We start from the raw sequence: 56861 nt of genomic DNA on the forward strand, positions 1-56861 counted from the left end.
TGCACGGCAGAGGCGATCCCGTGCGGCACGTGTCGTTTCGTCCGATCGCCTGCACGAGGAGTGCCGCCGCGGCAGCGCCGCCGACACCCATGTTGGAGATTGCCATGCACAAAAATCTTGCCAAGACCCTTCTTGCCACCGTTGCACTGGTTGCCGGCTTCAGCCAGAGCGCCCATGCCGGCGGCTATGCTGATGCACTGATCGTTGGCGCGCCGAGTCACAACGGCCCGCGCGATCCCTATACCGATGGGGCGCGCATCGGTGCGCGCGATCCCTTCACCGACGGTGCGCGCATGGGTTCGCGTGACCCCTTTACGGATGGCGCTCGCATCAGTTCGCGTGATGGCTTCACCGACGGCGGCCACAGCGATGTGCACGGCGGCGGGGCATGATTTTCCCAAGCCAAGCCAACAGGGCGTCTTTTCAAGGCCGCTTCGCTGTCCAGGCGCGGATCTAGGGCAGATGCCTGCCGGGCAGCGGGACGGCCGGCGCGCGCGCACCGGCCCGGCGCGGTTGCTGGCCGACGGTGGTGGGGGTTCGACCCTGGACTGCCTTGCCGTCCCGGCTGTCCGCCGTAAAGCCACGGTTGCGGCTCGCATGTCCCGGCTCGGAGAACGCGCCGATCCTGATCTCTTCGCCCATCCCACCGACGGCACGCTGCGCATGCGCGGTGCCTGCGGTTGCCAGCACAGCCATTGCCATCAGGGTAAGCGTTTGGATCTTCTTCATACATTCTCCGGCCTCAGGCCTCGTGGGTCAGTGGCCAGCTTGGGCCGTTGGCTGCGGAGGTTAATGCAAACCGATCTCACCATCTGTAATGGATTGTTAATGGACGAGCACACGCCCCGGGTGTCGTGTCAGCCACATGCTATTTTCGGCGCACCAGCGGCGTACCGCGCCAGCATGCACGGTACAGCATGCGTGCCGCTTGTCGGGTTCGCTGACCTCGGCTAGCCTGCTACCCATACCGATTCTTCGCTGCGTTGCGACACCTATTCGATGCGAGAACGCTCGACCACCCGGGGCAAGGCGCTGCAGCGCCTGCGCCAGGTCTTTTCCCCCTTGAACCTGGGCGCGGCGGCGTGGCTGATTGCAACGTGGTCGTTCGCGGCGTTTCAACTCGTGAGCGAGCGGGACCGGTTGCTGCACGACGCTGCCGACCGTACCCAGGCAGAGGCTCTGGCGTTCGGCGCGTACTCCAAGTCCAGCATCCTGCGGCTGTCCGAGTTCCTCCTTGACCTGCGGGCCAGTTGGCTGGCCGGTCAGACGGGCTTCATCGACATGGTGCGTGAGCGGGAGAACCTGGTGGTCGATCTCACGTTCCAGGTCGCCGTGATCGACAAGCATGGCTTGCTCGTCTACTCATCTATCGCCCCGCCCGCATCCGGCGAGAAGGTTGACCTGAGCGGGCGCGAGCATTTCCGGGTCCATCAGGACGCGGGCGGCCGCGACATGCTGTTTATCAGCGACCCGGTGAAGGGCAAGGTCTCGGGCAAATGGTCGATCCAGTTCACGCGCCCGATCCTGCGCGAGGGCAGCTTCGACGGGGTCATCGTGGTCTCGGTCAGTCCGGAGCAGTTCGCCAGCTTTGCGCAGACGTTCACTAACCGCGATGGCGAAGTGGCGTCGGTCATCAAGAGTTCGGGCCAGGTCATTGCGCGCGTACCGAGCCTGGAGGGCTCACTGGCAAGGGCGGTCACCAACAGGCCCTATCTCGCCAGCGGGTCGCCCCAGTCTGGTAGTTATCGCGCGGTATCGGGCTCCGAAGGCGTGGAGCGGGTCTTTGGCTATTACCGCATGCCGGAGTTCGGACTCAATTTCGTAGTGGGCGAGTCGGTGGGCCTGGTGCTGGCTCCCTACGAGGTCTATCGCCGCATTGCGTTGGCCGGCGCCATGGCTTCCACGCTGCTGGTCGGACTGTTGTACTACAGCCTGCGTCGCTCCATGGTGGAGCGACGGCGCCATCTGGAGGAGATGCGGCTGGCGGCGCTGGTCTATTCGTCGAGCAGCGAGGCCATGATGGTGACCTCCGTCGACGGCACCATCATCGACGCGAATCCCGCCTTTGCGGCTGCCACCGGCTATACGGTCGAGGAGATCAAGGGCCGCTCTGGCTACAGCATTAGCGGAGCCGGCAATGCGGCAGGGCTGGTCGAACGCCTGCGGGCTACCTTGGGCGCCAAGGGCAGATGGAGCGGCGAATTCTCGATCCGACGCAAGGACGGCAGCGAGTTTCCCGCCTACCTGACCGTTGATACCTACCTGGCACACCAGTACGGCGAGCACCGCCGCGTCGCGCTGATCCATGACATGACCGAAAAGCGCCAGGCGGAAGAAGTCATCCGGCACCAGGCGAATTTCGACGCGCTCACGGACCTGCCCAACCGCCGCCTGTTCTTCGAGCGGCTGGAGCAGGAAATCGAGCGTTCGCGCGGCACGCAGGATGTGCTGGCGCTGCTGTTCATCGACCTGGATCGGTTCAAGGAGGTGAACGATACCCTTGGCCACGACCAGGGCGACCTGTTGCTGCTGGAGGCGGCGCGGCGCATCGCGGCATCGGTGCGCGCGTCGGATACCGTCGCGCGGCTTGCCGGGGACGAGTTCACCGTGATCCTGCCCGCAGTCGGCGATGCCGGCGTTGCCGGCGGCATCGCCGAGGCGATCCTGCAGCAGATTGCCGCGCCTTACCGCCTGGCCGGCGAGCTGGTGGTGGTGTCGGCCAGCATCGGCGTGGCGACCTACCCCAAGGACGCCGACAATGCCGAGGCGCTGCTGGTGTACGCCGACCACGCGATGTTTGCCGCCAAGGAGGAGGGGCGCAATCGCTGGAAGATCTTCACCCAGGCGCTGCTGCAGGCAGAGAGGGAACGCCTGCGTATCACGCAGGACCTGCGCACGGCGCTGGCGTCCGAACAATTCGCGCTGCACTACCAGCCCATCGTTGATCTGCGCACCGGCAAGGTCTGCAAGGCCGAGGCCCTGATTCGCTGGAACCATCCGGTGCGCGGGCCGATCCACCCGGTCGATTTCATTGCCGTTGCGGAGGAATCCGGCCTCATTATCGACATCGGCCGCTGGGTGCTGACGGAAGCGCTGCGCCAGCTTGCGCGCTGGCACGTATTGCTAGGCAAGGATTTCCAGATCTCGGTCAACAAATCCCCAATGGAGTTCTGCGCGCCTTCAAGCGGACCCGAGTCCTGGTCCAGCATGATCGAGCGCAGGAACGTGCCGGTGGGCAGCCTCGTCATCGAGATCACTGAAAACTCGCTGATGGAGCAGAACGCCGATGTCATGGATCAGCTCTCCCGCTTTCAGGCGGCCGGCATCGAAATTGCGCTCGACGACTTCGGCACCGGCTACTCCTCCTTGTCGTACCTGCGGCGCCTGGACATTGACTACATCAAGATCGACCGGTCCTTCATCCGCTCGCTGACGCGCGGTCCGGACGACGTGGCCCTGTGCCGCGCCATCATCAACATGGCGCACGCCCTGCGCATCCGTGTGATCGCCGAGGGCGTCGAGACCCAGTCGCAACGCGACATCCTGCTCGCTGCCGGCTGCGACTACGGGCAAGGCCACTTCTTCTGTCCTCCGGTAGAGGCCAGCGCATTCGAGGCGTTCGTGAGCGCCGTGACCTGAGGTGAACGGCGTCCCGGTGCTGTGGTGCCGTGGTGCGTGACGGCGCACATATGCTGCCGGCCATTGTCCATAAAGCGGGCATTGTGACGTTCCCCGCGCGAAGCTTCCGCGAAATGAAAAATCTAGACTTCAAATGGAAGGCTGGCAACGGCTGATCCCACACTTTCCATCAGGTTCGATCGCCAATTGCGCCCGGCATCTCAAAGGTGCACTTCAGAAGGAGAGTGCAATGACAACGAAGCGCAGGGATTTCATGGAAACGTGTATGGTCGGATGCGGCCTGGTACTCGCCGAATCTTTCCTGTCCAATGGCTTGGCCGCGACGCAAGAGAAAAAGGTAACGGCAAACGAAGATCTCATGCGCGAGCACGGCGTGCTTCGCCGGGCACTATTGGTCTATGGCGCTGCGGCCGACCGCTTGATGCAGCAACCCGCCTCGCTCCCGGCCCATGCACTGGCGAGAACCGCCCGGCTGTTCCGGACATTCGGAGAGGACTACCACGAGCGCAGGCTGGAAGAAAAGATCATCTTCCCGGCGATACGCAAACTCGAGGGGCCGGTTTCCCGCTACGCCGATGTCCTGCAGCAGCATGATCGGGGACGGGATCTCACCGATTATGTCCTTCGTGTTGCGCAGGGCGGAAATGTTGCCGGCAGCAACGCTGCGCCGCTTGCCGCGGCACTACGGGAGTTCAATTTGATGTATGCACACCATGCCGCCCGCGAAGATACCGTAGTCTTCACGGCATGGAAAAATTCCTTGTCGCAGAAGAACTATGAAGAAGCAGGGGAGGAATTCGAAAAAATCGAAAAACAGGTATTTGGCCATGATGGCTTCGATTACGCTTCGAAGGAGATCGCGAGTATCGAGGATGAGATGGGTTTGTCTGATATTGGCCGGTTCACCATGAACAAGCCGCCGGAAAACAAAAAATAGATGGCGTGAAGTCAATGTGCCCACCTCAAGACACGCAACTGACCACCCCAAAGGAGACGGAGGCACAAATGAATGAGGTATCACTGACGATTCCGGAAATAGGGTTGATTGCCGGAACACGAGCGGCGGGCGCAGCAGGACTGGCGCTGTTGCTCAGCAACCGAATGAACCCCGAACAGCGCCGCGCCATCGGCTGGACGCTACTTGCCGTAGGGGTCGTGACTACAGTGCCGTTACTCGCCCAAGTGCTCGGAAAGCGCCAGGCATACAAGTGCCACGACGACAGCTGACGTCAATGCAAATGCCCGCCGAAAAGCCCTAGTACGCCAATGACGATCAGGTAAATGGCGACGATGTAGTTAAGCAGCCGGGGCATGATGAGAATCAGGATTCCGGCAATCAAAGAGATCAGCGGGCCGGCACTGGTGATGAAGTTCATGATAGTTCCCTGGAATGTGAGCGGACGGTCCGGCCGATGGCCGCTCGTGTCGCCTAATCCGCTCACCCCCTCTATGTGAGGCGGCAGGCGAGCTCAGACACCGTCCGTGCCATCCTCCGTTTCCAGCAAATGTCGCACCAGCATCTGCGACGCCACGGGTAAGGCATCCATGGAGCGCACGGCCAGCAGGAACTCGCGCCTCGCCAGCGCATCGCTGAGCGGCACGATGCATAGCGGCATCGTGGCGCAGTTACGCTGTGCGATCGCCTCCGGCAGTATGCCGATGCCGAGTCCGGCGCTAACCATCACGCACAAAGCGTCGAAACTCGTTACCCGGATACGCAGTTTCAACGGGCAATGCAAGTCTTGCGCGGCACGCAGCAGCGCGACGTCGATGGCACTTCCTGTGTGCATGCTGACGAGTTCGTGATCGAGCAGGTCTCGAAGGGCAACGTGGGGCCGATTCCCGAGCACATGCCCATGCGGTGTGACCACGACGAGCCTGTCCTTGCGGAACGGGAACGTCTGCAACCCAGGCACGGGCATGACCGGCAGGTAGATGCCGATGTCGGCGGCGTTCTCGGCAACAGCCTTTGGCACCAGTGTGCTGGTCTTTTCCTCCAGCTGCAGCTGGACCGTTGGGTATCGTGCCGAGAACGAGTGAAGCGGTTCGGCGAGGAACTGGAGAATGGCTGAGAGGCTCGAGCAGATGCGCACCAGTCCGCGTACACCCACGGCAAAGCTCTGCATCTGCACCAAGACCTGGTCCAGCTCATGCAGGGCACTGCGGGCGAGCGTCAACAACGCCTGGCCGGCTGGAGTCGGTTCCACGCCCTTGTTGGTGCGCACCAGCAGCTGCGTCTGAAGCTGGGCTTCAAGGTCGCTCAAGCGCTTGCTGACAGCCGCTGCGGAAATGTGTTCGCGCTCTGCGGCGGCGGCGATCGTCCCATGCTCCACGACGTGGATGAAGAGCTCAAGCGAAAGCGGGTCAAGCTGGCTCATGGGGATGTCGTTTGCTCCACGTAGAGGAGCCGTACTGCCCTCAGTTTTCGTTATGGCGGCATCGCAAAGCAATGCTTTGCGCAGGCGTCCACCTTGTCCAGAATAGCAACCTGTCCGGACGGCGCTGTCTGGGCGGCACGGTCTGCCAACGTGCCGATGCGCCGTCGGGGTTCCAGGTGCGCGTGGGACGCCACCGGGACTGCGAGATGATTTGACCTATGGCCGCACATGCCCGGTTGTGCCGCCCGAAAGCTAGATCGGAGACGCAATGCTCAGTCACCATGAAATCTCGGCACTGATTCTTGTGCGGAACGCGCCATACCATGCGACCGACGCTCTGGAACTGGAGGGGCTGGCGAATAAAGGCATGATCGAATGGGTGCGGCGCGGCATCACCCAGCGTCGGCCGTGCCTGACGGCCCTCGGGGAACGGTTCTACAGCAAGGTGGTGACGCCGTTGTACGCGGCGGCATAACGTACGACACGACCCACCTAGCCAGAATCCGGGCACCGCTGTCCCTTCGCTGCCGCTACCACGCAAAGCTGCAGTCGGACGGTGTGCGGAGTTGCCAGTCGCCGTTGCCGCACAGTTCCAGTACCTGGACGTGATATTTGAGCAGGGTGGGGCGGTGGCTGACGCTCACGATCGTGGTATGGCCAGCGGAGAGCTGGCTGTAGAGGGCGGCCTCGTTTGCGACATCGAGCGCGCTGGTCGCTTCATCGAGCAGCGCGTAGCGCGGACGGGCCCGCAGCAGGCGGGCGAACGCCAACCGCTGCTGTTCACCGAGCGACAGGACCTTGCCCCAGTCCAGCTCCGCGTCCAGGCCGCCGACGCGTTCCGCCAGGTCAGGCAGGTTGACCATGTCCAGCAGCTTCAACAGCTCCTCATCCGATATGCGATGCTGCCCCTGGTCGGGATACAATAGCTGGCAGCGCAGGTTGCCAACCGCCATGTATGGCCGTTGTGGCAATATCAGCATCTGCCCGGGCTCGGGATGCACAATGCGGCCGCTGCCGCAGTTCCACAGGCCGCTGATAGCCCGCATCAGTGAACTCTTGCCCCCTCCGCTGGGACCGATGATCAACAGGCTCTGGCCCTTGCCCACCGTCACGTTAAGGTCCTTCAGCAGGGTACGATCATAGTCAGGGGTATGCAGCGTCAGGTGCTCCAGTGACAGCGTGTCGCCGCGCTGGTGATCGATCCGCCCCCCGGGCTTGCGCCGCAGCACGCGCGTATGCGCAAGCGACGAGGCGAATGTGGCAAGCCGGTCCAGGCCTGCCACGAAGCGGCTCAGGCTTTCGAAGTTGTCGACGATGACCGTCAGCGCCGCCAGCACCGCTGTGAACGCTCCCGCGGCCTGGATCGCGCTGCCGACTTCCAGTTCGCCGTCGAGCACGCGGTTGGCGACGATGACGCTTGGCAGCATCAGTGTCAGGAACGCATACGCATACTGGAACAGGTAGAGGTTGAGCTGCCAGCGGTTCAGGCGGTTGTAGTTGGCGAACACATGCTGGAACCGGCCGCGTACGTGGTGGAACTCATGTTGCTCGCCGCGATGGAAGGTGATCGATTCGGCATGCTCGCGCACCCGGATCAGGCTGAAGCGGAAGTCGGCCTCGCGCCTGAGCTGATAGAAGTTCAGCCCAATCAGTACCTTGCCGAAGCACAGCACCGAAACCACCGTGCCGCAGATGGCATAAAGCACCAGGAACAACACCAGTTCGCGCGAGATCGACCACAGCACCTCGCTGAACGCAATCAGCTGCAGCAATGACCCCAGCATCAGCAGCAGGAAGTACAAGGACTGCTGCGTAAATGTGCTGATGTCCTCCGAGATGCGCTGGTCGGGGTTGTCGATGTTGGTGTTGTTGTTCAGCGCATAGAAGGCGCAGTTGCCAAAGTATTTTTCCAGGTACTGGTGCGTCATCCAGGCGCGCCAATGCATGAACAGCCTGTTGCGCGTGTAGTAGTAGAAGGCGTAAACGGGAACGGCCGCCAGCAGCACGTAGACGAAGATCCGGATGGCATACCAGAAGCGGTCAGCGTCTCCGGCCGCGAGTGCCGAGGCAAATTCCCCTGTCTGCTCGTTGAAGCGCACATTGGTCCAGGTCTGGCCTAGCAGCAAGCCGACCAGTATCAGCAACAGCGCCCAAGCCTTTCCCTTTTCCCGTGACACCCAGTATGGCCTGGCGATGTCAAGGAACCGCTTCCACAGATTGCCGCTGCGCGTTGCCATGACCATGTCGTTTTGACAAGGCTGCGGGCCGGCAGGAAGCTCCCGCCGGGCCTAAGGCCTCTAACAGCCCGGGCATACGCATTTCGCATGCCAGCTGGCATGGTCGGTTTGCCGGGGTTGGAGACCCATGCGTAGATCATAGTCGTTCGATTGCCCCGCGAGGTACCGTCAACCCAGGAAATACCGGTACCATCGTCCTACTTACGCGCCAAGGAGCAGGCATGCAGTTTCTCTGGCCGCAGATGCTCTGGCCGCTGGTTTCTCTTCCCCTGCTGGTGGCCGCTTACCTTTACCTGCTTGCCCGGCGCAAGAAATCTGCCGTGTTGTATGCCAGCCTTGCGCTGCCGCGTGCCGCGCTGGGTCGCAGGCAGCGGCTGCGGCGTCACATCCCGCCGCTGCTGTTCCTGTTCGCGTTGGCCGCGGCGCTGCTGGCCTGCGCCCGTCCCACCGCCACCCTCACACTGCCATCTGACACCGTCACCCTGGTGCTCGCGATGGACGTCTCGCGCAGCATGGCAGCGAGCGATGTCGCACCCACGCGCATTGGCGCCGCCCAGCAGGCCGCACGCGATCTCATCGTCGGGTTGCCGCCTGGCGTGCGCCTTGGCATTGTCTCGTTTGCGGCTACGGCAATCGTGGTGCTGCCGCCTACCGACAACCGGCTTCGCATGCTCGACGCGATCGACCGCTTCGAGCTCCAGAACGGCACGGCGACAGGCAGCGGACTGATCCAGTCGCTGGCGGTGCTGTTTCCTGATGACGGCATCGACCTCGAAGGGATCCTCTTTGGCGGCGAGTCGCTTGCGCCGGGCACTGGCGGCCGCTCGCTGACCGAGGCCGCCGCGGCGGACGCCGTCCGCAAGCGCGATCTGGAACAGCCCGGGGCGGCGCCCGGCTCCTACCGGCACGGTGCGGTGATCCTGCTCAGTGATGGTCGGCGCACGACCGGCCCGGATCCCCTTGACGCGGCGCGCATGGCCGCCCAGCGCGGCCTGCGCGTCTATACCGTGGGCTTCGGAGCGGTACAGGACGCTGGTACGGAGGGATCCAGCTTGTCTTACGAAATGCAGGTGGATGAACCGACCTTGCGCCAGATCGCGACGCTCACGGACGGCGAATACTTCCAGGCCGGCTCGGCCGCCGACCTGACGCGTGTGTATCGCCAGCTGAGCGGCCGCTTCGCACTCGAGCGCAGCGAAGTCGAGATCGGTGCCTTGTTCGCGGCAGGCTCGGTTGTCTTACTCGTGGCGGCGTGCGTGCTGTCGATGCTCTGGTTCCGGCGGTGAACGGCAGCGTAGGCAAGCGGCTGGCATGCGCCAGCCCGGGTGTCCTGGAGGAGAGACACAACGTGCGGCGTCAATTCAAAATCTTCGCTTTCGTGATTCTCACTGCGCTCGGTACCGCCCGTGCCGACGACGGGAGAGGTTTGGCACGGAGTGGTAATCCCAATGAGGTTTCGATTTCAGGGGTTTCATCCGGCGCTGCCATGGCCATTCAGTACGCTGTCGCCCATTCCAGTTCCATCGTCGGAGTGGGCGCCGTTGCCGGCCCGGGGTGGGGCTGTGCGGACGGCCGACTATCCGTGGCAATCAATGACTGCATGTGTGGACGGCAGCCTACTGCTCCCCATGTTGCGGGCGCCCGCGCGCAAGCGGCGAGCGGGTCGATCGATCAGCTGGTCGCGGGCAAGCCGGTGGCACTTCAGCGCTCCTATGTCTTCCAGAGCCCGGAAGACCATACCGTGGTAAAGCAGTCGGGTCAGGCGAGCATTGACTTCCTGGCTGCCTTTATCGGAAAAGCGCCTGTCGTAGACAGAGGGAATGCCGCGGACGGAAGCAACCGGGCCGGCCACGGCATTATCTCCCCCGACGGGACGGATGCGTGCCAGTCCAATGGCAAGGAAAAGACCTACGTTCGCCGCTGCGGCGCGGAAGACAATGCCGGGAAGCTTTTCCACGCCCTTTATGAACCGGCCACGGTCTACGATCCGACCAGGCGTGTCAGGGACATCCCGGCAACGGAGGTCTGGGCATTCAAGCAACAGCCGCTGATCGACCCGATCAAAAAGAGCGACGGCAAGATCGCCCCTGACGGTATCTTCTGGCTACCCTTCAGCACCGCGCGGCGCAAGAACTTCGATATGGCGGATACCGGATATCTCTACGTTCCGCCGTCCTGCCGAAGCAGCGGCAGCCGTTGCCGGATACACATTGCACTGCATGGCTGCAAACAGACGGCGAAAGAGTTTGCCGTGACCGCGGGCTACAACAATTGGGCGGACTACTACAAGGTCATCGTCATCTACCCGGCGCTCGATCACCAGACGTCCATGGATGGAGAGGTTTGCGCCATGCCCGCGGCGTTGCGGATTGCCGATTCCAGCTGGGTGAAGCCGAACCCGAACGCCTGCTGGGACTGGTGGGGCTATCTGGACGATGAGACGCCGCAGGCCAGGCGTTACCTGACCAGCAAGGCGCCGCAGATGCGGGTGATTGAAAGCATCATTGGCGAAGCCACACGGTAGGGAAACCTTTGCGATGGCGGGTTTGGCAAAATGCCACCATGAATGCGCATATTTCCGGAGATCCACACCGAGCTGGGCGCCCATCTCGTGGAAGAGCAACTGCTTCACATCGACGAAGGGTACTTCGCCTGATGACTCTCTGGCAGACCGGCAATTACGCCGATCCCCGGGGCATTGCCGCCAACCCCTCCAGCTCTCGCCACAAGGGCGCATAAGCACCCGCATGGCTGGCCGCGACTGCCGCTGCCGCTGCCGCTAGTCGCGCCTGGCCCGCAAGGTCCGCTCGCGGCTCGCTAAGCACCGAGGCCATCCAGCCGCCCATGGCCGCGTCCCCGCAACCGACGGTATCGGCAACCTCCACCCGGAACGCCGGCTGCTCCACCACGATGTCCGACTGCAGCAGCGTCAGGCCATCAGCCCCGCGCGTGAGCATGATGGTGGCGTTCGGCGCGATGGCCCGCACCTGCGCAAGCGCCGCGTCCAGTGGCAGCGCCGGGAAGAGGCCCGCCAGGTCTTCATCCGAGATCTTGACGTAGGACGCCAGCCGCAGCATGTGCGCAAGCGTTTCGCCATAGCCCGGTGCGCTCATGAGCGAGCGGTAGTTGGGATCGAAGGCAATGCGCTTGCCGGCCGCAGCGGCCTGCGTGGCTTCCTCGCACAGGCGTCCGGCCAGCGGCTGCCGTACCAGACTGATGGAGCCGAAGTGAATGACCTCCGCCGCCTCGTGCCAGCCCTGCGGCAGCCGGGACGGCTCGAAATGCAGGTCGGCACTGTCGTCGCCCACGAAAAAGTATTGTGGAGGATGCCGCGAAGCGACAAAAGCCAGGAACGGCGAACGCTCGACACGTTGCAGAAAGCGCATGTCGAGTCCGGCTTCCTCGGTGGCCCGGGCCAGTGTATCGCCGAACAGGTCCTGGCTGACAGCGCCGGCAAAGGCCGTGTCGATGCCCAGGCGCGCGCCGACGCGGGCCACATTCCAGCAGGATCCGCCTGGCAGGCCGAGCCAGTTGCCGTCGGCCTGGAGCACCATGTCGGTGAGCGCCTCACCGAACACGACGTAGCGGGGCAGGGGTCTTGACATCCGTGTCTCCTAGTCTGTGCTTGCACAAAACTGTGCGGCGCGGCGGATCAGCGCGGCCGTCGACGCGTCATGCGGCTGCGGGGGCGCTCCTTCCAGTTCGCGCTCGATGGGACGGGCCAGCATCTTGCCAAGTTCCACGCCCCATTGATCGAAGGGATTGATGTTCCAAAGCGCGCCTTGCACAAAGGTGCGATGTTCCGACATCGCGAGCAAGGCGCCGAGGTGGAACGCATCCAGCCGCTGCAGCAGCAACGTATTGCTGGGGCGGTTCCCTTCAAATACCAGATGCGGCACCAGCGCCTCGTCAGCCTTCCCCTCGGCGCGTACTTCGTCGGCGGTGCGCCCGCGCAGCAGCGCTTCTCCCTGCGCAAAGCAATTTGCCAGCAGCTTGGTATGGTGGCCGGGCAGGTCGCTGTGCGGTTGCAGGCAAGCGATAAAGTCCACCGGTACGAGCTGCGAGCCCTGGTGGACCATCTGGAAATAGGCATGCTGGCCATTGGTGCCGGTGGTGCCCCATACGACCGCAGCCGAACCGGCCTCCAGCGCCGCACCGTCGTGCTGCACCGACTTCCCGTTGCTCTCCATTTCGAGCTGCTGCAGGAACGCCGGCAGCAGGTCCAGCGGCTCGCAATACGGCGCGACGCAGCGGCTGGCGGTGCCGAGGAAGCTGCGATACCAGACATCCAGCAGGCCCAGGATCATCGGCAGGTTCTGTTCGGGCGGCGCGCCGGCGAAATGCCGGTCCATGGCGCGTGCGCCATCCAGCAACTGGCGGAACCTGTCAAAGCCGATCGCCACCGCGATCGACAGGCCAACCGCCGACCACAGCGAGAAGCGCCCGCCCACCCAGTCCCAGAACGGGAACATGTTGACGGGGTCGATGCCGAACGCCGCCACGGCGTCCCGGTTCGTCGACACGGCCACAAAGTGGCGCGCCAGGTCCGAGTGCGTGACGCCATGGCGCAGGAACCAGTCGCGCGCGGTGCGGGCGTTGGCCATTGTTTCCAGCGTGGTGAACGTCTTGGAGCAGACGATCACCAGCGTGGTGGCGGCATCGAGGCGAGCCAGCGTGCGGGCCAGGTCGTAGCCGTCCACGTTGGCGACGAAATGCAGGCGGGGCCCCGGTTCTGTGTCCTGCTCCAGCGCGCGGCACACCATACGCGGCCCGAGGTCGGAACCGCCGATGCCGATGTTGACCACATCCGTGATGGCGCGTCCATCAAAGCCGGTCCAGCTGCCGCTGCGCACGTCTCGCGCGAAGCGTTCCATCTGCGCCAGCACGGCGGATACATCGGCCTCCACCGGCACGCCCAGTGCGCGGTAGCCGTCACCGGGGTGAGCGCGCAGCGCCATATGGAGCGCAGCGCGGCGCTCCGTGGTGTTGACCGGCTCGCCGGCAAACATGGCATCGCGCCGCTCGCAAACGCGAGCCTGGCGGGCGAGTGCGAACAGCAGCGACAGGGTGTCTTCGGTGACGCGGTTCTTGGCGTAGTCAAGGGTCAGACCGCAGGCCTCAACGGTCAGGCGCACGGAGCGCGCCTGGCCCTGCGGACCCGTGAACCAGTCACGCATATGGGTATGGCGAATTTTGGCGGCATGCTCGCGCAGGGATTGCCAGGCGGAGAGGGACGTCGACATCGGGATTGCTCCAACGGAAATTCGGACGACAGAACTACATTTCTTCATGCCACGCCATGCCGTCGCGCGACAACAGGGCGCTGGAGGCCGCCGGCCCCCATGTGCCGGCGGTGTACAGCTTGGGCGGCGTGTTGGTGCTCTGCCACGTCTTGAGAATCGGTGCGACCCAGCGCCAGGCCTGGACCTGTTCATCGCGCCGCACGAAGAGGCCGAGCCTGCCGCGGATGACATCGAGCAGCAGGCGCTCGTACGCGCCCATGCGGCGCACGCGCGTGCCTGTCCCCGGGCGCTGGAGATCCAGCGAGGCCGGCACCAGGGCCTGCGTGTCTCCGGGTTGCTTGGTCAGGAAATAAAGCCGGATGCTCTCCTCCGGCTGCAGCGTGATGACCAGCCGGTTCCCTGCCGGCGTGCCCAGCGGCCGATCGAACAGCGCGCAGGGTACATCGTGGAAGTGGATGACGATCTCCGCCACGCGCGACTGCATGCGTTTTCCGGTGCGCAGGTAGAAGGGCACGCCGGCCCAACGCCAGTTCGCGATCTCGGCCTTGATGGCCACAAAGGTCTCGGTCCGGCTGTCGGCCGGGATGCCTGGCTCGCTCACGTATCCCGGCACCGGGTCGCCGCCAGCCGCGCCGCGGCAGTACTGGCCGCGCACTACCGTCTCCGCCACTGTCTCGGGCCGGATCGGCTTGAGCGCCTTGAGGATCTTCAGCTTCTCGTCGCGGATGGCGTCTTCGGACAAGCTCGTGGGCGGTTCCATGGCGACCATGCACAGTAGCTGCAGCAAATGGTTCTGCACCATGTCCCGCAGGGCCCCGATGCCGTCGTAGAAATTGCCGCGCCGCTCCACGCCCAATTCCTCGGCGATCGTGATCTGGACCTCCTTCACCCACTCGCGCCGCCACAGGGGCTCGAACAGTACGTTGCCGAAACGCACTGCCATCAGGTTCTGTACGGACTCCTTGCCCAGGTAGTGATCGATCCGATAGATCTGGTCTTCGGCGAAGAATCTGGCCACGGCCGAATTGATTTCCTCGGACGATTCCAGGTCATGGCCCAACGGCTTTTCCAGGACGATGCGGCTGCGTTGGTCGGTCAGGCCGACACGCGACAACTGCTCGCAGATTCTGACGAAGAGGTGAGGGGCGGTGGCCAGGTAGTACACGACCACCGGCGCGGCCCGGGCATTCACCAGCTCCGCCAACGCATCGAAGCCCGGCTCGGCGTTGGCGTCCACCTGCAGGTAGACGATTCGCTCCACGAAGCTGGGCCAGGACGAGGCCACGGCGTTGCCGGCCAGCGCGGGCAGTACCTCGTCGTTGAGCATGGCCAGATAGGCCTCGTGGGAGAGCGGCTGGCTGCCCAGCGCGAGGATCCGTCCACGCGGATGCAGCGCGCCTGCCGCATGCGCATCGAACAAGGCGGGCAGGAGCTTGCGGCGCGCGAGGTCGCCCGTGGCGCCGAACAATACGAAGTCGAAATCCGGGGCCTGCGCGCCGGTCTTGGAGCTATCCATCATGTCACCTGGGACGGTCAGAAAGGTGTTCGGGGTATGGCAGGGCGCGCACTATCTCGGGGTCGCCCAGCCCTTGTAATCGCGGACATTGGCGCGCGTGACGAGCGTGGAGGGCAGCAGCACCACCGGTTTGGCGGGCCGCTGGCCGTTCATCATGCCGACGCCCAGCTGCACTGCCGTGCGGGCGATGGCCCACGGATCCTGGCTGGCCGAAGCTTGCACGAGCGTGTCGGCCTTCAGCGCGGCCTCGATGTCGGGCGCGCCATCGACCGAAGCGATCAGGATGCCGCGCCGGTTGAGCTGCCGGGCGGCCAGATCGGCGCCGACGGCCTGCGGGTCATTGATGGTGAAGACCGCATCCACCTTGGGAAAGCGCGTCAGGTAGAGCTGCATGACATTGAGGCCGCCTTCGCGCGATCCCTTGCCGTCCTGGTCGTCGGACAGGATGCGGATGTCCTGGTGCTTGGCCAGCACCGTCTTGCAGCCCCTGACCCGATCCAGCACCGCCGACACCGGCGGCCCGTTCTGGATGATGACGTTGCCATGGCCCTTGAGTTGCTCGGCGATGAAACCGCAAGCGAGTTCGCCGGCCTGGATGTTGTCGGTCTGCACGGTGGCGTCGGCGCCGGCTGCGGCCACGTCCACCGCGACCACCACGATGCCTGCCTTCTTCGCCTTGCGCACGGCCGGCTCGATGGCGCGCGCATCGGCCGCGTTGATCAGGATCAGGTCCACGCCGGCGACGATGAAGCTATCGATGTGCGAGAACTGCTTGTTGAGGTCATAGTCGGCCGACAGCACGGTGACCTTGGCCTGCGGGTTGACCTGCTTCGCGGCTGCTTCGGCGCCGCGGGCCAGCGCCACGAAGTAGGGATTGCCGAGCGAGCCCAGCGTGACGCCCACCTTCTTCAGCTGCCGCGGCGCAGCGGTCGTCGCGCTGTCTTTGGCCGGCGCCTGCGCCATGGCCCCGGTCATGCAGCATGCGCCCAGCGCGACTGTCATCAGGAATTGCTTGATCACTTGCGTCTCCTGTGCGGGTTCAGGTCCGGGCCGAGCCCTTCTGGCGATAGCGGTCCAGCGCCACCGCGCCGATGATGACCAGACCCTTGATGATGTATTGCCAGATGTCCGACACACCCAGCAGCACCAGCCCATTGGAAAGCGCGGCAATGATCAGCGCGCCGATCAGCGTGCCGCCGATGGAGCCGACGCCGCCCACGAAGCTCGTGCCACCGAGGATCACCGCGGCGATCGCGTCGAGCTCATAAGACTGGCCCAACTGCAGGCCGTTGGCCGCGTACAGGCGCGAGGCGGACATCACGCCGCCCAGCCCCGCCAGCAGGCCAGACACGGCATAGACGAACAGCAGCACCACCCACACCTTGATGCCCGACAGCCGCGCCGCCTCGGCGTTGCCGCCCACGGCGTAGATCTGCAGCCCCAGTACGGTCCGGCGCAGCACGACCCAGGACACCGCGATCACGGCACCCGCGATGATCACGAGCCACGGCACGCCCAGCACGTCGCCATTGCCGATGAAGGCAAAACCGATGTCCGGGTTGTAGAGCGTGCTGTCATGCCCGACCAGCCGCGCCAGCCCGCGCACTGCGGTCAGGCTTCCGAGCGTGACGATGAACGGCGGCAGCTTCATGAAGGCAATCAGCGCGCCGTTCACCAGCCCGAACAGCAGGCCGCACAGCAGCGCGGCGGGCACGCTGAGCGCACTCAGTTCCGGCGTCAGCGACGTCAGCATCGCCGCCACCGCCGAGATCGACAGGATGGAACCGACCGACAGGTCGATCCCGCCCGTCAGGATGACGAAGGTCATGCCGGCCGCCAGCACCAGGTTGATCGACGCCTGCTGCGCGATGATCGACAGGTTTTGCAGGCTGGCGAAGTTGTCGGTCAGCACCGTGAAGCCGGCGCACAGCAGCACCAGCACCGGCAGCATGCCGAGGGCTCGAAGGCGTTCCTGCGTGGTGGCGCCGCCGGGGCGACCAAGCGTGCGCGCCGCGCCTTGTGAAGCAACGGCGTGCGCCGTGGGATGAATGGAATTGCGCATGATGTCTCCTGAGTCTGTGGGACGGCGCTTGCCGTCGACCGTCTGCGCGGTCTCGGGGAATGTCGGTTCAGTGCAGTACGGTGGCCTGTGCCGGCTCATCCGCGCCGGTGGCGAGTGCGATGATGCGTTCCTGCGTGGCTGCGGCATCCGGGCAGGCTTGCACCTCGCCCACCAGCCGGCCTTCACGCATCACCAGCACGCGGTCGCACAGGCCTACCACTTCCGGCAATTCGCTGGAGATCAGCAGGACGGCCACGCCGGAGCGGGCGAGGGCGTCGATCAGGCGGTAGATCTCCGCCTTGGCACCGATGTCCACGCCACGCGTGGGCTCGTCCAGAATCAGCACACGCGGCTTGGTTTCCAGCAGGCGCGACAGCATCACCTTCTGCTGGTTGCCGCCCGACAGCGCACCGACATTGACGCGCGGATGCGCCACGCGGATGCCCAGCGAACTGACGGCATCGGCCGTACGCCGGCGTGCGCAGGCACGGTTGAGCCGGCCGCCGCGCAGCGCATCGCGCGCGGCAACGATCAGGTTGATGTTCTCGTGCACGCTCTGGTCGAGGAACAGGCCCTGCAGCTTGCGGTCTTCCGTCAGGTAGGCAATGCCCGCGTCGATGGCCTGGCGCGGCTGGCTGATCGCCAGTGGCGAGCCGGCGAGGAACACCGCGCCGCTGCTGCGCGCATCCGCGCCAAACACCAGCCTCGCCAGTTCCGTGCGGCCCGCGCCGACGAGGCCAGCCAGGCCCAGGACCTCTCCGGCATGCAGGTCGAAGCTGCAATCGCGCACGCGGCGGCCGTCCGACATATTGCGCACCGACAGCACCATGTCGCCGACCTGCGTCTCGCCATGCGTCTTGGTGTAGAAGCCCGACAGGTCGCGGCCGACCATCATCTTGACCAGCCCCGCCTGGGTCAGCTGGGCCTTTTCCAGCGTGCCGACGTAGCAGCCGTCGCGCAGCACGGTGACGCGATCCGCGAGTTCGTCGATCTCGGCCATGCGGTGGCTGATGTAGATGATGGCCATGCCGTCGGCCCGCAGCTGGCGGATCAGCGCGAACAGGCGGTCGGTTTCGCGGGTGGACAGTGGCGTGGTGGGTTCGTCCATCACCAGAATGCGAGTCTCGAAATGCACCGCGCGTGCGATTTCCACCAGTTGGCGCTGGGCGATCGACAGGCGCTCGACCAGCGTCTGCGGCGTGAAGTCAGCACCAAGCCTGGCTAGCGTGCCTTCGCAGGCGCGCGCCATTGTGGCGCGGTCCACCATGCCGTGGCGGTGCAGGTGCCGTCCCAGATAGATGTTCTCGGCCACACTCAGGTTGGGGGCCAGGCTCAGCTCCTGGTAGATCACCGCCACACCATGCGCGCGGGCCGCGAGCGGGCCGTCGATGACCACGGGCCGGCTGCCGATGCGGCACTCGGCGCCCTCATCGGCGATATAGGCGCCGGAGAGTATCTTCATCAGCGTGGATTTGCCCGCGCCGTTTTCGCCCATCAACGCGTGGACTTCGCCCGGGAAGATCGTGAGCTGGACATTGCTGAGTGCCTTCACACCCGGGAAAGTCTTGGAAATGTTGCGCATTTCCAGCAGCGGCGCCGCGGCCGCAGTGGCTTCAGACAGTGGCATGGCTGGCCTCCGGAACGATGGCGGACGCGCCCTTGAGCAGTTCGGCGCGCGGCGAGAAGTTCATGAACATCGGCAGCGAAGCGGCGCCGACCGCGCCGGCATTGGCGCCAAAGCAGCCACGCACGATGCGGGCGGCCGGGCGCGCCTCGGGGGCATTGGCGTCCAGCTCTTGCTGCAGTCGCTCGATCAGCGTGGGCACCAGACCGCCATCGATATCGGCATCAAAGATCACCAGGGGCACGTCCAGCACGGCCAGCGCGGATTGCAGCGACGGCGCCAGCGCATCGACACAGTCATCGACCCATTCCGCCACGGCCGGGTGCTTCAGTTCCACCTCGCGCTGCAAGTCGGCATGGCCATGCACCGTCACGCCGTGGTGGCGCAGGTGGCGTGTCAGTGCGTTGAGCGAGGCGCGGGAAATCAGGATGTCCCGCCGCCGGCCGGGCACCGTCGCGGCAGAAGCCAGCCTGCTGGGCGGCACCGGCATCATCGCGATATCGCCGGCATTGCCGGAGACGCCGCGCACGCAGTCGCCGTTCAGGACCACGCCGCCCCCAATCGCCGGACCGAGAAAGACATAGAGGAAGTGCTGGGCGTGGTGCCGACCGTAGAAGAGTTCCGCGACCGCGGCCGCGGTGCCGTCGTTCTCGCTGAACACCGGCAGCAGCGTGGCGTCGGCCAGCATCGACGGGAAATCCACCTCGTCCCAGGCGCGGAATGTGGCCTGGAAGGTCTCACCTTGCAGATCGAGCTCTCGCAGCCACGCGCCGAGGTTGTAGGGCTGGGCAACGCCGATGCCGAGCAGGCGTTTTTGCTCAACCGGGGAGAGCAGGGCGCGCATTTCATCGATGTCGCGACGCACCAGCTCCAGCGCCTGATCGGGATGGGGCAGGACCATCTGGTGCGCCCGGCTGGCCAGGATATGCCCGGCAAAATCGACCATCACGGCCTCGATGCTGCCGCGGTCCAGCCGCACGCCAATGCCGAAGGCGCCCTTGGGCTGAAGGCGAATCAGGCTGGCAGGCTGCCCGCGCTGGCCGTCCACGCGCCGTCCGGCAAGCTGGATCAGGCCTTCGTCGGTCAGCGTTTGCACGATGCTGCCCACCGCCGTATTGGTCAGCTGAGCCATGCGGGCCAGATCTGCCTTAGAAGCTTCACCCGCGCGGCGCAGCGCAAGCAGCAGGGCCCGTTCGTTGTAGAGACGCAGGCTGGCGGAATTCACGCCACGGCCCGCCTTGGATGCGGTCATCTTGTCTCCGTCCGGTTGGCTCCATCGAGGAGCGCTATTAATTAATTCACGTTGAATTAAATAGCACGGACGGGCAGAACTCAACCGCGGGAAAACCCGCAAGGCAGCTTCGTCACATTGGAAAGTGAGGGAGTTGGGTTACATCGCGGCGAAGCGAACAGGGTCGTAGGGCAAGGGATCCACGTAGGGCTGCTCGCCGTTGATCACCTCTGCGAGCAGGCGCGCCGTTACCGGTCCCAGCGTGAAGCCCTGATGCCCGTGTCCAAAGTGGAACCAGAGGCCTTCATGGCGGGGAGCCTTGCCGACGATGGGCTTCATGTCGGCCACGCAAGGACGTGCACCAAGCCACGGCTGCGACTCGGCCGGTGATCCCAGATTCACCAGTTCCCGCGCATAGCTTTCCGCCCGTCCCAACTGGACGGGCGTTGGCGGCGCGTCGCGCAGCGCGAATTCGGCGCCCGTCGTCAGGCGCAGGCCGCGCTGCATCGGTGCCAGCATGACGCCTCTCTCCACATCGAGCAGCGGCAAGCGGGGCATCGGCTCGGCGGCATAGTGGCGGTGATAGCCGCGCTTGACGAACAATGGAAAGCGGTAGCCGAGCGTCTGGATCAGATTCGAAGCCCATGGACCGAGGGCGATCACGACATTGGCTGCGCTTAGCGGACCCGTTTCCGTGGTTACGGTCCAGCCTGCGCCTGTCTGCCTCAAAGTGGTAGCGTCCCCGCGGCGGAACTCACCGCCTTCGCGTTCGAACAGCGCGGCATAGCGCGTGACAAGCTCACCGGGGTCGGCGATTGTCCAGGGATCGCGCCAGTGGATCGCACCAGCGAGTTTCCCGCTGATGGCCGGTTCCGTGGCAACTACACCAGCCTGGTCGAGAACCTTGCAATCCAGTTCATGGCCGCGCGCGATTGCGGCGGCTTCGCTCGCCGCGCGATCGAACGCTTGCGCCGTGCGGTAGCCCTGCAGCCAACCGGATTTCCGCACAAGGTCTTGCGCGCCAGCGAGCGTGATCAGCCGGTCGTGCTCGCTCAGGCAGTGGCGGATCAGCGCGCTGTAGGCGGTCACGATGGACGCATAGCGATCGGGCGCCGACTCGCGCCAGTAACGCATAAGCGTCGGTGACAGGTGTGCCAGCGCGCCGGGATGGTAGTGCACATCATTGCCCTGGCGCAGGGCAACGCGCAGGATGGCCTGCCACTCGCGCGGAAAGGCATAAGGCTGCACCGCCTCCCGCTGAATAATGCCGGCGTTGCCGTAGGAGGTTTCTCTGCCGGGTGCCTGGCGATCGACCAGTACCACCGCATGGCCGCGCTGGCGCAGTGCCAGCGCCGTGCATACGCCCACCATGCCGGCGCCAAGTACCACAATGTCCTTTGTCATGCCTTCCGTGCTGTCTCTTGTAGGGTTGCCTTGGCTGATTCCTGGTCATGCCTGATCAGATCCGCTTCAGATTCTCCGTGTCGCGCGAACCGAAGGAAATATGCCTGCGCAGCATTTAACAGAACCATGGATTGCAATTTCGGCAATCAAGCGGTGCCGACACCGGTAATGGTCTGCACCAACTGCTGCACGAAGGCGCGCGCCGCAGGGGGCAAGCTGCGCTTGGCCAGCGTTTGGATCTCGATGTAGCGCTCGTTCATTTCCCGGTCGCGCAACGGCACGGCGGCGATCGTGCCGGACTCCAGGCGCCCGCGTACCGACAGCTCCCCATAGAAACTGATGGCGCCGCCGCCTGCCACCACGAAGCTTACGAGCGCGTCGAGATGATTGCTGGAAAACACCGTCTGGTAGTGCAGGTCCTGGCGGCTGCAGCTCGTATCAAGCAGCTGCCGCAGCGAGCTGCCCTTCGGCGGCAAGGCGAGCGGATAGGCAATGACTTGCGACAGCGAAACCTGGCGTTGCCCCGCGAGCGGGTGGTCGGGCGCCATGATCGCCAGTACGGGGGCAGGGTGGCGAAGTTCCACCTCGATCTCCCGTTCAGGCAGTCCGCTCAGCGTGACCCCGATATCGGCCTCGCCGTCGCGGATCCGCCGCGCGACATCGCCCTGCAGGCAGACATCCAGATCGAATCGAATGCCCGTGTGCTGCTCCCTGAACCTTGCCGCCAGGGTGGGAAGAAATTCGTGCGCGATGCCCTCGACGCTGGCCAGCCGCACTCGTCCTGCGCGCAGACCCCGCAGTGCCTGGATGTCACCCGTGACGCGTTCGATGTCCTGCAGCGACCGCTTCGCGAACGCGGCCAGCAACTCGCCCGCGGCATTGGGGACCAGACCCCGCGCTCGTCGGTCGAACAGCAGGGTGTCCAGCTCGCTTTCGAGCTTGGCAATCTGCCGGCTGACCGCTGACGGCGCCACGTTGAGCTTGAGCGCGGCATCCTTGACCGAGCCGGTGCGTACCACTTCGAGGAAGTAGCGAACGGCGGTTTCCTGAAGGATCCGATAGGAGGACATGGGGACTGACGCTGACAGTGACGATAGGGACAGCCTGTCCATTCTACGGATTGCCGAAACGGCAATCAATTGTTCTAAACATTGCCACGAATTCAGGCTGGCGAGACCGTAGGATAGTGACACACGGCATGGCGCCACTGCATGCCAACAGTCGATCCCCATCCTTGCCGGAGCATCGAGATGCGACCTCCTCTCCACCACGCTCTTTCCGTGCTGACTGCCTGCGCACTCGCCATGGGGGCGGCCCTGACGCCTGCCCTGGCAAGCGCGCAAGGCAACTACCCCACCAAGTCGATCCAGCTGGTGCTGCCGTTTCCGCCGGGCGGCGCGACCGACGTCGTGGGCCGCATCATCGGCCAGAAGCTCGGCGAGAAGCTCGGTCAGACCGTGGTCGTCGACAACCGCCCGGGCGCGGGCACGATTGTCGGTGCCAGCTATGTCGCGAAATCAGCCGCCGATGGCTACACCCTGCTGGCAACGTCCGGAACGACTTTCACGGTCAACCCTGCCATCTATCCGCGCTTGCCTTATGACCCGCAAAAGAACTTCGAGCCGATTGGCCTGATCGGATCCACCGGCCTGATCCTGCTGGCCAACCGCGATGTGCCGGTCAACAACCTGAAGGAATTCGTCGCCGCCGCCAAAGCGAATCCCGGCAAGTATTCCTATGGCTCGTTCGGGGCGGGAACCACCGCGCATTTTGCCGGCGAAGCGCTGCTGAGCCTCACCGGCACAAAGCTGCTGCACGTGCCCTACAAAGGCAGTTCACCAGCCATGACCGACCTGATTGGCGGCCAGGTCCCATTCAGCATCGATACCGTGGCCGCAGCCCTCCCGCAGGTCAAGGGCGGCAAGGTCAAGGCCATCGCCGTCACCACGGCCAAGCGTTCGGCGCTGCTGCCTGATGTGCCGACAGTGGCCGAGAGCGGCTATCCCGGCATGGACGCCAGTACCTGGATCGCGCTGGTCGCCCCGCGCGGTTTGCCGCCGGAGGTCCACGCCAGGCTCGAGAAAGCGCTGGCCGAAGTCCTCGCCGCCCCGGACACGCAACGAAAGCTGAACGATAACGGCATCGAACCGCACTACGCGCCGGGCAAGCAAGTCAGCGACTTGATCGCGAAAGAGATGCCTCAAATGCGCGAGGTAGCGCGGCGCTCCAATATCAAGCTCGACTGAGCCTGCGCAAACGCCCACCGATCCACGTCCCGGGCCGCTCGCAAACCCAGCGGCCGCTCCAGGAAACTATCGTCCCATGTACTCGAAGGACTCGCTGACTTCCGCCTCCGCAGTCGAACTTCGCCGGCTGATCGGCACCCGCGAAATCTCTCCCGTGGAGCTGCTGGACGCCTGCATTGCCCGTATCGAGACCTACAACCCAGCCATCAACGCGATCACGGCGACTTGCTACGAGCGGGCGCGCACGGAGGCGAGGGCGGCCGAGCAGGCCGTCATGCGCGGCGAGCCGCTTGGCCTGTTGCACGGGCTGCCGCTGGGCGTCAAGGATCTGGAGGCGACCGCCGGGCTGCTCACGACTTATGGCTCGCCGCTTTACCGTGACAACGTGCCCAGCCAGGACAATGTCCTTGTGGCACGCCTGCGCGCGGCCGGCGCCATCGTGGTTGGCAAGACCAATATTCCGGAGATGGGTGCGGGGGCAAACTCCCGCAATGCGGTATGGGGCGCCACCGGCAACCCGTTCAATCCGAACCTGAACGCCGGGGGCTCCTCGGGCGGCTCGGCCGCGGCGCTGGCCGCAGGCTTTCTGCCGGTCTGTACGGGGTCCGATACGGGAGGATCGCTGCGTATCCCGGCGGCCAAGTGCGGCGTGGTGGGCTTCCGGCCTTCGCCGGGCGTCGTGCCGAACTCGCGCAAGCTGTTGGGCTGGACCCCGATTTCGGTGGTTGGCCCGATGGGCCGCACGGTCGCCGACGCCTGCCTGCAGCTGGCAGCATCGGCGGGTGCATCGGTCTCCGATCCGCTCAGCTATGAACTCGACCCTGGCGCCTTCCTGACCCCGCAGCACGTCGACCTTTCCGACCTGCGTGTCGGCTGGACAGAGGATTTTGGAAGTTGCAGCGTCGACGACGGCATCCGCCGCGTCTTTCGCGCGAAGATCGCCGAAATGCGGCACCTCTTCAAGTCCTGCGATGAGGTCAGTTTCGATCTGGGCGATGTGCACCGATGCTTTGACGTGTTGCGCGCAGAGAGCTTCGTCGCGAGCCTGCATGAGGCCTATCAGCGCGATCCCGGCAGCCTCGGGCCCAACACCCGCGCCAACTATGAGCTGGGCGCGAAGATGTCGCTCGGCGACAGCGCCTGGGCCCAGGCCGAACAGACACGGATCCTGCAACGCTTCCAGCAGGCATACCGGGACTATGACGTCATCCTGTCGCCGACGACGCCGGTCTCGCCATTTCCGTGGACCCGCCTGTTCGCGGAAATCATCAATGGCGAGCGGCAAGAGAACTATTACCGCTGGCTGGCACTGACCTATGTGGTCACCCTGACCACACACCCGGCCATTTCATTGCCATGCGGCGTGGACGAGCAAAGCATGCCATTCGGTCTGCAGATAACCGGAGGCTTTCGCGGCGATGCCATGGCGCTCGGCGTGGCGCAAGCGATGGAGACCGCCTTTGCGGCCTCGCCAGCACTGTGCCGTCCGATTCCCGACCTCGATGCCATCGTGCCGGCCGTGCCCGCGCTTCGCTCCATCGTGACGGCGCCGCCCACCTTTGGCGGGACGACGCAGTCGAACGGCGTATCGGCCGTTTGAATCCGCGTCCCGCCACCAGTTGAGCTCAGGATCGGCTCGCCGAGGCGGCAGCGTGCCGCCCGGCTTGTCGGCCGAAGAAGGTGGCATCCGCGAGTGACATCCCTGAGCTGTACCCGCCGCCCCAGCGTGGCAATCCACACGACGTTCGTCCGGCAGCATAAAGACCGTGGATCGGTACGCGTTTCTCGCTGAGCACCTGGCCAGTGGGCAATGTGTCCAATCCTCCCAGCGTGAAGTGCGGATAGAACGCATAGTCGACGCGGCAGTCGAGCGCGACAAAGGGCGGTTCATCGAGCGGTTTCAGCCACTTCGCCGCTTTGTGGAACAGGGGATCAGCGCCGTCGGCAGCGTGCCGGTTGTAGTTCGACACCGTGGCGCTCAGTGTTCCCGCCGGCATGCCCAGATCATGCTCGACTTCCTCCCAGGTGTCGCCAGCGGCGGCAATGCCGATGCGCGTGAATTCAGCGGGCTGCTGATACGTGGCACTATCGACCAGCAGATAGATACGGTCGCCGAGCTGCTGCATGATGTGGTGGCCGATGCGGCCGTGATAGCAGTCCTCGTTGATGAAGCGCTGGCCGCGTTCATTGACGAACACGCCCTTGATCAGCGATTCGGGCGCGTAGAAGGGCAAGCTGACGAAGCCCTGATCCATGTGTATCGCGGCGCCGCCCACGCTGATTCCCATCAGGATGCCCGAGCCGTCGTCTCCGGGGCTGCCAATCGGCTCGTTCGCGCGCAGCAGGCCGGGTGCGTGTCGCCTGACCATGTCGCGATTCATCACGAACCCGCCGGCGCAAAGCACGACGCCGCTGCGTGCGCGTGCGTAGCGCGTCTGGCCGTTGATGCGCACGACAACCCCGTGCACGTTGTTCGCCTCATCGGCAATCAACGCGAGGACGCGGCTGTCATAGCGCACATCCACGCCAAGCTTGACAACGCGCGCGGCCAGCACGTCCATCAGCATGCGGCCGCCGCCCCAGCCGGCCCACTGCGGCGTATGGCCGCGCGGGCAAGGCTTCGCGTTGCCGGAAAAAGGCCATGCCTCCTCACTGCCCGACCAGATCAGGCAGTCGTCCGTCTCCGGCTCAAGCATGCGCTCTGGCAGATAGGTGTTCTTGTAGGTCAGCCCCTGTTCGACAAGCCAGTCATAGTGAGCACGGCTGCCGTCTGCATAGGTGCGAACCTTGGGCTCGTCGGCATCAGGGCCGCCTGCCATGAGCAGGTAGCGGTACAGGTCCTCGGTATCGTCGACAAAGCCAGCCTGCTGTTGAGCGGGCGTACCACCGCCACCGCCCAGGTAAATCTCGCCCCCGGACAAGGCGCTTGTGCCGCCACTGCCGGAAGCGACCTCGAACAGCGTGACCACAGCGCCGGCTTGGGCAGCTTCGATGGCTGCACACGCGCCCGCCGCGCCAAAGCCGACGACGACCACGTCGGTTTCCATGTCCCATTGCGGGACGTTCCCAAGGCGACAGGGGTGCGTGACGGAGAACTCCAATGACATGAATCAGCCTCGTGAGAAGAGCCCACAGACACGGGTCGTGTCCGGGCTTGTTGATGCTTCACCACGTTGCCTTGCGGCAACCCGAGCCGACATTACTTTGACCGCGGGTTGCCATTCATCGTCTTATCGGACTAGGCGATGTTTCGGGCAGGCTGGACTGATGCCAGGGAGTCAGCGGCTGCGCATGGTAACCATGCGTCCTTCAGCGAGGCAGACGCCCGCTCAGATGTCCAGCACAATCTTGCCAAAATGCTGGTTCGACGCCTGGTAGCGAAACGCGTCAGCCATGGATTCGAGCGGAAAGTGGCGGTCAATGACCGGGCGGATGCCGGTGGCATCGAGGGCACGCACCATGTCAAGCTGGTGTCGGCGACTCCCGACGAGCAGGCCGGTCAGACGCAGATGCTTGCGCAGCAGCTGCGTGACAGTAATCGGCGCGGTCGCGTTCCCCAGCGCGCCGATCACGGCGATATGGCCGCCGACACGGGCTGCCGTCATCGATTGATCCAGCGTTGCGGCGCCGCCTACCTCGATCACATGGTCGGCGCCGGCGCCGTCCGTCATATCACGCACGGTCTCGCCCCACTGCGCCGTCTTGCGATAGTTGATCAGGCAATCCGCGCCAAGCTCCCGAAGCCTGTCGAGCTTCTCGTCCGACGAGGAAGTGGCGATCACGCGCGCGCCGGCCGCTTTGGCGAACTGCAGGGCAAAGACCGATACGCCACCGGTCCCAAGTACCAGCACGGTCTCTCCGGGCTTCAGGGCGCCGTCGACAAACAGTGCCCGCCAGGCTGTCAGTCCGGCGGTGGTCAGCGTCGCGGCCTCGGCATGGCTGTAGCCGCGCGGCGCGAGCGTGAAGCAATCTTGCGGCATCGTCACGGCGTCGCGCGCAAAGCCGTCGACGCCATCTCCGGGGACGGTAGCGAAATCGCACAGTCGCGGCTCGCCGTCCTGCCACGTCGGGAAGAAGGTGCTGACGACATGGTCGCCCACCGAGAAACCCTTGACGTCCGCGCCGACAGCTGTGACTTCTCCGGCGCCGTCCGCCATCGGAATGCGTCGTTCCGTCAGGCTCCTGCGGCCGGAAACCACGGCGTAGTCGTGATAATTGAGCGAGCTGGCCCGAATGCGGACGGTGATCTCGCCCGGCCCCGGCGGCGCAACGTCAGCGGTGCCGACGACGATGTGATCGAAACCCGCCGGCGGATCGAGATAAATGGCTTTTGCTTGAGTCATGGCATTCCCTTCTTGCGACCGGCGCGATTCCGCCCGGTGCGGCTTCAATGGTGCACGGAACTAGACAATGACGGAACGGTTCACGTCGGCGACGGTGTTCGCCCCAAGCATAGCCATGTTTCGATCGACTTCGTCGCGCAAGAGCGTGATGGCGTGGCAAACGCCCTCGGGTCCACCCACGGACGCTGCGTAGATAAAGGGCCGCCCCAGGAAGACAAAGCGGGCGCCCAATGCAAGGGCTTTCAGCACATCACCGCCGCGCCGGATACCACTGTCCATCATGACGGCGGTATTGTGCCCGACGCTGTCACAGATTTCCGGCAGTACGGCAAGCGGCTCGACGGCACCGTCCAGTTGGCGGCCGCCGTGATTCGAGACGATGATGCCGTCGGCGCCCAACGCGACAGCGCGCTCTGCATCAGCCTTGTGCAAAATCCCCTTGATAACCAGATTGCCGGGCCATCTTTGCCGGATGCGTTCGATGTCTATCCAGTTCAGGTGATCGCGTCCTGTTGTGTCGCGAATCGCCGAGGCCGACAGGATCGGTGCGCCGCGCGTGGCAAAGGAATTCTCGAAATGCGGCATGCCGCTCGTGAGAAGCGTCCTGGCGAACGTCCCGGCCAGCCAGCGCGGACGGGACACACCATCAAATGCCAGGCGGACAGACGGCCGCAAGGGCAGCGAGAAGCCAATACGGACGTTGTTCTCCCGATTGGCCCAGACGGGAATATCCACGGTCAGGACCAGGGTACCGAATCCCGCCGCGCAAATCCGCTCGATCAGCGCGTCCCGCCGCAGGGCATCGCCCGGCAGGTACGCCTGGAACCACGTGCCGGGCGCGGCAGCGTGGACCTCTTCCATCGGAATCAGCGACGTGCCGCTCATGATGGCGGGTATTTGCGCGTCGCGCGCGGCTTGCGCCAGCACCACGTCGCCACGGTAAGCGGCAATCGCGCTGATTCCGACGGGCGCAATGCCAAAGGGAGACGCGTAGCGCTGCCCGAAGATCTCGGTCGCTTGCGATCGTCCAGAGACGTCGACCAGGACCCTGGGGCGAAACCTGACCGCGTCGAATGCCGACCGGTTGGCGGCGAGCGACTTTTCATCCTCCGCCGCCCCGGCAATGTAGCCAAAGATCGGGCGCGGAAGCACGCGCTTTGCGGCGGTTTCAAAATCGGCGAGTGAAAGGATAGGGCGCAAGCGTCGATGAATCTGGCGGTTGACGCCATAAGCAGCCTTAGCAGCCGTAGCTGGCATTCCGGCGCTTAGTGCAAGCTGGCTTGCTGCAACTTCTGTTCGAGATGTCATCTTGTTTGAAGCCTCTGTCCAGCCCGGCAGCTGTCACGGCCAGCCGTGCCGGAACCCATTACATGTTCACGCGAATGTCCCGCGCTGGCGCATCAGTTCCCGGAACAGCAAGGGGTTCTTTTCGAACGGCGCGCGGCCGTGGACGTAAAAGTAGTTGTTCAGGACAACCAGATCGCCAACGGGCAGCGACACCTCCTTCGTTCCCGGCGAAGCCTCCATGGAAGTCGACAGGTCGTTCAGGAATGCAGCTTCCTCACGATTGCGAGGCTGTACGAATTGATCGATGAACGACATGGACAGCCCGAACTCGTTCTGGAAGAAGACCGGGCGTTCGACGGTATCGCTGACATTCTTGGACCCCGGGGCCTTGTAGACGAAAGGCTTTGTCCCGAGACGGTGGCTGACAAACCGGTTGATGTCTGCCCAGTCGTCCAGATGCAGGAAACGGGACTCGCCACCCACGGCGTTGCGTTCCGCAAACTTCATCATCAACAGCCAGTCCGTCGCTTCGCTGACGAAAGTGCCATCGGTATGCATGGTGAAGAGACGGTAGGCCTGGCGCAAATAGGAGTCGCTGTTGTCCGTATGCTTGACCACGAAGCGGGCATAGTAGGTGCCCGACATCGCATCGTGGTTGCCCGGACCCAGCAGATGGCCGATGGCAGTGCCGAAGCGCACGAAGTCGTCGGCGTCGGACGTCAGATCCTGGAGTCCTGCCGTGAAGCCGCCGTGATGCCGGTCTTTCACGATGCTGTTGACGGTTGCCGCGAAGTCCTCGCCGACATGCCTGGCAAGCGTGCTCGCGAGCTCGTAGCGCATGAAGGGAACGTACTCGAGATTCTGTACGTCGATCTTGCGCACTTCCTCGAGGAACGCCAGCAGCGCGTCACGTTCGATGGTCACATGCACGATGCGATGGTGATCCGGGTGCCCGGACAGCTGGAAGCGGGGCTGGTCATTGGCGGCGAGCAATGCCGCGGGAAGCGGAGCATTCATCGGTCATTCTCCGGGATGTGGTACGGATGGTATGAGTGGTATGGCGCTATTTCATCCGGATTCTTTGATATGATCCAGATGTCAATCTGTAATTTTTGTTCCGATATTCCGATTAAAACGATGATCGACGTACGTCAGTTGCAGTGCTTCCTTGCCGTGGCGGAAGAACTTCACTTTGCAAAGGCGGCGGATCGGTTAGGCGTCGCACAATCGGGGCTCAGTACCCAGATCCAGCGCCTGGAACAAGACCTGGGCGTGACGCTCCTGAATCGGAACAAGAGAAAGCCAGTGTCACTGACGGATGCGGGGCAGTTATTCCTGGCCGAGGCCGCCGCCGCGTTGAGGCACATCGAGCGTGCCGACCAGGTCGGCCGCCTCGCGGCCAGAGGACTGGCTGGCGTGATCCGTGTTGGCTATGTCGCTTCCGGCGTCAGCAGCGGCCTGCTGTCCAGGTTGCTGAGCGCGTTCCGGAAATCCCATGAGATGGTCCGGCTCGAGATCGTGCCGATGGATACGCCAAGGCAACTCGAAGCGCTTGGCGATGGGCAGATCGATGTGGGAATCGTCAGGCCGAGACGGCTCTATCCGGCTGGCGTGGTCAGCAAAGTCTTGCAGACGGAACGTCTTCTGGCCGCCATGGCGGAAGGCCATCCCCTTGCACGGCGCGCGACGGTTGCCGCACGCGCACTGGCCGATCAATCGTTCATCGTCCCACAGTTTGCCGAGGAGGAAGGGTTCGGATCTGCGTTATCGGCCTTGGGCAAAGCAGGAGGATTCACACCGCACCTCGAATATCGCGTGCAGGATTTCATCTCGGCGATATGCCTGGCCTCGGCGGGATATGGCATGGCCATCGTACCCGAGTCGATGCAGAACTTCTCCCAGCCGGGCGTCATCTACAAGCCGATCAGCGACTTCCTGCTCTCGGTGAACCTGGCGCTGGCTTACCGGCGCCGCGAAGTATCGCCAGCCGTACGGGAGTTCGTGAAGCTTGGGACTGAGACGTTCAAGGTCAGCGCTTCGTAGGCCTCCCCAGGCAGGAGAAGTCGTCATTGGAAACTCCGGCCTGCCATGCTCTGGCAGGGTTTTCCCTCTGTTTGCGCGAAATGGCAAGAACGTGGCGCGATTGGCCAAGCGGGGTGACCCAGTGTCCTCGCAGAATAGCCCCAATCATCGACAAAGCCTTCTCGACAGAAAGCGCGGCAATCAAGAGGAATGTACATGAAGCAGCATAACAATCACTTCCGGTGGACCGGATACGCCCTGGCGATCGGTGTCGGTGTTGCAGCGTGGATTCCCTCGGCCCAGGCCCAGGATGATTGGCCAACGAAAACGATCCGCCTCGTAGTAGGCGGGCCCGCCGGCGGCACCGCTGACGCGCTGGCACGGCTGCTCGCGGAAGGCCTGCAGAAGACGTGGGGCAAGCCGGTGATCGTCGAAAACAAGGCTGGCGCCGCCGGTGCGCTCGCAATCGCCGACTTGCAGTCCACCGGCAAGGATGGCCATACGCTTCTGGTTATCCAGGGCGGCGTCGTGAGCGAAGCGCCTTTGGCCAACAAGGTCCATTACAAGCCGTTCGACGACCTGAAGCCGCTGGCCCAGGTCAGCCGGACGGGATTGGTACTGGTAGCCAACAAGGATCTGCCGGTTTCCAACCTGAAGCAATTGGTGGACTACGGCAAATCGCAAAAGGACGGTCTCGTCTTCGCGTCTTACGCGCCGGGGCTGAAGGGCCACACGTCGGGCATGCTGTTGGGACAACTCGCCCACGTACCCATGCGGCATGTGGGCTACAAGGGCTCTCCGCCGGCATTGAACGACCTCATGGGCGGCCACGTGCCGCTGATGTTCGATGGGGTGACGACCTCATTGCCGCTGATCAAGGCGGGCAAGATCAAGGCGATTGCGGTGGCCTATCCGACCCGGATTTCCGGACTGGCGGATGTGCCTACGTTCAAGGAACTCGGCTACCCGCAACTGGCGCAAGCAAGCTGGTTCGCCGTTTGGTCGCGTCCGGATGTCGCTCCGGCAGTCCAGCAAAAAGTGCGGGAGGCTACGCTGACGTACTTCAAGCAGCCTGCGGTGCAAAACCGCCTCAAGGAAATGGGCATGGAGCAGGGCGATGCCGTCACCTCGGAAGAGATGATGGCGGACCTGAAACAGGCCTACCAGCAACAGGCCGCGCTGCTCAAGTCGATCAACTACCAGCCGGAATGATGGGAAGGGATTTACGCTGGACTCGCCGCGGCGCTTGGCTCAGGTTTGCGCAACCATCAGCCAGCGCAAGCCCGGCTTCCGGCACGCGGTCGCGCAGGCCCGGGGGAGTAGAAGCGATGTGTGACTGTCAGGGTCGATGTTCAAACGGGTGCATCACCGACGATGGCGGTGCGCTCCATCTTCCGGTGACACGGCGGGTAATCCATCACTGCGTAATGCTGCGTCGAGCGGTTGTCCCAGAACGCGACACTGTTCTTCTTCCAGCGAAAACGCACCTGGTATTCCGGGATCATGGCCTGGCTGACCAGGTAGTTGAGCAGGTTGCTGGCGCCCGGCGACTTGTCCAGCCCGAAGCGCACGTTGGCTGGCACGTTGTAGTTGGTGAAATGCGTCGTAAAGCTTCCGTTGACGAACAGCACCTTCTCGCCGGTTTCCGGATGGACGCGCACCACCGGATGCTCGGCGTCGGGGTACTGGGCCTTCAGCGCAAGACGCTTTTCGATCGGCATTGCAGCGCCGAAGCTCGCCTCGATGCTGTGGCGCGCGCGCAATGAGCCGATCTTCGTCTTGATCTCTTCGGGCAACTGGTTATAGGCCTCGACCATGTTGACCCACATGGTGTCGCCGCCCACGGGCGGGCATTCGATACATCGCAGCACGCAACCCAGCGGCGGCTTTTCGCGCCAGGTGGCATCGGTGTGCCAGGAGTTCTCGTTGCGCTCGGGCGGACTGTCCGGAGTCTTGTAGATCTGCACCAGTCCCGGGTAATCGGGGTGGCTGCCCACCACCGGGTGGTCTTCCAGCTTGCCGAAGCGGCTCGCAAACGCCACGTGCTGCGCGCGTGTGATGTCCTGGTCGCGGAAGAACAGCACACGATGCTTGAGGAGCAATGCGCGGATCTCGGCCATCTGCCCGTCATCCTCCGCAGCCGCGCCCAGATTGACGTTGCTGAGCTCCGCACCGATTGTGCAAGTGAGGGGCTCGACCCGGATCGAACTGCTCAGGGAGGTTGCGCGGACCACGGCGGGGGCCGCGTCTGGGGATTGGGTCATGGACGTTGTCTCCTGTGATCGATCGGGCCGATCGGATCCTCTCAGTTTGGGCGCTGCAGGCGTTTCCCGCTTGACACTACGTGACAGGCATTTATCCTTAGCTGTCAAATGCTCACTCACCGCCCCCTCCGATGTCGTCACTTGTCCGCGCCGCAGCCCTCACGAACTTTAATGAGGTCGCTCGTGCCGGCGGCCTGGATCCGGTGCGGATGCTGCTCGATGCGGGACTGAGCCCGAGCGCGCTGCGCGAGCCGGACGTCATGATTCCCGTGGAGCGTCTCGGACGCTTGCTTCAGGCGTGCGCTACCCAGTCTGGCAACGAGAGTTTCGGGCTGTGCATGGCCGAGTCGCGCCTGTTGTCGAATCTCGGTCCGGTCGGGCTGCTGATCCGCGACCAGCCGACGCTGCGTGACTCGCTTCGGATGCTGATGCGCTATCAGGCGTTGCTCAACGGTTCGTTGTCGCTGGCGATCGAGGAGTGCGGCGATCTGGTCATCATCCGCGAAGTGGTCATGGCTGGACATGCGCATGAGCCCACGCGCCAGAGGGTCGAGCTGGCGCTCGGGGTGATGGTACGGTTGATACGCCAGCTCCACCGGTACGACTGGGAGCCGGCGCGCGTATGCTTCGAGCACCCGGCGCCGCGCGACCTCAGTGTGCACCAGCGCTTTTTCGGCCCGAACGTCGAGTTCAACTACGACTTCAACTGCATCCTCTGCACGAAGGCCGATCTCGACGCGCGCAACCCGTATGCCGATCCGGCCATGGCGCGCTATGTGCAGCAGTTGATCGACGCCACGGCCATGTCGAAGCAGGCCACCATGCTTGAGGACGTCCGCCGCATCGTGCTGTTGCTGCTGCCCAGCGGCCGGTGCAGCATCGAGCAGGTGTCCGAGCACTTGGGTATCGGGTGCCGCACGGTGCAACGCCGGCTGGCGGAAGAGGGTCAGCCCTTTTCAGCAGTCGTCAACGACATCCGCACGGAACTCGCGGCGCGCCATGTCATCGAGACCGACCGCCCATTGACCGAGGTGGCGACCTTGCTCGGGTTCTCGGCGCCGAGCGGATTCTCGCGCTGGTATCACGCGCAGTTTGGCTGCAGTCCCAAGGAAAGCCGCGCCGCGCGCGGCAGCGTGCGCCGATAGGCGGCTTCTTTTCGGATGAGCGTGGATGGCAATGCGGCCGGCGCAAGGGCCGGCCGCATGGGCAAGGGCTTGCCGCTTCAGCGGCTTACTTGCCGGTCCACACAGGTTTGCGCTTCTCGGCAAACGCAGCGGCGCCCTCGCGGGCATCGGATGACGTGAACACCGGGGCGACAAGCGGACGCTGGCGCTCGAACATCTCGGCCGCCGACCAGTCAGCGGACTCGCTGACGATCTGCTTGCTGACCGCCACGGCCATCGGACCATTGGCACCGACTTCCTCGGCCAGCGCGATCGCGGCTTCCAGTGCCTGGCCCGGCTCGGTCAGGCGATTGACCAGCCCGTACGTATGCGCCTGTTCGGCGCCGAGCATATTGCCGGTCAGCGCGTATTCCATGGCGATGTGGTACGGGATCCGGCTCGGCAGGCGCATCAGGCCGCCAGCGGCAGCCACCAGGCCGCGCTTGACTTCGGGCAGGCCGAACTTGGCCGCCTTCGAGGCCACGATCAGGTCACAGGCCAGCGCCATTTCAAAGCCACCGGCCAGTGCATAGCCTTCCACCGCGGCGATCAGTACCTTGCGCGGCTGCGCTTCGGTCAGGCCGCCAAAGCCGCGGCCCGGCAGGCTGGGGCGCTTGCCGGCCAGGAAGCCCTTCAGGTCCATGCCGGAGCAGAAGGTACCGCCCGCACCGGTCAGGATGGCCACGCTCAGGTCGTCGCGCGACTCGAGCTGGGCGAGCGCGGCGGCCAGCGCCGTCGCAGTCTCGAAGTCCATGGCGTTGCGCGCCTCGGGCCGGTTCATCGTGATCAGCAGGATATTGCCGCGCGTTTCAAGTTGCAGCGTGTCGCTCATGCTTGTCCTTGTGTTGCTTGAATCGGTATTGAAGAGAAACCGGCAGCTCAGCGCGGGGCCATGCGAATAGCGCCATCCAGCCGAATGGTTTCGCCGTTGAGCATGATGTTTTCGAGGATGTGCAGGGCAGTCGATGCGTACTCGTCCGGCGCGCCCAGGCGTGCCGGGTGCGGCACCATCGCGCCCAGCGAGGCGCGCACGTTTTCCGGCAGCTTGGCCAGCAGCGGCGTGTCGAACAGGCCCGGAGCAATCGTGCAGACACGGATCGCACGCTGCGCCAGGTCACGCGCGGCCACCAGCGTCATGCCGACGATGCCGGCCTTGGCCGACGAATACGGAATCTGGCCGATCTGGCCTTCGTAGGCGGCGACCGAAGCGGTCAGCACGCAGGCACCACGCTCGCCGTCGATCATTTCGTTCTTCGCCATGCGCGCGGCACCCAGGCGCAGCGCATTGAACGTGCCGATCAGGTTGATGCGCACGATCGACTCGTACTTTTCCAGCGAACCCGGCGAGCCGTCCTTCTCGACCACGCGCACCGCGGCACCAAGACCGGCGCAGTGCACCAGCGCGCGCAGCGGGGCGAGCGCTTCGGCCGCGTCGTAGACGGCGTTCATCTGGTCGGTGTCGCAGACATCGGCCTTGACGAAGCGCGCCTTGGGACCGAGTTCGTCCAGGGCGGCGTTGCCGCGTTCTTCGGAGAGGTCGGCGATCACCACGCTGACACCGCGCTCGATCAGGCGGCGTGCGGTAGCCAGGCCCAGGCCGGACGCGCCGCCGGTCACAACAGCGGACATATCTGCGGTCAGTTTCATCTTGAGTCTCCAGTTCTGATTCAGGAATTCAGGGATTCAGGGATTCAGCGATACGGAAATACGGCTAGTCGCGAAATGCGGCACGGACCGGTACACAGGCCGGTCCGTCAACGCCTTACAGACGTTCGATGATCGTGGCGTTGGCCATGCCGCCGGCTTCGCACATCGATTGCAGGCCGTAGCGGCCGCCGCTGTCCTCCAATGCGTGGAGCATGGTGGTCATCAGTCGCACGCCCGATGCACCGAGCGGGTGGCCCAGCGCAATCGCACCACCACGCGGGTTCAGGCGCGCCGCGTCGGCGCCCAGCGCCTTCTGCCAGGCCAACGGCACGCAAGCGAACGCTTCATTGATTTCGTAGTGGTCGATCTGATCGAGCTTGAGGCCGCTCTTCTTGATGGCGCGCTGGCTGGCCGGGATCGGTGCGGTCAGCATCATCACCGGATCGTCGCCACACACGTCGAAGGCCACGAAACGCGCACGCGGCTTCAGGCCCAGGCGCTGCGCCATGGATTCGCTCATCAGAAGCATGGCCGAGGCGCCGTCGCTGATCTGCGATGCATTGCCGGCCGTCACGTTCCAGCCGATCTGCGGGAAACGCGCGCTCAGCTCGTCATTGCGGAACGAGGCCTGCAGCGTGCCAAGCTTTTCGACCGAAGTGCCCGGGCGGATGGTCTCGTCGTGCTCGATCACGCCATTCGGCGTCACGATCGGCAGGATCTCGCGGCGGAATGCACCGGCTTCGCGTGCGGCAGCGGCCAGTTCGTGCGAACGAGCCGAGTAGCCGTCCATCTGCGCGCGGGACAGTTCGTACTTGGCGGCAACCAGTTCCGCTGCCACGCCCTGCGAGACCAGACCCGGCGCGTAACGCGCTTCCATCGACGGGCCATAGGGGTTCTGGCCGATACGGGCCGAACCCATCGGCACGCGGCTCATCGACTCGATGCCGCAGGCGATGACGATGTCATAGGCGCCGGCCATGATGCCCTGCGCGGCGAAATGCACGGCCTGCTGGCTCGAACCGCACTTGCGGTCGATCGTGGTGGCGGGCACATGGTCAGGGAAGCCGGCCGCCAGCCAGGCCACGCGGCCGGGGCCGGCGGACTGTTCGCCGGCCTGCGTGACGCAGCCGGTGATGACGTCGTCGACGAGACCCGGATCCAGCTTGTTGCGCTCCACCAGGCCCTTGAGCACCTGGGCCAGCAGTTCCGTGGCATGCAGTTCGGTGAAAGCCGAACCGGGCTTGGAGCGGCCCATCGGGCTGCGGATGGCGTCGACGATGACGGCTTGTTGCATGGAGGGTCTCCTGTAAGAGGGCAGCAGATTTCAGTTGGCAGCACGAGCTAGATAGTGAGACCTCGGTGCCAAAAAATGATCGTCCGATACGATGATTTGGCATTCTGGCTTCGGAAAAGCCCCCTGTAAATCTAAAGACGCTCGATTTGACTTCGGGAAAAACGAAGGGCACCATCCAGGTTTTGAGACGCTGGTATCGAAAAACCCGAGAAGCAGCCGTTTATATGACAAATGGATCACATAATCCGATGACCTTGCCAACCGCTGCGAGCGCGGACGCCGAAGGCGAAGCCCGCCTTGTCAGCGCCCTTGCGCGTGGCATTTCGATCCTCAACTGCTTTTCGCCGACCGTGCAGGAGCTGAGCAGCCGCGAACTCATGGAGCGGACCGGTCTGGCCAAGCCGACCCTTTTTCGGTTGCTCGATACCCTCTGCGAGCTGGGCCTGCTGCATTACTCGGAGCGCTTGTCGCGCTACGTGCCGGGCGTCGGACTCGTCAACATGGCCGCGCCCGCGCTCGCGCGCATGACGGTGCGCCAACTCGCGCGCCCGTTGATGCAGGAACTGGCCGACCATATCGAGGGTCAGGTCGAACTGATGGTCGGCTACGGGCACACGCTGACCTACGTGGAGATCGCCCAAGGCCTGCGCAGCCGTGTATTCCGGCCGGAAGTCGGCACCCGCGTGTCGATGTCGCGGACGGCGTCGGGCCGCGCCTACCTGTCAATGATGGGTGAGAGGGAACGGAACGCTTACCTGGAACAACTCCGCGCCACCGATCCGCAGCGCGCGACGTGGCTGCAGGGCCGGCTGGAAGAGGCCCTGCACGACCTTGACGAGCACGGCTTCTGCCGTGGCCACCGCGATCTGCATCGGGAAATCGAGGCGATTGCCGTGCCCATGCGCGCCCGGCGCGATGGCGAAGCCTGGCTGGTCGCCGCCTCCGTGCCTGTATTCAGCCAGCAGAGCAAGCAACTGTTCGAAGACGTCGGGCCGCGGCTGGTCAGCCTGGTGCGCAACGTGGAGGGGTCGCTGGGGGCAGCGGGGTAATGTGAAACAAAGGCGGCGCGCAAGGGCAATCCGGCGGCCGCCTGAAGTCCACGCCTCAGTTGCCCGAAAACACCGGCTTGCGCTTTTCCAGGAAGGCCTGCACCGCCTCACGATGATCGGCGGTCTGGTGCGACAGCGCCTGGAAGCCCGCGGAAAGCTCCAGCAGCGTGTCCAGCCGCGTATGCATGCCTTCACGCAACAGGCGCTTGGCAAGCCGCACGGCGTGCGGCGGATTGGCCGCGATGCGCTCGGCCATGGCGTTCGCGGCTGGCAGGAGTTCTTCGGGCGGCACCACGCGCGATACCAGGTTCCATTCCAGCGCTTGCTGTGCGCTGATGGACTCGCCGGTGAAGATCATCTCGGCGGCACGCGAGAGCCCGATCACGCGCGGCAGCAGCCATGCGCCGCCATCGCCGGGGATGATGCCCAGCCGCACGAACGATTCCGCGAACTGCGCGCGTTCGGACGCAATGCGGATATCGCACATGCAGGTCAGGTCCAGGCCGGCACCCATGGCCGCGCCATTGACGGCGGCGATTACCGGTACTTCGAGGTTGAACAGCGCCAGCGGCAGCCGCTGGATGCCGCAGCGGTAATCCTGGCGGATCTCCATGCCGCTCACCTCGCCAGAGGCCTGGCGTTCCATGTCATGGATATTGCCGCCTGACGAGAACGCGGTGCCCGCGCCGGTGATGATGACGGCGCGCACGCTGCGGTCGCCGTGAATACGGTCGATCGCGGCCAGGAACTCGTCGACGGCGGTATTGCCGGTCAGCGGGTTGCGGCGCTCGGGTTCGTTCATGGTCAGGGTCACGATGTGGCCCTGCTGCTCGTAGCGAAGGAAGTCAGCCATGTTGTGGTCTCTCCGTTTCTGAATCTGAAAACGCGTTATTGCTTCGGAATGCCGGCCTGCTCGGCTGCCTCGGACCAGCGGCGGATATCCGCGAGCTGGAAGCGGCGCAGTTCGTCGGCGCCGGCGACAAAGACATCCCAGTTGGTGCGCGCGAGGAACTCGGCCGATTCCGGCGTGCTGTAGATCTCGACGATGGCCTGCTCCAGTTTATGCAGCACCGGCTTGGGCGTGCGGGCCGGCGCGAACGCGGCGGTCCAGTTCACCATGAAATAGCCGGGAAAGCCGCTTTCCTGCAGCGTAGGCGTGTCGGGGCGGCTGGCGAGGCGCTTGTCGCCCGTGACCGCCAGGATGCGGAGCTTGCCGGCCTGCAGCAGCGGCAGCGTGGCGCCGTAGTCGGCAAATGCGAAGTCGATCTGGCCGGCGGCCACGTCGGTCAGCGCAGGCGCTGCGCCCTTGTAGGGCACATGGTTGCCCTTGACGCCTGCACGGGTCAGGAACAGTTCGGTGGCGATCTGGTACGAGGCGCTACCACCGCCATAGTTGAGCTTGCCGGGATTACGGCGCGCCGCGTCGACCAGGCCAGCTACGTCGCGGTAGGACGATGAGGCCGGCACCACCAGCGCCATGGCGCCAACGCCAAGCCGCGCAATGGGCGCCAGGTCGGCCACCGGGTCATAGGGCAGCTTGCGGAACATGGCCACATTGGTGGCGACAGGCGAGTTGCTGGCCAGCAGCAGCGTGTAGCCGTCCGGCTCGGCGCCGACAACGGCCTGCGCGGCGATGAAGCTGTTGCCGCCGGGGCGGTTCTCCACCACCACCGGCTTGCCGAGCTTCTCTTCGAGCTTGCGCGCAACGTAGCGTGCGCTTGTGTCGGTGCCGCTGCCCGGCGGGAACGACACCACCAGCTTGACCGGCCGGTCCGGATACTCCGCGCGTGCCGGTGCGGCACAGAGCACCAGCGTGGCGAGGACGGTTACGCCCGCGATGGCTGCCACGCGCCTTTTGATTGCCTGCATGTTGTCTCCTCGTATGCGTTTGCCCGTTCGACGGGTCTGTGCCGCCAAGGCTAAGGGGAGGGGCATGCGCGCGTCCAATATTCATTTATTGCCGCGCGATATCCGCTAGATATCGCTCTCGAACAAATGAATATTGGACACTGACACTCGCGCACTCCTAAGCTGAGTTCCGCTGCTTCTCCGTGGTCCGTGCTCCGTCATTCGGACCGGTGGCGGCAGAACAGGCCCAGAACAGCAAGGAGACCCATGAAGAAAGCCCTCGGACACCTCAGGGTGCTGGACCTCACACGCGTGCTGGCCGGCCCCTGGGCGACGCAGAACCTTGCCGATATGGGCGCGGACGTGATCAAGATCGAACGGCCTGGCGCGGGCGACGACACGCGCGCCTGGGGCCCGCCCTTCCTGCGCGATGCACAAGGCGAGGAGACGCGCGATTCGTCCTACTTCCTGAGTGCCAACCGCGGCAAGCGCTCGGTGACGGTGGATATCGCCACGCCCGCGGGCCAGGCCATCATCCGCGACCTCGCGCGTGAGGCCGACGTGGTGGTCGAAAACTACAAGGTCGGCACGCTGGCGCGCTACGGGCTGGGCTACGAAGACCTGCGCGCCATCAACCCGCGGCTCGTGTATTGCTCGATCACCGGCTTCGGCCAGAGCGGCCCGTACGCATCGCTGCCCGGCTATGACTTCGTGTTCCAGGGCATGGGCGGGCTGATGAGCATCACCGGCATGCCCGACGGCGAGCCCGGAGGCGGGCCGGTCAAGTCCGGCATCGCCATTACCGACCTGCTGACCGGCATGTACGCGACCACGGCCATTCTCGCCGCGCTGGAACACCGGCACGTAAGCGGCGTTGGCCAGTACATCGACATGGCGCTGCTCGACTGCGTGGTGACGATCAACTCGTACCAGGCGATCAACTACTTCCTGTCGGGAAAGATTCCGCAGCGCATGGGCAATGCGCATTCGAACATGGTCCCGTACCAGGTGTTCCGCTGCAAGGAGGGCGACGTCATCGTCGCGGTCGGCAACGACGGCCAGTATCGCGCACTGTGCAAGGTGATCGGGCGGCACGACCTGGGCGAAGACGAACGCTTCGCGACTGCCGGGAACCGCAACCGCAACCGAGAGGTGCTGATCCCGCAAGTCGCCGAAGCCATGCTGGCGCGCACCATGACGGAATGGGTCGAGCTGCTCGAAGCGGCTAACGTGCCTTGCGGCCCGATCTACAACATGCAGCAGGTATTCGAGGATCCGCAGGTACGCCATCGCGAGATGCAGCTGTCGCTGCCGCACAGCGCTGGCGTGAGTGCACCAGGCCTGGCCAACCCGATCCGGTTGTCCGACACGCCGGTCACATACGAGCGCTCCGCGCCGACGCTGGGCGAGCATACCGACGCTGTACTCGGCGAACTCGGCTACGACGCCGCGCGTATTGCCGCGTTGCGCAAGGAGGGTGTGCTGTAGGCCACATCGACGGCATCGCTGCATGAACACATACCAACCAGAGGAGACAGCAGTGAAGACCCGATTCCCGTTGCGCCTGGCCGTCGCGATGACCGCGGCCGTGCTTGGCGTCATGGCCGTACCCGCAGGCGCCCAGTCCCGCGCGCAGCCGATCCGCTTTGTCGTGCCATACCCGCCCGGCGGCGCGGCCGACCAGATCACGCGGCTCGTGGCCCAGCAGGCAAGCGTGAAGCTCGGCACGCCCATCGTGGTGGACAACAAGGGCGGTGCGGGCGGCATCATCGCCGCCGAAACCGTGGCGCGAGCCGAACCCGATGGCAAGACCTTCCTCGTGGGTTCCAACGCGCCGCTGGTCATCAACAGCGCGCTCTATACGACGTTGCCGTATGACCCCGTCAAGGACTTCAAGCCCGTCGCCGGCATGGGCAAGTCGCCGCTGCTGCTGGTCACGCGGCAGGACTTGCAGGTGAAGTCCGTGAAAGACCTGGTGGCGCTGGGCAAGCAATCGCCCGGCAAGTTGACGATGGGCTCGGCCAGCAGCGGCAATATCACGCACCTGGCGGGCGAATACGCGGTGTCATCGCTCGGCCTCAAGGTCACGCACGTACCGTTCGCGGGCAGTGCGCCGGCCATCATCAGCCTGATGGGCAAGAACGTCGACATCATGTTCGATGCCTTGCCGTCGTCCATGCAGCAGGCAAAGAGCGGCAAGCTGCAGGCGCTGGCCATCCTCGACCGCAGCCGCTTTCCGCTGCTGCCCGATGTGCCGACCATGCAGGAACTCGGCTATCCGGGCCTGGAAGCGAGCGCGTGGTTCGGCGTCGTCGCACCCGCGCGCACGCCTGACGCGGCCATTGCCGGGCTGAACCGCGCCATCAACGACGCGCTGCAGCAGCCGGACCTGCAGGACAAGCTGCATGCCATCGGCGCGCAGCCGATGCCGGGCTCGGCGGAGGCATTCGGTCAGTTCGTGCGTGACGAGCGTGCGCGGTGGATTCCGCTGGCGAAGACGCTTGGGGTTAAAGCGGACTGAGCTGCAGGGGCGGGCGCCATCCGGCGAAAGCCCCGAGTACAAAGCGGGAACGCACGCCCTGTGCGTTCCCGCTCGGTTCAATCCTCCGCAACGAAGCCGGTCGCCTCCACGATGGGCCGCCATGCGGCGCGTTCCTTCTGGATGCGATGCCGCGCCTCCTGCCCGGGCCGCGCCACCACTTCAAGGCCCAATGCTTCGAGCTTGGCGGCGGTGGACGGGTTTGCCGAAGCGGCAAGGAACATTTTCTCGACCTTGGCCAGCACATCGGGCTGAGTGCCCGCCGGCAGGAACACGCCGTTCAAAAGACCGACGGGCCGGCGCCAATGTGCCGGCCCGCCAGACCTCAAGGACACACGGGAGCAGGGCGCCTTCGGGCCGCCTCGGCCGATCTTCGCCCGATCTCAGAAGACCAGCGTTGCCGTCCCCATGAAGGTCTTCGTACTGTCAATGCGGTTCTTGCTGGCCACGGTCGGTACCCATCGCAATCCCAGTGACAGCTTGCTTTTGGCGCCGACCTTGGTGTCGTAGGTGACGATCGGGCCCAGGGCCCAGTCGTGCCCGCGGAAACCGTTGAGCCGGTCGGCGGTCGGACCGCTGTCGTCGCCGAGCTGCTGCGTGGTGCCTGCGACAATGCCGGCGCCGAAGCCATTGGCGAAACGCTTGAGCACCATCGCATCGAGCGTGAAGAGCGGAGCGTTCTGGTAGTCGGTGGCGTTGTTGCGCGTATAGAACTGGATGCCAGCCACGGCATCGAACTCCAGGCCGTGTTCTGGCATCAGCTTGGTGAACGCCACCTGCGGGATGAAAGTCCAGTTATTCAGGCTCGGGTTGGCCAGCGCGTTCTTGTCATACTGCCCGGTCGGTGCCCAGATATTCAGGCTCAGCGCCATGTGGGCCGTCTGGGAAAAGTGATAGCCGGCGATCACCGGCGTGAACGTGATGTCGAACAGGTTCGAGGCGCGGTCTTCCGTGCGTCCCTGCAGCCGGCCGGCCGAAAACGTGGCACCGACCTGTGTCCATACATAAGGCAGCGTGAAGCTGGATGCAAAGTTCCACGCGCCGGGGCCCGTGTCCCAGACTTTCATGATCGTGGCCAGCGTGAAGGCGATCTCCGCGTCGATACCAAGCGAAGTCTGGCCGACGACCGGCACCTGCCGGCCGCCGCCGATCGATCCGTTCAGGTAGATCTCCCCGAAATTGACCACGGTAATGGGCTCGGGCGCCACGATGCCGGCATTGGGCAGCACGCTGGTGCCGGTGACCGGGCGGCCCAGGCCGCCTTCGGTCGCGTGTGCGGTGCCCATGCATGCGCCTGCTACGGCCAGCCCGGCAACGAGCGGTCGGGGCGAAGGGAAGCGACGAATCGATCGGGCTGGCGCAATTTGCATGTTCGCTCCTCGTTGCCGGTCGCGAAGGGCCGGATGCCGGGTGATACGGGCGTCTGGTTAGTTATGGCGTTCTGGATAGTACTTAATTTAGTTTTCCAGTTTCCCCGGCATTGTCGCCGTGGCGCGTCGGACCACGAAGTTAAAGTTTTCAAATCGCCATTAAAAATGTCCCAAAGATAGAACAGCGAGACATGTCACGGACCGGCACGCTTCATGCTGCCCCCGGGACGGGATGCCATCTTTCGAGGAACCCCACCAGCGCATCGGCCGGCAATGCGCGCGAATACAGCCAGCCTTGCGCGTACTGGGCGCCGTGCTCTTTCAGGTAACGCGCCTGCGCTTCATGCTCGACGCCCTCGGCCACGACTTCAAAGCCGAGTTCATGCGCCATGCTGATGATGTGCGGCGCCACCGTGCTCGACGCCGCATCGCGCCCGATCGTGTCGGTAAACGACTTGTCGATCTTCAGCGCGTCGACCTTGAAGTTCTGCAGGTAGGACAGGCTCGAGTACCCCGTGCCGAAATCATCGATATAGACGGGGTGGCCGGCATCGCGGAAGGCCTGGATGATGCCCCGGGCGGCTTCGGCCTCTAGGAAGGCGTGCTCCGTGATCTCGATACGGATCTGCCGTGCGCCAATGCCCGTGCCGGGAAGGCGGGCGCTCAGCACGTCGAGGAAGCGGCGCGCCTTCAGGTCCTGCACGTCGACGTTGACGGAAACATAGAAGTCGGGATGGCTGCGCAGCCAGTCGCCGAGATCCTGCAGGACGTTGTCCAGCACCTGGTCTGTAATCTGTGCCATCAGTCCCGCACGCCCGGCCACCGACAGCAGCAGTTCCGGAGACACCATCTCGCCGTTATGCTGCCAGCGAAGCAGGGCCTCCGCGCCGACACAGCGTGGGTCTGCCAGCGCGATGATCGGCTGGAAATGCACGCTGATCTGGCGGCGTTTGACCGCGTTGCGCAGCGCCCATTCCAGCGAGAACCTGTGAGAAACAAGGCGCAGCGTCAGCGCGCCGGCCGCGGTGCCGATCGCCAGCCCCGTCAAGATGCACAGGCCCAGCAACAGCGGCCAGTTGGAGACCAGGCGGCCCCGCGGAGCCCGGGTCACCACCGCGAACGGCATGCTCGCGGAGCGGACCACCGCGTAGTAGTGGCTATTGTCGCGGGCCGAGGGATCGGCGTACTGGCGTTCCATCTCCACCGGGTCCGTGCCGGCCTTGGCCGCCACCAGACGACCGGTGCCGAGGCTCACGGCCGCCAGGTCGCGCCGCTCGAGGTCGACCACATCCACCATGGACTGCGGATCCAGCGAGACGTAGTGGCCGCTGCGGCCGACCAGCAGTTCGGGGCGGGGCGCCCCGAACGGATTACGTACCGAGAACCAGTATTCCAGCCCGTCCAGGCCCTGCCAGTCCTGCTCAGGCAGTGTCAGTCCGCGGCCATAAGCATCGCCGAGCAGCGCCGAACACAGCCGCGTGTTGCCGACGCGCCGGCCGGCATCCTTGACATAGCGGTAGGTAAAGGCGACGCGCCGCAGCGCGAGCAGGTTTCCCGGCGAGCACGGCGGATCGGTCTGCGCCTCCATTTCCTGAAGGCCCTGGATGGCATCAGTCATGACGCGCTCGATGCGCAGCACCGCCGCCCGTGTAAAGGCGTGCAGGTGTTCCTGTTCGCGCCGGTCCGCTTCCTGCTCGGCCACGCGCACGCTGACCAACACCGGGACCAGCGCCGCGACGCTTGCCAGCGCCACCGACATCAGCAGGAACATGGGACGATTCATCCGCGTACCAGTAGACCGTTTTGCAAGGGGTACGCAAGATTACTACGCGCCTTCGGCGACTTTGCCGACATTGCGTATTCAGAATCTTTTGCACGGCAGTGAATTTTTTCGCGTCGTGCGCGGATGGGGTCCGTTTGCCGGCCCACGCGGGCACAATTCAGGCAGGGTGAGGGCAGTATGGCTCACGCACCGGTGGCGGAACTGCCCATTCGTGACCGGATTCGTGACCCGTTCGGGTCAACAGGTGTCAGGCTATGACTGTAGTGATGGTCCTGCTGATCGCGCTGCCACTTGTCGCCGCCGTCCTGACATGGCTGGCGGGCAAGCGTGCCGCTCAGCTCGTTGCACCGATCACCATCGGCTTCCCGCTGGCGGCGCTTGTGCTGCTGTTCAGCGTGCGCGAAGCGGTGTTCGACCACCCCGACCATGCGCTCGTCTGGCGCGTCAACTGGCTTCCAGAGATCGGCCTGAACCTCGGCCTGCGGCTGGACGGCCTGTCTTTCCTGTTCGCGCTGCTGGTCATCGGCGTAGGCCTTCTCGTCGTCCTGTATGCACGCTACTACCTGCCGCGCAATGCCTCGGCAGTGCGCTTCTTCTGCCTGCTGTTGTTGTTCATGGCCGCCATGCTCGGCGTGGTGCTCGCCGATAACCTGTTGCTGCTGGCGATTTCGTGGGAACTGACCAGCATCCTGTCTTTCCTGCTGATCGGCTTCTGGTCGTGGCGCGAGGACGCGCGCCAGGGCGCGCGCATGGCGCTCACGGTCACGGGTGGCGGAGGCCTTGCACTGCTGGCGGCGGTGTTGCTGCTCGGGCGCATCTGCGGCAGCCTGGAACTGGGCGACGTCCTGGCGCAGGCCGGCAACGTGCAGCGCCATCCGCTGTACCTGCCGATGCTGGTGCTGGTGCTGCTTGCGGTATTCACCAAGTCCGCGCAATTTCCGTTCAGCTTCTGGCTCCCACACGCCATGGCAGCGCCGACGCCGGTTTCGGCCTACCTGCACTCGGCCACGATGGTCAAGGCGGGCGTATTCCTGCTGGCGCGGCTTTACCCGGTGCTGGATGGCACCAACGCCTGGTTCTACCTCGTCAGCATGACGGGCCTGGTCACGCTGATCATGGGCGCGGCACTGGCGCTGCTGCAGCGGGACCTGAAGGGCCTGCTCGCGTATTCGACCATCAGCCATCTCGGCCTGATCACGCTGCTGTTCGGGCTCGACACGCAACTGAGCACCGTCGCCGCGCTGTTCCACATCATCAACCACGCGGTATTCAAGGCGTCGCTATTCATGGCCGCCGGCATCATCGACCATGAAACCGGCACGCGCGACCTGGACCGCCTGCACGGGCTGGCGCGCTACATGCCGCATACCGCGCTGCTGGCCGTGGTGGCGTCGCTGTCCATGGCCGGCGTGCCGCTGTTCAACGGCTTCCTGAGCAAGGAGATGTTCTTTGGCGAGACGCTGGCGCAGGGCCTGCTCGGCGATTTCAACTGGGTGATTCCGGCAGCCGCCACGGTGGCCGGCGCCATGACCATGGCCTACTCGCTGCGCTTCATCTACGGTGTCTTCTTTGGCGGCGAGCGCCCCGATGTACCAAACTATCCGCCGCACGAACCGCCGCGCTTCATGAAGCTGCCGGTCGAACTGCTGGTGGTGATCTGCCTGGTGGTGGGCCTGGCGCCTGGCTATACAGTTGGCGACCTGCTTGCAACCACCGCGCTGGCCACGCTGCGCGCGCCGCTGCCCGACTACAGCCTGCACCTGTGGCATGGCTTCAACCTGCCGCTGCTCATGAGCCTGGTTTCCATGGCCGGCGGCGCGGCGCTGTTCTTCCTGCGGCGCGACGCCTTGCGGCGCTGGCAGCAGGCAATCGAACCGCTGAGTGCGCGACGTTCGTTCGAAGCGGGCATTGCCGCGCTGGAACGCCTGGCCCGCGCGCTGACGCAGCGCATGGAGAACGGTTCGCTGCAGCGCTACATGGCCTGGATGCTGGCCGCGCTGGTGGCGGTGCCAGCGGTATTCCTCGCCGATCTGGATACGCTGGCCGGGACAACCTCCGATGGAACGATCGATCCAATGGGCGCGGCTTACCTCGGCTTGCTGGCGTTGTGCGCTGTGGCGGTAGTCGTAGCTCGGCGCCAGCGCGTGGCGGCGCTGGTGTTCCTGAGCACGTGCGGGCTTCTGGTATCACTGCTGTTCACGCGCTTCTCGGCCCCCGACCTGGCCCTCACGCAGATTTCGGTTGAAGTGGTCACCGTCCTGCTGCTGGTCCTGGCGCTGTTCTACCTGCCGCCGGAGCCGACCATGGCCGCAGCACCAACGCGGCAGGTGCGGGACATCGTGCTGGCGTTCGGCGGCGGAGGCATGCTCGCCATCTGCGCCTACGCGGTGATGACGCGGCCTTACGATCCGGTGTCGGGCTTCTACGTCGAGAACGCCGTGCCGGGCGGCGGGGGCCACAACGTGGTCAACGTGCTGCTTGTGGATTTCCGCGGCTTCGACACGATGGGCGAAATCTGCGTGCTGCTGATTGCCGGACTGGCTGTGCAGGCACTATTGCGCGGCATGCGGCTACCGATGCCCGAGGCCGGTCCCGACGGCAAGGCATGGTCGGCGCAACGGCATCCGTTGCTGCTGGCCATGCTCGCGCGGCTGATGCTTCCGCTGACGCTGCTGGTGTCCGTGTTCTTGCTGCTGCGCGGGCACAACCTGCCGGGCGGTGGCTTCATTGCGGCGCTGATCACATCGGTGGCGCTGCTGCTCCAGTACGTTGCCAGCGGCGTGCGCTGGACCGAGGCGCGCATCGCCCCGGACTACCGTGCGCTGGCCGGTATCGGCATCCTGATTGCCGGGTTGACTGGCCTTGGCAGCCTCGCGTTCGGCTTTCCGTTCCTGACCACTGCGTTCGGGCATTACCACGTGCCCGGACTCGGCGAAATCGAACTCGCGACGGCGATGATCTTCGACCTTGGCGTGTACGGCACGGTGACCGGAACCACGCTGCTGATCGTCTCGCACCTGGGCGTGCGCAACACGCCGGCGGCATTCGGGCGGCCGCGGCAGGGCAAAAAGGGCGCATGATGGCGGCGCTCTATGCCGGAGCAATCGGCGTGCTTGGTGCGTGTGGCATCTACCTGCTGCTGCGGGCGCGTACGTTCACTGTCGTGCTCGGCCTCACGCTGCTGTCGTACGCGATCAGCCTGTTTCTGCTTGGCATGGGCCGGCTTACGATCGGCAGGCCGCCGGTGATCGCGTCGGGCGCCAGCTATGCCGACCCGCTGCCGCAGGCACTGGTGCTGACCGCAATCGTCATCGCGTTCGGCATGACGGCATTCGCGGTGGTGCTGTCGCTGCGCTCGCTGGGCCTGACAGGCAGCGACCATGTCGATGCCGCCGGACAAAACGATGCGCAAGCGACGGAGGGCCGCCCGTGACCCACGTCCTGCTGCTTCCCATCCTTGTGCCGATGTTCGCCGGTGCACTGCTGACCGCCATGCCTATGCACAGGCTGCGCGCGCAGCGCGTGGTGTGCATGGCCGCCACGCTGCTGCTGGTACCGGTTGCCGGGCTGCTTGGGGACCAGGCCGCGGGCGGCAGCATCGCCGTCTACGCGCTCGGCAACTGGCAGGCGCCGTTCGGCATCGTCCTGCAACTCGACCGTCTTGGCGCGATGATGCTGGGGCTGACCGCGCTGCTGGCACCGGCGGCGCTCGCAGCTGCAGGGCCGGAACTCGTGCGTGCGGGCCGCCATTTCCACGCCTTGTTTCAGTTCCAGCTCATGGGACTGAACGGCGCGTTCCTGGCCGGCGACCTGTTCAATCTGTTCGTGTTCTTCGAAATCCTGCTGATCGCTTCGTACGCGCTGCTGATCCACGGCGCAGGGCGCGACCGCATCGGCGCGGGACTGCACTACGTGTTGCTGAACCTTGTGGCATCGTCGTTCTTTCTCGTCGCCATCGGCATGCTGTACGGGCTGACCGGAACACTAAACCTCGCGCATATAGGCTTGCGTTTGCAGGGCCTGCCGGCCTCAGATTTGCCGCTGGCGGTGGCCGCGGGTGTCATGCTGATGCTGGTATTCGGACTCAAGGCTGCCTTCTTTCCACTGTACTTCTGGCTGCCGCGTGCGTATGCGCAGACCGCGGGGCCGGTGGCGGCGCTGTTCGCGGTGATGACAAAAGTCGGCCTGTACGCGATCCTGCGCTGTGACGCACTGGTCTTCGGCGCCGGGCAAGGACTGCTCGCGCCATTCATGCAGACATGGTTGCCGGTGCTGGCGCTGGCGACGCTGGCAGTGGGCGCCATCGGCGCACTGGCAGCCACCAGCCTGCGTGCGCTGACCAGCTACCTTGTGCTCGCCTCCGTTGGACTGCTCGGCATTGCCGTCGCCATGCAGACGCCCGTCGCCTGGGCCGCTGCCCTGTACTACCTGCTTAGCACGACACTATGCACGGCGGCGCTGTTCCTGCTGGCTGACGCGCTGGAGCCCCCGCATGCGGACGGGCAGGTGTCGATGGTGGCCGGCACGCGGCTCGCTGGTCTGCTTTACCTGACCGGCGCGGTGGTGGCGGTGGGCCTGCCGCCGCTGTCGGGCTTCCTCGGCAAGGTCATGATCCTGCGCGCCGTACCGACCGACAGTGCCATCGTCTACTGGCCTGCCATCCTGGCATCCGGACTGGTGTTGCTGGTGGCTGCGTCGCGCACAGGCACGCGCCTGCTGTGGCGCCTGCCGCACGATGGCAGCCACCCGTCGCAGGATGCCGCCGTGCCAGCGCGCGTCCGCTCACGCCCCGAAGGCCGCAAGCTTGCCTGCAGCGCGTTCCTGCTGGCCTGCAACGTCATGCTGACGGCATTTGCCGCGCCGGTAAGCGCCTATGTCGGACAGGCAGCCGTCCAACTGCAGGATCGCACTGCTTACGTTCGCGCCGTGCTGCCAGCCGGCGTTCCGGAAACGGCGGAGAGGTAGGTCAATGCTCGCGCGCCAGTTCCCGCATCCATGGCTGAGCCTGATCCTGCTGCTGATGTGGCTGATGCTGTCCAACAGCGTGGCGCCGGCACACTGGCTGCTTGGCGCATTCCTGGGCTGGGGGCTGGGACGGCTCGCGGACCTGTGGCTCGTGCTCGGGCCATTCCGGCTGTCGCGCCCGGACCTGATGCTGCGGCTGGCCGTGCATGTGCTGATCGACATCGTGGTCGCCAATGTGGAAGTGGCGATCCTCGTGCTGGGCCGCACGGCGCGGCTGCGGCCCGCATTCATTGTCGTACCGCTCGATGTCGAGCATGAACTTGCGACCACTGCACTGATCAGCATCGTCTCGCTGAGCCCCGGCACACTGTGCGCGGAACTCAGCGACGATCGCCGCAGCCTGCTGGTGCACGTGCTGGACCTCGACGACGAAGCCGCCCTGGTCGAACGCATCAAGTCGCGCTATGAAGTGCCATTGAAGGAGATCTTCCTGTGCTTGCCCTCGTGATACCGGTCTGCCTGGCGATCCTGGGCCTGGCGTTCCTGCTGACCTTCGTGCGCCTGGTGCGCGGCCCCGCGCTGGTGGACCGCATCGTCGCGCTGGACACGCTCAATATCAACGCTATCGCGGTAATCGTCGTGCTCGGCATCAGCCTGCGCTCGGCGATGTTCTTCGAGGCAGCGCTGCTGATCGCGTTGACGGGCTTCGTCGGCACCGTTGCGTTGACCAAGTACCTGCAGCGCGGCGACATCATCGAGTACTAGCCATGCCTGCAAGCGGAAGCGTTCCGATGAGCACGATCGCCGAACTTGCCGTCTGCGTACTGCTCCTGACTGGCAGCCTGTTCACGCTGGTCGGCGCCATCGGCCTGTTCCGGCTGCCGGACGTCTTCATGCGGCTGCACGGGCCGACCAAATCGACCACGCTCGGCGTGGGCGGCGTGGTGGTGGCATCGGTGGTGTATTTCAGTTGCCAGGGGCAGGGTGCCAGCGTGCACGAACTGCTGGTGACGGCCTTCCTGTTCCTGACCGCGCCGATCAGCGCGCACATGCTGGCCAAGGCAGCCATCCAGCGGCAGTTGCCGGTGGATCCACGCACGCGTGGTGGACCATGGGCTGCCGTGGGGCGAGTTCAGGCGGAGGACATGCAGGCGGCAAACGTAAATGCTGGCGAGCAGGCAGACAGTTAGAATGCCCGGCTGGCATTCACCGTCGCTTCCCATGCTCCCTTCAAGAACCCGCCGCACCTTGCTTTTGGCCGCCGCCGCGGCTCCGTTTGCCTCCGCCTGCGCCAGTTCGGCGCGCTCCACCACGCCTGACGCCGAATCGAGACTGGCCGCGCTGGAGCGCAGTGCCGGCGGCCGCCTTGGCGTATTCGCGCGCCACACCGGCGATGGCCGCCAGGTACGGCATCGCGCCGAGGAGCGCTTCCCGTTTTGCAGCACGTTCAAGGTGATACTCGCCGGCGCTGTCCTGCAGCGCAGCGCAGGCGCGCCCGGCCTGCTCGATGAGCATGTCCGCTACACGCGCCAGGACCTGGTTGCCTATTCCCCCATTACGGAGAAGCGTGTCGCGGACGGCATGACCATCGCCCAGTTGTGCGCCGCTGCGATCCAATACAGCGACAACGGCGCCGCTAACCTGCTGATGCACCGTCTCGGCGGCCCCGCTGCCGTGACCGGATTCGCGCGCTCCATCGGCGACCAGACCTTCCGGCTCGACCGCTGGGAAACCGAACTGAATACCGCGATTCCCGGCGATCCGCGCGATACTTCAACGCCTGCCGCCATGGCAGCCAGCCTGCAGGCGCTGGCGCTCGACGGCGCCTTGCCCCCAGTACAGCGCAATCAATTGCAGGCATGGCTGCGCGGCAATACGACCGGCGCAGCGCGCATCCAGGCAGGAATGCCCGCCGGCTGGCAGATCGGCGACAAGACCGGCAGCGGCGACTATGGCACGACCAACGACATCGCCGTGTTGTGGCCCCTGGCGGGCGCGCCGATCGTGGTTGCTATCTATTTCACGCAAGCCGCCCCGGATGCGAAGTGGAGCAATGAAACGATCGCCAGCGCGGCGCGCATCGCGCTCTCCGCGCTGGGCTGAAATCGTCAGGCAGTTGGTTGCACATACGGCGTAGAGTCGGCAAGTGCGCCGAACTACGGATACATCACTTTTTCCGTCATCTTTCAAGGTCATGCTTCAGAACCCCTGAGGGGTGACGATAACGCGAGGGCCAACACCCTGGTGTCCACGAATGACGAGCCGCTGAAAACCAGCACCGTACCCCGGTGCGATGCGGCTGCCGTGGTCTGAAGTCACGGGCGGGCGGGTGCCTCACGGCATCCACCGCAATAGATGCAGATACGGTTCAAGTGGAGAGATTTCAGGTATGTTGAATTCGTTCAAGCGCGTGCGCATCGGCACGCGGCTGGCGGCGGCGTTTTCGCTCAGTGTGTTTATGTTGCTGGTGATTGCCGTGGTGGCGTTGCAGAAGATGGCCACCATGGACGCCAATACGCAACTCATCGTATCGGACCTGAACAACAAGATCCTCGAGTTCCATGGACTGAAGGATCGCGCGGCCCATACAGCCATCATTCTGCGCGACCTGGCGCTGGCGCCGGACGCGACCAAGGTGGAGAAGGGCGTTGCCAGGATCGCAGCGCTGCGTGCCGTCAACGAAGAGAAGATCCGAGGCATGGCGAACATCTTCTACACCGACAAGGGCAAGGCGCTGTACAAGGACCTCGCGGCGGCCGATACGCGCTACTGGTCGCGCGTGGCGATCGTGATCGATGGCGTGCGTGCCGGCGATGCGGAGAAGGCGCGCGCCGAGCTCAACGGTGAACTGTCTGCCGCGCAAGCGAGCTACTTCGCGCCGCTGGATGCCCTGATGGAAGTGGGCAAGGCCGTCAGCGCGAAGGAATCGGCGGAGGCGAACGAGGCCTACCGTTCGGCGAAGGTGTGGCTGCTCAGCGTGCTGGCGATCGCGGTGCTCGCGGCCGTGGTGTCGGCCGTGCGCATCACGCGCTCCGTGACGCGGCCGGTGGCTGATGCCGTAAAGGCGGCCCAGGCACTCGCGCAGGGCGATCTGTCCTATCCCGTCACGGCGACCAGCCACGACGAAATCGGCGAGATGATGCAGGCGCTGGAACGCGCGTTCACGCAGCTACGCACGCTGGTGGTAAACATCCAGGTTGCGTCGGGCTCGGTCGACAGCGCCGCGCATGAAATCGCGCAAGGCAACACCGACCTGTCCCAGCGCACCGAGCAGCAGGCGGCTTCGCTGCAGGAAACCGCGGCCTCGATGGAGGAACTGACTTCGACCGTCACGCAGAACGCGGGCAACGCACGCGCTGCGCGCAAGCAGGCGCAGGACGCGATGGGCGTGGCCGACAATGGCGCGGCGACGGTGCGCGGTGTGGTGGAGGTCATGCAAGGCATTTCGACTGCGGCGACGCGCATGGCCGACATCATCGGCGCGGTGGAAGGCATCGCGTTCCAGACCAATATCCTTGCGCTGAACGCCGCTGTGGAAGCGGCGCGTGCCGGCGAACAGGGGCGCGGATTCGCGGTCGTGGCGGGCGAGGTGCGCACGCTCGCGCAGCGCTCGTCCGGTGCGGCGAAGGAGATCCGCGAACTGATCTCGTCGTCGCTGCAGCAGGTGGAAGCCGGTACCGGGCGCGTGGCGCAGGCCGGCGAAGCGATGGACAGCATCGTCATGGCGGTACGTCAGGTGACCACGCTGATCGAGGAAATCGCCGAGGCGAGCGACGAGCAGTCGACCGGCATCGAGCAGGTCAACCAGGCCGTCGCGCAGATGGATCAGGCCACGCAGCAGAATGCGGCGCTGGTCGAGCAGGCGGCCGCGGCAGCCGAGAGCCTGCGGGAACAGGCGTCGCGGCTGGTCGCGGATGCGGGCACGTTCCGTGTTGAGGCGGCGGGGGCCATCGGCTGGCGTTGATCGACGTTGATCGACGTTGATCGACCATTACGCAGCACGGCCGTTTGCGCTACGCTCTCGGCTTCACTACGCCGAGGGAGCGCCAAGCCATGGAATGCCGGCCGCTGTGCATCGATGACCTGGAACTGGTTTGCCGCCACCGTGAAGCGATGTTCCGCGAAGCGGGCCGCGATGCCTTGACGCTTGCCGCGATGCAGGACCCGTTCCGCGACTGGCTTCTGCCGCGACTTGCCGATGGCAGTTACTTTGGCTGGGTGATGGAAGAGGGCGGCGCGCCGCTCGCGGGCATTGGCCTGATGGTCATTGAATGGCCGCCGCATCCCTCGCATCCGCTGCAGGACAAGCGCGGCTACATCCTCAATCTCTACGTTGATCCCAGCCACCGCGAGCGCGGCATCGGGCAAGCGCTGATGAACCGCGCCGAGGCCGAGTTTGCCGAGCGCGGCATCGCTTTTGCGGTCCTTCATGCCACGGAGATGGGGCAGCCGCTCTATGCGCGCATGGGCTGGAGCCCGACCACGGAGATGTCGAAACCCATTGCCGGATGAGCGGAAGTCCGGCCATCACACCGTAAATTTTCGTTCACGTTTTCCCAAAGCCTCTGCTAGAATCGACCGCATGTCTTGCAAGCGCCTCACCTCCCTATCCCTGCGCCGCCTAGCCCTAGTGCTCGGCCGGGATCTGCTTGCCTAAGCTCTCCGGCGCCTGAATCGAACGATTCGCAGCGCGCCTCCTGATTTCCCCCTGATCCCGGCCCACGAACCAGCCTTCGCCATGCGAGGGGCTGCAGGGGAAGTCACATTGCATTTGCCTGTTTGACTTCCCGGCACGGCCCGCAGCGGACCGTCCGGCACCGGATTCGTGGACCATGATGATTGCCCAGCCCTCCGCCAAATACCAACCGTTCCCGCCCGTCGGCCTCACCGATCGCACCTGGCCGAACCGCACGATTACCTCAGCGCCCATGTGGCTTTCGACCGACCTGAGGGACGGCAACCAGGCGTTGTTCGAGCCGATGAACGGCGAGCGCAAGATGCGTCTGTTCCAGGAACTCGTGCGCATCGGCTTCAAGGAAATCGAAGTCGGCTTCCCGTCGGCGTCGCAGACCGATTTCGACTTCATCCGCAAGCTGATCGATGAAAACCTGATTCCCGACGACGTGACCATCATGGTCATCACGCAGTCGCGCGAGGAGCTGATCGACCGCACCGTGGAAGCACTGAAGGGTGCGAGCAAGGCTATCGTCCACGTCTACAACGCGGTTGCGCCGGCCTGGCGCCGAATCGTGTTCGGCATGAGCGTGCCCGAAGTGATGTCGCTCGTGCACCATCACATCGACTACCTGAAGACGCTGACCGACCAGCATCCTGAAACCAAGTGGACGTTGCAGTATTCGCCCGAGACCTTCAGCGCAGCCGAGCTCGAGGTGTCGCTGCAGGCGTGCCATACGGCCATCGAGGCATGGGGTGCAAGTGCCGACCGCCGCGTGATCATCAACCTGCCGACCACCGTCGAAAACGCGACGCCTAACGTATTTGCCGACCAGATCGAATGGATGCACCGCCGTCTCGTGCCGCGCGAGCATATCGTGCTGTCCGTGCATCCGCATAACGACCGCGGCACCGGCGTGGCTGCCGCCGAACTCGCGATGATGGCTGGCGCGGACCGCGTCGAAGGCTGCCTGTTCGGAAACGGCGAGCGCTGCGGCAACGTGGACATCGTCACGCTCGCCATGAACATGTA

Annotated in this window: 50 protein-coding genes and 1 pseudogene (1 of these 51 cut by a window edge); 25 read left to right on the plus strand and 26 right to left on the minus strand. The window is 64.7% G+C overall.

Features of this window, described 5'->3' with window-relative positions; all coding sequences use genetic code 11:
* The first annotated feature begins 104 nt into the window (after positions 1-104).
* A complete protein-coding gene (locus K2O51_RS20920) occupies positions 105-392 on the plus strand; it encodes a hypothetical protein (RefSeq protein ID WP_011297802.1) in 288 nt (95 codons plus the stop codon).
* Positions 393-453: 61 nt separating this feature from the next.
* Here K2O51_RS20920 and K2O51_RS20925 read toward each other — a convergent pair whose 3' ends face one another.
* A complete protein-coding gene (locus K2O51_RS20925; protein ID WP_011297803.1) occupies positions 454-729 on the minus strand; it encodes a hypothetical protein in 276 nt (91 codons plus the stop codon).
* Between the two features lie 270 nt (positions 730-999).
* Here K2O51_RS20925 and K2O51_RS20930 point away from each other — a divergent pair, with 270 nt between their 5' ends.
* The 3 genes from K2O51_RS20930 (at position 1000) to K2O51_RS20940 (ending at position 4866) form a co-directional block, all read left to right on the plus strand.
* A complete protein-coding gene (locus K2O51_RS20930; RefSeq protein WP_140950517.1) occupies positions 1000-3639 on the plus strand; it encodes a bifunctional diguanylate cyclase/phosphodiesterase in 2640 nt (879 codons plus the stop codon).
* Positions 3640-3868: 229 nt separating this feature from the next.
* Positions 3869-4576, plus strand: coding sequence for a hemerythrin domain-containing protein (locus K2O51_RS20935; RefSeq protein ID WP_245001945.1), 708 nt, complete (start codon positions 3869-3871; stop codon positions 4574-4576).
* 68 nt (positions 4577-4644) lie between these two features.
* Positions 4645-4866 carry a hypothetical protein gene (locus K2O51_RS20940; RefSeq protein WP_041679595.1) on the plus strand — a complete coding sequence of 74 codons (222 nt, stop codon included), beginning with the start codon at positions 4645-4647 and terminating at the stop codon, positions 4864-4866.
* Between the two features lie 2 nt (positions 4867-4868).
* Here the strand turns inward: K2O51_RS20940 and K2O51_RS20945 are convergent, their stop codons facing one another.
* Together K2O51_RS20945 and K2O51_RS20950 are read right to left on the minus strand one after the other, a co-directional pair.
* The gene (locus K2O51_RS20945; RefSeq protein ID WP_011297807.1) at positions 4869-5015 is read right to left on the minus strand and encodes a DUF3096 domain-containing protein; all 147 of its coding nucleotides are present in this window, start codon (positions 5013-5015) and stop codon (positions 4869-4871) included.
* A 93-nt stretch (positions 5016-5108) separates the two neighbouring features.
* On the minus strand, positions 5109-6017 hold the full coding sequence (locus tag K2O51_RS20950; protein WP_011297808.1) for a LysR family transcriptional regulator: 909 nt from the start codon (positions 6015-6017) through the stop codon (positions 5109-5111).
* A gap of 268 nt (positions 6018-6285) precedes the next feature.
* On the opposite strand from K2O51_RS20950, the gene K2O51_RS20955 reads away from it, so the two are divergent.
* Positions 6286-6492 (plus strand): hypothetical protein, encoded by a 207-nt coding sequence (locus tag K2O51_RS20955; protein WP_041679596.1) that lies wholly within the window; start codon positions 6286-6288, stop codon positions 6490-6492.
* 55 nt (positions 6493-6547) lie between these two features.
* Here K2O51_RS20955 and K2O51_RS20960 read toward each other — a convergent pair whose 3' ends face one another.
* The gene (locus K2O51_RS20960; RefSeq protein ID WP_140950520.1) at positions 6548-8260 is read right to left on the minus strand and encodes an ABC transporter ATP-binding protein/permease; all 1713 of its coding nucleotides are present in this window, start codon (positions 8258-8260) and stop codon (positions 6548-6550) included.
* A gap of 215 nt (positions 8261-8475) precedes the next feature.
* Between K2O51_RS20960 and K2O51_RS20965 the strand changes: the two genes are divergently transcribed.
* A complete protein-coding gene (locus tag K2O51_RS20965) occupies positions 8476-9540 on the plus strand; it encodes a VWA domain-containing protein (protein WP_011297810.1) in 1065 nt (354 codons plus the stop codon).
* A gap of 62 nt (positions 9541-9602) precedes the next feature.
* On the plus strand, positions 9603-10778 hold the full coding sequence (locus K2O51_RS20970) for an extracellular catalytic domain type 2 short-chain-length polyhydroxyalkanoate depolymerase (protein ID WP_011297811.1): 1176 nt from the start codon (positions 9603-9605) through the stop codon (positions 10776-10778).
* A gap of 154 nt (positions 10779-10932) precedes the next feature.
* Here the strand turns inward: K2O51_RS20970 and K2O51_RS20975 are convergent, their stop codons facing one another.
* From K2O51_RS20975 to K2O51_RS21015, 9 genes are all read right to left on the minus strand, one after another.
* Entirely contained in the window at positions 10933-11859 is a 927-nt protein-coding gene (locus K2O51_RS20975) for a carbohydrate kinase family protein (RefSeq protein WP_220631605.1), read from the minus strand.
* A gap of 9 nt (positions 11860-11868) precedes the next feature.
* Positions 11869-13497 carry a glucose-6-phosphate isomerase gene (gene pgi / locus K2O51_RS20980; RefSeq protein ID WP_011297813.1) on the minus strand — a complete coding sequence of 543 codons (1629 nt, stop codon included), beginning with the start codon at positions 13495-13497 and terminating at the stop codon, positions 11869-11871.
* A 34-nt stretch (positions 13498-13531) separates the two neighbouring features.
* Positions 13532-15013: a glucose-6-phosphate dehydrogenase gene (zwf, locus tag K2O51_RS20985; RefSeq protein ID WP_011297814.1), complete on the minus strand. Its 1482-nt coding sequence runs from the start codon at positions 15011-15013 to the stop codon at positions 13532-13534.
* Between the two features lie 51 nt (positions 15014-15064).
* On the minus strand, positions 15065-15988 hold the full coding sequence (locus K2O51_RS20990; protein WP_049796457.1) for an ABC transporter substrate-binding protein: 924 nt from the start codon (positions 15986-15988) through the stop codon (positions 15065-15067).
* Between the two features lie 64 nt (positions 15989-16052).
* On the minus strand, positions 16053-17075 hold the full coding sequence (locus tag K2O51_RS20995) for an ABC transporter permease subunit (protein ID WP_011297816.1): 1023 nt from the start codon (positions 17073-17075) through the stop codon (positions 16053-16055).
* 67 nt (positions 17076-17142) lie between these two features.
* The gene (locus K2O51_RS21000) at positions 17143-18702 is read right to left on the minus strand and encodes a sugar ABC transporter ATP-binding protein (protein ID WP_220631606.1); all 1560 of its coding nucleotides are present in this window, start codon (positions 18700-18702) and stop codon (positions 17143-17145) included.
* Positions 18689-19951 carry an ROK family protein gene (locus K2O51_RS21005; RefSeq protein WP_220631607.1) on the minus strand — a complete coding sequence of 421 codons (1263 nt, stop codon included), beginning with the start codon at positions 19949-19951 and terminating at the stop codon, positions 18689-18691. The genes K2O51_RS21000 and K2O51_RS21005 overlap by 14 nt, the downstream gene beginning before the upstream one ends.
* A gap of 138 nt (positions 19952-20089) precedes the next feature.
* Entirely contained in the window at positions 20090-21334 is a 1245-nt protein-coding gene (locus K2O51_RS21010) for an NAD(P)/FAD-dependent oxidoreductase (protein WP_011297819.1), read from the minus strand.
* A 146-nt stretch (positions 21335-21480) separates the two neighbouring features.
* A complete protein-coding gene (locus tag K2O51_RS21015) occupies positions 21481-22404 on the minus strand; it encodes a LysR family transcriptional regulator (RefSeq protein WP_245001946.1) in 924 nt (307 codons plus the stop codon).
* A gap of 180 nt (positions 22405-22584) precedes the next feature.
* Here K2O51_RS21015 and K2O51_RS21020 point away from each other — a divergent pair, with 180 nt between their 5' ends.
* Both K2O51_RS21020 and K2O51_RS21025 read left to right on the plus strand, forming a co-directional pair.
* Entirely contained in the window at positions 22585-23580 is a 996-nt protein-coding gene (locus K2O51_RS21020) for a Bug family tripartite tricarboxylate transporter substrate binding protein (protein WP_011297821.1), read from the plus strand.
* 76 nt (positions 23581-23656) lie between these two features.
* The gene (locus tag K2O51_RS21025) at positions 23657-25180 is read left to right on the plus strand and encodes an amidase (protein WP_220631608.1); all 1524 of its coding nucleotides are present in this window, start codon (positions 23657-23659) and stop codon (positions 25178-25180) included.
* A 25-nt stretch (positions 25181-25205) separates the two neighbouring features.
* Here the strand turns inward: K2O51_RS21025 and K2O51_RS21030 are convergent, their stop codons facing one another.
* The 4 genes from K2O51_RS21030 to glaH form a co-directional block, all read right to left on the minus strand.
* On the minus strand, positions 25206-26687 hold the full coding sequence (locus K2O51_RS21030) for an FAD-dependent oxidoreductase (protein ID WP_011297823.1): 1482 nt from the start codon (positions 26685-26687) through the stop codon (positions 25206-25208).
* A 222-nt stretch (positions 26688-26909) separates the two neighbouring features.
* Positions 26910-27923, minus strand: a complete 1014-nt coding sequence (locus K2O51_RS21035; protein WP_011297824.1) for a zinc-dependent alcohol dehydrogenase family protein — start codon at positions 27921-27923, stop codon at positions 26910-26912.
* 60 nt (positions 27924-27983) lie between these two features.
* Positions 27984-29180 (minus strand): alpha-hydroxy acid oxidase, encoded by a 1197-nt coding sequence (locus K2O51_RS21040; protein WP_220631609.1) that lies wholly within the window; start codon positions 29178-29180, stop codon positions 27984-27986.
* Positions 29181-29297: 117 nt separating this feature from the next.
* Entirely contained in the window at positions 29298-30227 is a 930-nt protein-coding gene (gene glaH, locus K2O51_RS21045) for a glutarate dioxygenase GlaH (protein WP_011297826.1), read from the minus strand.
* Positions 30228-30296: 69 nt separating this feature from the next.
* Here glaH and K2O51_RS21050 point away from each other — a divergent pair, with 69 nt between their 5' ends.
* On the plus strand, positions 30297-31253 hold the full coding sequence (locus tag K2O51_RS21050) for a LysR family transcriptional regulator (RefSeq protein ID WP_235679868.1): 957 nt from the start codon (positions 30297-30299) through the stop codon (positions 31251-31253).
* Between the two features lie 195 nt (positions 31254-31448).
* Entirely contained in the window at positions 31449-32444 is a 996-nt protein-coding gene (locus K2O51_RS21055; RefSeq protein ID WP_011297828.1) for a Bug family tripartite tricarboxylate transporter substrate binding protein, read from the plus strand.
* A 140-nt stretch (positions 32445-32584) separates the two neighbouring features.
* On the opposite strand, the gene K2O51_RS21060 is transcribed toward K2O51_RS21055, so the two are convergent.
* Positions 32585-33496 carry a TauD/TfdA dioxygenase family protein gene (locus tag K2O51_RS21060; protein ID WP_140951680.1) on the minus strand — a complete coding sequence of 304 codons (912 nt, stop codon included), beginning with the start codon at positions 33494-33496 and terminating at the stop codon, positions 32585-32587.
* 131 nt (positions 33497-33627) lie between these two features.
* Here K2O51_RS21060 and K2O51_RS21065 point away from each other — a divergent pair, with 131 nt between their 5' ends.
* A complete protein-coding gene (locus K2O51_RS21065; protein ID WP_011297830.1) occupies positions 33628-34641 on the plus strand; it encodes an AraC family transcriptional regulator in 1014 nt (337 codons plus the stop codon).
* An 85-nt stretch (positions 34642-34726) separates the two neighbouring features.
* Here the strand turns inward: K2O51_RS21065 and K2O51_RS21070 are convergent, their stop codons facing one another.
* The 3 genes from K2O51_RS21070 to K2O51_RS21080 form a co-directional block, all read right to left on the minus strand.
* Positions 34727-35491: a crotonase/enoyl-CoA hydratase family protein gene (locus K2O51_RS21070; RefSeq protein WP_220631610.1), complete on the minus strand. Its 765-nt coding sequence runs from the start codon at positions 35489-35491 to the stop codon at positions 34727-34729.
* Between the two features lie 47 nt (positions 35492-35538).
* A complete protein-coding gene (locus K2O51_RS21075) occupies positions 35539-36306 on the minus strand; it encodes an SDR family NAD(P)-dependent oxidoreductase (RefSeq protein WP_011297832.1) in 768 nt (255 codons plus the stop codon).
* A 115-nt stretch (positions 36307-36421) separates the two neighbouring features.
* Positions 36422-37600 (minus strand): thiolase family protein, encoded by a 1179-nt coding sequence (locus K2O51_RS21080; RefSeq protein ID WP_011297833.1) that lies wholly within the window; start codon positions 37598-37600, stop codon positions 36422-36424.
* Positions 37601-37824: 224 nt separating this feature from the next.
* Here K2O51_RS21080 and K2O51_RS21085 point away from each other — a divergent pair, with 224 nt between their 5' ends.
* Positions 37825-38649, plus strand: a complete 825-nt coding sequence (locus K2O51_RS21085; protein WP_220631611.1) for an IclR family transcriptional regulator — start codon at positions 37825-37827, stop codon at positions 38647-38649.
* Between the two features lie 55 nt (positions 38650-38704).
* Here the strand turns inward: K2O51_RS21085 and K2O51_RS21090 are convergent, their stop codons facing one another.
* Both K2O51_RS21090 and K2O51_RS21095 read right to left on the minus strand, forming a co-directional pair.
* Complete coding sequence (locus K2O51_RS21090) at positions 38705-39502, minus strand: crotonase/enoyl-CoA hydratase family protein (protein WP_220631612.1); 798 nt, start codon at positions 39500-39502, stop codon at positions 38705-38707.
* 35 nt (positions 39503-39537) lie between these two features.
* Positions 39538-40518 (minus strand): Bug family tripartite tricarboxylate transporter substrate binding protein, encoded by a 981-nt coding sequence (locus K2O51_RS21095; RefSeq protein WP_220631613.1) that lies wholly within the window; start codon positions 40516-40518, stop codon positions 39538-39540.
* 246 nt (positions 40519-40764) lie between these two features.
* On the opposite strand from K2O51_RS21095, the gene K2O51_RS21100 reads away from it, so the two are divergent.
* Positions 40765-41985 (plus strand): CaiB/BaiF CoA transferase family protein, encoded by a 1221-nt coding sequence (locus tag K2O51_RS21100; RefSeq protein ID WP_220631614.1) that lies wholly within the window; start codon positions 40765-40767, stop codon positions 41983-41985.
* An 88-nt stretch (positions 41986-42073) separates the two neighbouring features.
* Positions 42074-43018: a Bug family tripartite tricarboxylate transporter substrate binding protein gene (locus tag K2O51_RS21105; RefSeq protein ID WP_041679935.1), complete on the plus strand. Its 945-nt coding sequence runs from the start codon at positions 42074-42076 to the stop codon at positions 43016-43018.
* A 77-nt stretch (positions 43019-43095) separates the two neighbouring features.
* Here the strand turns inward: K2O51_RS21105 and K2O51_RS21110 are convergent.
* The 3 genes and pseudogenes from K2O51_RS21110 to K2O51_RS21120 all read right to left on the minus strand — a co-directional run.
* Positions 43096-43314: pseudogene (locus K2O51_RS21110) on the minus strand (tripartite tricarboxylate transporter substrate-binding protein); the annotation flags it as partial.
* A 105-nt stretch (positions 43315-43419) separates the two neighbouring features.
* A complete protein-coding gene (locus K2O51_RS21115) occupies positions 43420-44322 on the minus strand; it encodes a SphA family protein (protein ID WP_049796417.1) in 903 nt (300 codons plus the stop codon).
* A gap of 295 nt (positions 44323-44617) precedes the next feature.
* On the minus strand, positions 44618-46189 hold the full coding sequence (locus tag K2O51_RS21120) for an EAL domain-containing protein (protein ID WP_011297840.1): 1572 nt from the start codon (positions 46187-46189) through the stop codon (positions 44618-44620).
* Between the two features lie 254 nt (positions 46190-46443).
* On the opposite strand from K2O51_RS21120, the gene K2O51_RS21125 reads away from it, so the two are divergent.
* The 10 genes from K2O51_RS21125 to leuA form a co-directional block, all read left to right on the plus strand.
* Positions 46444-49269, plus strand: a complete 2826-nt coding sequence (locus K2O51_RS21125) for a monovalent cation/H+ antiporter subunit A (RefSeq protein ID WP_220631615.1) — start codon at positions 46444-46446, stop codon at positions 49267-49269.
* Positions 49269-49622 carry a Na+/H+ antiporter subunit C gene (locus K2O51_RS21130; RefSeq protein WP_041679938.1) on the plus strand — a complete coding sequence of 118 codons (354 nt, stop codon included), beginning with the start codon at positions 49269-49271 and terminating at the stop codon, positions 49620-49622. The genes K2O51_RS21125 and K2O51_RS21130 overlap by 1 nt, the downstream gene beginning before the upstream one ends.
* Positions 49619-51154, plus strand: coding sequence for a monovalent cation/H+ antiporter subunit D (locus K2O51_RS21135; RefSeq protein WP_220631616.1), 1536 nt, complete (start codon positions 49619-49621; stop codon positions 51152-51154). The genes K2O51_RS21130 and K2O51_RS21135 overlap by 4 nt, the downstream gene beginning before the upstream one ends.
* A gap of 4 nt (positions 51155-51158) precedes the next feature.
* Entirely contained in the window at positions 51159-51662 is a 504-nt protein-coding gene (locus K2O51_RS21140) for a Na+/H+ antiporter subunit E (RefSeq protein ID WP_011297844.1), read from the plus strand.
* Positions 51647-51919: a K+/H+ antiporter subunit F gene (locus K2O51_RS21145; RefSeq protein ID WP_140951700.1), complete on the plus strand. Its 273-nt coding sequence runs from the start codon at positions 51647-51649 to the stop codon at positions 51917-51919. Before K2O51_RS21140 ends, K2O51_RS21145 begins: the two co-directional genes overlap by 16 nt.
* Before the next feature lie 26 nt (positions 51920-51945).
* Positions 51946-52344, plus strand: coding sequence for a Na+/H+ antiporter subunit G (locus K2O51_RS21150; protein ID WP_245001947.1), 399 nt, complete (start codon positions 51946-51948; stop codon positions 52342-52344).
* A 31-nt stretch (positions 52345-52375) separates the two neighbouring features.
* Positions 52376-53257: a class A beta-lactamase gene (bla, locus tag K2O51_RS21155; RefSeq protein ID WP_140951704.1), complete on the plus strand. Its 882-nt coding sequence runs from the start codon at positions 52376-52378 to the stop codon at positions 53255-53257.
* 286 nt (positions 53258-53543) lie between these two features.
* The gene (locus tag K2O51_RS21160) at positions 53544-55118 is read left to right on the plus strand and encodes a methyl-accepting chemotaxis protein (protein WP_011297848.1); all 1575 of its coding nucleotides are present in this window, start codon (positions 53544-53546) and stop codon (positions 55116-55118) included.
* 89 nt (positions 55119-55207) lie between these two features.
* Positions 55208-55666 (plus strand): GNAT family N-acetyltransferase, encoded by a 459-nt coding sequence (locus K2O51_RS21165; protein WP_011297849.1) that lies wholly within the window; start codon positions 55208-55210, stop codon positions 55664-55666.
* Between the two features lie 323 nt (positions 55667-55989).
* Positions 55990-56861 carry the 5' portion of a 2-isopropylmalate synthase gene (leuA, locus tag K2O51_RS21170; protein WP_220631671.1) on the plus strand. The gene runs 796 nt beyond the window's last position, so only the first 872 of its 1668 coding nucleotides appear in the window; it begins with the start codon at positions 55990-55992; its stop codon lies off the right edge, out of view.

The sequence above is a fragment of the Cupriavidus pinatubonensis genome, assembly GCF_019602855.1.
GTDB classification, from domain to species: Bacteria; Pseudomonadota; Gammaproteobacteria; order Burkholderiales; family Burkholderiaceae; genus Cupriavidus; species Cupriavidus pinatubonensis.

Bases quoted from the DNA above. Each gene is read 5' to 3' on its own strand.
- zwf (WP_011297814.1), bottom strand. From the start codon at position 15,013: ATGGATAGCTCCAAGACCGGCGCGCAGGCCCCGGATTTCGACTTCGTA.
- K2O51_RS21000 (WP_220631606.1), bottom strand. From the start codon at position 18,702: ATGCCACTGTCTGAAGCCACTGCGGCCGCGGCGCCGCTGCTGGAAATG.
- K2O51_RS20995 (WP_011297816.1), bottom strand. From the start codon at position 17,075: ATGCGCAATTCCATTCATCCCACGGCGCACGCCGTTGCTTCACAAGGC.
- K2O51_RS21070 (WP_220631610.1), bottom strand. From the start codon at position 35,491: ATGAGCGACACGCTGCAACTTGAAACGCGCGGCAATATCCTGCTGATC.
- K2O51_RS21060 (WP_140951680.1), bottom strand. From the start codon at position 33,496: ATGACCCAATCCCCAGACGCGGCCCCCGCCGTGGTCCGCGCAACCTCC.
- K2O51_RS21055 (WP_011297828.1), top strand. From the start codon at position 31,449: ATGAAGCAGCATAACAATCACTTCCGGTGGACCGGATACGCCCTGGCG.
- K2O51_RS20965 (WP_011297810.1), top strand. From the start codon at position 8,476: ATGCAGTTTCTCTGGCCGCAGATGCTCTGGCCGCTGGTTTCTCTTCCC.
- K2O51_RS21160 (WP_011297848.1), top strand. From the start codon at position 53,544: ATGTTGAATTCGTTCAAGCGCGTGCGCATCGGCACGCGGCTGGCGGCG.
- K2O51_RS21100 (WP_220631614.1), top strand. From the start codon at position 40,765: ATGAAGAAAGCCCTCGGACACCTCAGGGTGCTGGACCTCACACGCGTG.
- K2O51_RS21010 (WP_011297819.1), bottom strand. From the start codon at position 21,334: ATGACAAAGGACATTGTGGTACTTGGCGCCGGCATGGTGGGCGTATGC.
- K2O51_RS21015 (WP_245001946.1), bottom strand. From the start codon at position 22,404: ATGTCCTCCTATCGGATCCTTCAGGAAACCGCCGTTCGCTACTTCCTC.
- K2O51_RS20940 (WP_041679595.1), top strand. From the start codon at position 4,645: ATGAATGAGGTATCACTGACGATTCCGGAAATAGGGTTGATTGCCGGA.
- K2O51_RS20975 (WP_220631605.1), bottom strand. From the start codon at position 11,859: ATGTCAAGACCCCTGCCCCGCTACGTCGTGTTCGGTGAGGCGCTCACC.
- bla (WP_140951704.1), top strand. From the start codon at position 52,376: ATGCTCCCTTCAAGAACCCGCCGCACCTTGCTTTTGGCCGCCGCCGCG.
- K2O51_RS21030 (WP_011297823.1), bottom strand. From the start codon at position 26,687: ATGTCATTGGAGTTCTCCGTCACGCACCCCTGTCGCCTTGGGAACGTC.
- K2O51_RS20955 (WP_041679596.1), top strand. From the start codon at position 6,286: ATGCTCAGTCACCATGAAATCTCGGCACTGATTCTTGTGCGGAACGCG.
- K2O51_RS21020 (WP_011297821.1), top strand. From the start codon at position 22,585: ATGCGACCTCCTCTCCACCACGCTCTTTCCGTGCTGACTGCCTGCGCA.
- K2O51_RS20920 (WP_011297802.1), top strand. From the start codon at position 105: ATGCACAAAAATCTTGCCAAGACCCTTCTTGCCACCGTTGCACTGGTT.
- K2O51_RS20925 (WP_011297803.1), bottom strand. From the start codon at position 729: ATGAAGAAGATCCAAACGCTTACCCTGATGGCAATGGCTGTGCTGGCA.
- K2O51_RS21005 (WP_220631607.1), bottom strand. From the start codon at position 19,951: ATGACCGCATCCAAGGCGGGCCGTGGCGTGAATTCCGCCAGCCTGCGT.
- K2O51_RS21080 (WP_011297833.1), bottom strand. From the start codon at position 37,600: ATGCAACAAGCCGTCATCGTCGACGCCATCCGCAGCCCGATGGGCCGC.
- K2O51_RS21090 (WP_220631612.1), bottom strand. From the start codon at position 39,502: ATGGCTGACTTCCTTCGCTACGAGCAGCAGGGCCACATCGTGACCCTG.
- K2O51_RS20935 (WP_245001945.1), top strand. From the start codon at position 3,869: ATGACAACGAAGCGCAGGGATTTCATGGAAACGTGTATGGTCGGATGC.
- K2O51_RS21115 (WP_049796417.1), bottom strand. From the start codon at position 44,322: ATGGGCACCGCACACGCGACCGAAGGCGGCCTGGGCCGCCCGGTCACC.
- K2O51_RS21105 (WP_041679935.1), top strand. From the start codon at position 42,074: ATGACCGCGGCCGTGCTTGGCGTCATGGCCGTACCCGCAGGCGCCCAG.
- K2O51_RS21050 (WP_235679868.1), top strand. From the start codon at position 30,297: ATGATCCAGATGTCAATCTGTAATTTTTGTTCCGATATTCCGATTAAA.
- K2O51_RS21125 (WP_220631615.1), top strand. From the start codon at position 46,444: ATGACTGTAGTGATGGTCCTGCTGATCGCGCTGCCACTTGTCGCCGCC.
- K2O51_RS21075 (WP_011297832.1), bottom strand. From the start codon at position 36,306: ATGAAACTGACCGCAGATATGTCCGCTGTTGTGACCGGCGGCGCGTCC.
- K2O51_RS21085 (WP_220631611.1), top strand. From the start codon at position 37,825: ATGACAAATGGATCACATAATCCGATGACCTTGCCAACCGCTGCGAGC.
- K2O51_RS20960 (WP_140950520.1), bottom strand. From the start codon at position 8,260: ATGGTCATGGCAACGCGCAGCGGCAATCTGTGGAAGCGGTTCCTTGAC.
- glaH (WP_011297826.1), bottom strand. From the start codon at position 30,227: ATGAATGCTCCGCTTCCCGCGGCATTGCTCGCCGCCAATGACCAGCCC.
- K2O51_RS21035 (WP_011297824.1), bottom strand. From the start codon at position 27,923: ATGACTCAAGCAAAAGCCATTTATCTCGATCCGCCGGCGGGTTTCGAT.
- K2O51_RS21150 (WP_245001947.1), top strand. From the start codon at position 51,946: ATGAGCACGATCGCCGAACTTGCCGTCTGCGTACTGCTCCTGACTGGC.
- K2O51_RS20930 (WP_140950517.1), top strand. From the start codon at position 1,000: ATGCGAGAACGCTCGACCACCCGGGGCAAGGCGCTGCAGCGCCTGCGC.
- K2O51_RS21165 (WP_011297849.1), top strand. From the start codon at position 55,208: ATGGAATGCCGGCCGCTGTGCATCGATGACCTGGAACTGGTTTGCCGC.
- K2O51_RS21095 (WP_220631613.1), bottom strand. From the start codon at position 40,518: ATGCAGGCAATCAAAAGGCGCGTGGCAGCCATCGCGGGCGTAACCGTC.
- K2O51_RS20945 (WP_011297807.1), bottom strand. From the start codon at position 5,015: ATGAACTTCATCACCAGTGCCGGCCCGCTGATCTCTTTGATTGCCGGA.
- K2O51_RS20990 (WP_049796457.1), bottom strand. From the start codon at position 15,988: ATGACCGGGGCCATGGCGCAGGCGCCGGCCAAAGACAGCGCGACGACC.
- K2O51_RS21120 (WP_011297840.1), bottom strand. From the start codon at position 46,189: ATGAATCGTCCCATGTTCCTGCTGATGTCGGTGGCGCTGGCAAGCGTC.
- K2O51_RS21140 (WP_011297844.1), top strand. From the start codon at position 51,159: ATGCTCGCGCGCCAGTTCCCGCATCCATGGCTGAGCCTGATCCTGCTG.
- K2O51_RS20950 (WP_011297808.1), bottom strand. From the start codon at position 6,017: ATGAGCCAGCTTGACCCGCTTTCGCTTGAGCTCTTCATCCACGTCGTG.
- K2O51_RS21025 (WP_220631608.1), top strand. From the start codon at position 23,657: ATGTACTCGAAGGACTCGCTGACTTCCGCCTCCGCAGTCGAACTTCGC.
- pgi (WP_011297813.1), bottom strand. From the start codon at position 13,497: ATGTCGACGTCCCTCTCCGCCTGGCAATCCCTGCGCGAGCATGCCGCC.
- K2O51_RS21065 (WP_011297830.1), top strand. From the start codon at position 33,628: ATGTCGTCACTTGTCCGCGCCGCAGCCCTCACGAACTTTAATGAGGTC.
- K2O51_RS21040 (WP_220631609.1), bottom strand. From the start codon at position 29,180: ATGCCAGCTACGGCTGCTAAGGCTGCTTATGGCGTCAACCGCCAGATT.
- K2O51_RS21130 (WP_041679938.1), top strand. From the start codon at position 49,269: ATGGCGGCGCTCTATGCCGGAGCAATCGGCGTGCTTGGTGCGTGTGGC.